The following is a 55,456-nucleotide window of genomic DNA, read 5'->3' on the forward strand; positions in this document are numbered from 1 at the left end:
GTGAGCAGTTCACGCAGCGGATGACGGGCCAGCACCTCGTCCACCTCCGGCGTCAGCGCCGCCGCCAGCCGCGCCGCCACCGGCAGGGACTCGTCGAGCAGTCTCCTCGACGCCTCCCGGACCAGGGTGCGACCGGGCCCCTTCGGCACCCGGGCCGCCGCCCGCTCGTAGAGCTTGCCGCCCTCCTCCAGGACCAGACCCGTGTCGAGACCGGCCGGGATCTTGATCTCGGCGTGCCGGCGCCAGGTGGTCACGGGATCGGACCACGCCTCGACCGTGTAGGTCCAGCGCCCTGTCGCGTCCGGGCGCACCTCGGCGCCCCACAGGTCGCTGCCCGGCGCGAGTTCACGCATCGGGGTCCAGGGGCCGCGGCGTCCTGCGGGGTCCCGCAGGACGACGTTGGCGGCGACGGCGTCGTGGCCCTCGCGGAACACGGTGGCGGTGACCTGGAACGCCTCTCCCACGACCGCCTTGGCCGGGCGTCTGCCGCACTCCACCCGAGGGCGGACCCCCCGTACCGGGATCCTGCCGATGGCCCTGGTGGACTTCATGTGTTGACCTCCGCCGTGCTGGTCGACGGGCCGTCCGCGGCCCGGCTGTTCGGACTGTCCAAGCTGCACCGGGGAGGGCTAGTGCTCCGCCGGGGAATGCCGGAGCGCGAGGGCTCCGCTGTGCGCGGGGGTCTTCGGCCGGCCACGCCCGCTCCGCTCCCTCAGATACGGTCCGGCGGCGCTGCCCAGATAGCGTTCGGCGGCCTCGGCCGCCTCGCGGGCGCAGCGCTTGCCCATCAGCACGCACAGGGTGTATCCGGAATCCTCGAAGGTGGCCCGTACCGAGCGGTCACCCGGTGCGGCGAGCATCGCGCGCTCCCATGACCGGTAACGCCTCAGGTGACGGGCGACTTCGGCTTTCGCGGGTAGCAGCATGGCGCTGTTCACCTTCCGGGATTTCGAGAGGTGCGTCGCCCGGGAGATCGGGCACGCAGAGGCGCCGACAGGGCGCGGCTCTCAAGGCTTTCACTTATGGTGCACGCGCGATGACCCAGCGTCCTGTTGGATCTTGGTTGTGGTGCGCTCGTGTTGCACGAATGGCGTAGCAGCCGCACTGTGGATGTGACTCAGGAGCGACTACCGTTCACGCTTCGTGTTCGTGGACCTCGGCCTACGGGGTCGAGGTCCACCGAGAACCTTGCCGGTGAGGAGCCAACGACGATGAAGAGCGCAGTGCCCTGTTACTACCACCTCGACGTGGAAGTCGATCCGGAACGCGTGGACCAGGTCAGGCGCATCCTGGCCGCCCATCTCCGGCTCTGGGACCTCGAGACGCTGGTCGAGCCGGTCTGCCACGGCACCGAGCTCCTGCTGAAGGCCATCGACGAACACGCCACGGACAAGAGCGCGACGGTCGAGATGTGGTGGAACCGCCAGCACCTCATCACCGCCATCGGCGAGAACGACTGCGATCTGCGCCCGGACCCGGACCTGCGCGACTGCCTGGGGCGCATCGCCGCGATGAGCGACGGCTGGGGCTGCTGTGCGACCGGCACCGGCGCCAAGGTCATCTGGTTCTCGCAGCGCGCCCGGGCCGGCGAACGCGTCCCGCTGGTGCCCACCGTGCCCGAACCGAGCCTGCGGGAGGTGCTTCAGGTGCCCCGGGCGCTGCGGGTCGCGGCGCTGGCCGACCCCACGGACGGCGTCCTGGCGGCCGCCCGGTGACCGCGAAGTCACCCCGCAAGTCCACGGCAGGGGTGTCCGCCTGGAGCGGGCACCCCTATCCGTTGGGTGCCGAATTCGACGGGAGGGGCACCAACTTCGCACTCTTCAGCGAGGTCGCCGAGCGCGTCGACCTGGTCCTCGTGGACGACCGCGGCAGGCACCGGCAGGTCCCGCTGACCGAGGTCGACGGCTTCGTCTGGCACGGCTATCTCGCCGGTGTCGGCCCGGGGCAGCGCTACGGCTACCGGGTGCACGGGCCGTGGCACCCCGGCTCCGGGCACCGCTGCAATCCCGCGAAGCTGCTGCTCGATCCGTACGCCAGGGCCGTGGACGGCCAGATCGACGGCCACGCCTCGCTCTACGAGCGCGCGCCCGACGGACCGGACCCGGCCGACAGTGCCGGGCACACCATGCTCGGCGTGGTGATCGACTCCGGCTTCGACTGGGGCGACGACCGCCCGCCCCGCCGGTCGTACGCCGACACCGTGATCTACGAGGCCCACGTCCGGGGGCTGACCCGCACCCACCCCGACGTACCGGCCGAACTGCGCGGCACCTACGCCGGACTCGCCCACCCCGCGGTCCTGGACCACCTCACCTCGCTGGGCGTCACCGCGGTCGAACTGATGCCCGTGCACCAGTTCGTGCAGGACGGCGTGCTCCAGGGCCGCGGACTGTCCAACTACTGGGGCTACAACACGATCGGCTTCTTCGCCCCGCACAACGCCTACGCCGCCCACGGCACCCGCGGGCAACAGGTCGCCGAGTTCAAGGCGATGGTGAAGGCGCTGCACGCGGCCGGGCTCGAAGTGATCCTCGACGTGGTCTACAACCACACCGCCGAGGGCAACGAGAAGGGGCCCACCCTTTCTTTCCGGGGCATAGACAACGCCTCGTACTACCGGCTGGTCGACGGAGACTGGTCGCACTACTACGACACCACCGGCACCGGCAACAGCCTGCTCATGCGGCACCCCTACGTCCTCCAGCTGATCATGGACTCGCTGCGGTACTGGGTGACCGAGATGCACGTCGACGGGTTCCGCTTCGATCTGGCGGCGACGCTGGCAAGGCAGTTCCACGAGGTGGACCGGCTGTCGGCGTTCTTCGACCTCATCCAGCAGGACCCGGTGATCAGCCGGGTCAAGCTCATCGCCGAGCCGTGGGACGTCGGCGAGGGCGGCTACCAGGTGGGCAACTTCCCCCAGCTGTGGTCGGAGTGGAACGGCAAGTACCGGGACGCCGTACGGGACTTCTGGCGCGCGGAGGAGCACACCCTCGGCGAGTTCGCCTCCCGGCTGACCGGTTCCTCGGACATCTACGCGCACAGCCGGCGCCGGCCCCGCGCCAGCGTCAACTTCGTGACCGCGCACGACGGGTTCACGCTGCGTGACCTCGTCTCGTACAACGACAAGCACAACGAGGCCAACGGCGAGGGCAACCGGGACGGCGAGAGCGACAACCGGTCCTGGAACTGCGGCGCCGAGGGCCCGACCCGCGACCCGGGCGTGCTGCGGCTGAGATCCCGTCAGCAGCGCAACTTCCTGGCCACCCTGCTGCTGTCGCAGGGCATCCCGATGCTCTGCCACGGCGACGAGCTCGGGCGCACCCAGCGCGGCAACAACAACGCCTACTGCCAGGACAACGAGGTCTCCTGGGTCGACTGGCGGACGGGGCGGGAGCAGCGCCGGCTGCTGGACTTCACCCGGCACGCGATCGCGCTGCGTTCCGCCCACCCCGTCCTGCGCCGCCGTCGCTTCTTCCACGGCGAGACGCTCACCCACGCCGGCCAGCCGCTGCCCGACCTGGTGTGGCTGCTGCCCGACGCGAGCGAGATGACCGACCGGGACTGGCGGCGCGCGGACGCGCACTCGGTCGGGGTCTTCCTCAACGGCGACGCCATCGCCGAGCCCGACCCGCGGGGCCGGCCCGTCGTCGACGACTCGTTCCTGCTGCTGCTCAACAGCTACTGGGAGCCGGTCGACTTCCGGCTGCCGGGCACCGCCTACGGCGAACGCTGGACGACGCTGATCGACACCATGGAACAGGACGGTGCCCCGGACGAGACGGAACACAAGGCGGACACCCTCCTGACCGTCGGACCACGCAGCCTGGTGCTGCTCACCCGCCCCGCCCGCCGCAGCGGGTGAGGCGGGGCCCCGGAGTCCGGAGCTCTCAGCGCGCGTGGTGCGAGGTCACCGTGAACTGGGCGCCGTCGGGGTCGCGCAGCACCACCATGTCGGGGCTCCGGTGCAGGATGCTGCCGCCGTGCCGCTCCGCGTCGAGCGCGCAGGCCGCCGGGTCGTCGACCGCGAAGTGCACCTGCCAGTGCGGCCGGATGGTGGGGTCGGGGGCCGCCTCCAGCGCCCCGGAGACGATCCGGGCCACGACGTCGCCCCGGCTGCGCAGCACGACCTCGCCGCCCTCGTAGTGGACCTCGCAGCAACCGGGGCAGTCGGACGCCCATTCGAGGACCTCGCCGTAGAAGATGGCGGCGTCGAACGCGTCCCGGGTGTGCAGCCGGATGAAGGCGGGGGACACCTCCCGCCAGGTCTCCCAGTCCGAGAAGAGCGCTCCCTCCCAGATGCCGAAGGTGGCGCCGTCCCGGTCGGCCAGCAGGGCCGCGCGTCCCGGCGCGAGGGAGATGGGTCCCACCGCGGCGGTGCCGCCGCGCTCGCGGACCCGGGACACCGCCTCGTCCGCGCTGCGCACGGCGAAGTACGGCGTCCAGGCCACCGCCATCTGCCACATGGCGGCGACCGCGGCGATCCCGGCGACCGGAGCCTCGCCCACCATCGCGATGCGGAACTGGTCACCGAGTTTCGCCGTGCGCCACTGCCAGCCCAGCACGGCGGTGTAGAACTCCTCCGCGGCTTTCAGGTCGCGGCTGGTCAGGCTCACCCAGCAAGGTGCTCCGAAGACCGAGTGGGTCGAGACGGGGTACTCGGTGGAGGTCGAGGGGCTCGTCTTGTGATTCATGGTGCTCGCGTTCCGATCTCGTCGCCCGGGGGTCCACCGGTTCCCTCCCTCCCGGAGGAGCACCGGTCCCGTTCCAGTGTCCGGTGGGAACCGCTCCCCGCGCCTGCCGAGTACCCCCGGTGGCGCGGGGTCGCACGCGTGCCACGATGGAAGCGTGGCAGGCGTAAGGGATGAGTCCGGGGACGAGACGGACCGTATCTTCCGGCTCCAGGAGGAGATCGACCAGCTCAAGGAGGCGGTGGTCTCGCACGCCGTGGTGGACCAGGCGATCGGCATGGTCGTCGCGCTGGGGCGGGTGACACCGGACCAGGGCTGGCTGGTGCTCAAGGAGGTCTCCCAGCACACGAACGTCAAGCTGCGCCATGTGGCGGAGGCGATCCTGCTCTGGGGACGCAGCGGCGACATGCCCGTGGAGATCCGCGCGGAGCTGGACGACGCCCTGGACCGGTACGGTCCCGCACAGATCCCGGGCGCACCCCCGACCGGGTGACGGGTCTCAGCCGCCTTTCTCGAGCTCCGCGCGGTTGCCCTCCTCGATCTCCGCGCGCAGCCGGGCGAAGCAGCCGCTGAGCAGCCGTGAGACGTGCATCTGCGAGATGCCCAGCTGCTCCGCGATGGTGTTCTGGGTCATGCCGCCGAAGAAGCGCAGATACAGGATGGTGCGCTCGCGCTCGGGCAGCGCCTGGAGGCACGGCGTCACGGACACACGGTCGACGACCGTGTCATAGGCCGGATCCGGACCGCCGATCGCGTCCGCCAGGGCGTACCCCTCGGTGCCGGGCATCTCGGCCTCCAGCGACAGCGCCGTGAAGCAGTCCAGTGCCTCCAGCCCGGTGCGCACCTCGTCCTCGCCGAGCCCCGTGTGCTCGGCGATCTCGGCCACGGTTGCATGGCGCCCGGACAGCGAGGGCGCCAGCTCCTTGGTGGCCTTGCGCACCTGGTTGCGCAGGTCCTGGACGCGGCGCGGGACGTGCAGCGTCCACATGTGGTCGCGGAAGTGGCGCTTGATCTCACCGGTGATGGTCGGTACCGCGTACGCCTCGAAGACCCGGCCGCGGGCCGGGTCGTAGTGGTCGACCGCCTTGACGAGTCCGAGAGCCGCCACCTGGTACAGGTCCTCCAGGGTCTCGCCGCGGCCACGGAAGCGGACGGCGATCCGCTCGGCCATGGGCAGCCAGAGCCGGACCAGCTCGTCCCGGAGTTCCGTGCGCTCGGGGCCCGCGGGCAGTCGCGCGAATCGTTCGAAGGACTCGGCGGTGTCAGGGGCGTCGTCGTGCGGATGTTGTTTCGTTCTGATGGCGGTACGCATCTGCGCGCCTTCCCTCAGCGGGTGCCGGATGGACAGACCCCGCGGGAGACGCACGCTCGGGCCCTTGGGCAAGGAGGCCGGGGCCGACGGGTATGACCCCGCGGGCGTGCCTCCTGTCCGAAGCACAGAATTCGAATTCCCCACCCGGACGCTTTCGAAACAATTATCAGCATATCTGCGGAAAAGGACACTTTGTGAATTCAAGGGAATTCGGGGAGTGAAGTTTCCGGTGGTCGCCGCTCTTGACCCTCCCTTGGTGCCAATACCTCTGATGCAGAGCTAATCTCGGTGGCATGGAGCAGCGGGAGACCTTCCCCGACGAACTGGCCCACGCGCTGGTCGGGGTGCACCGGCTGATCAGACGCCGGCTGCGTGCCGGACTGGGCGCACCGCGGCTGCGCGGCGCCGAGGTGGAGCTGCTGCGCCTGGTCGAGGCGCGGCCCGGCATCGGCGTCGGCGACGCGGCCAGGGAGCTCTTCCTCGCGGGCAATTCCGTCTCGACCCTGGTCAACAAGCTGGTCCGGGACGGCTTTCTGGTCCGCGAGACCGACCCCGCCGACCGGCGGGCCGCCCGACTGCTGCTGACCGAGGCCGCCGAGGCCCGGCTGCGCGCCTGGCAGGAACGCCGTGCCGACCTGCTGCGCCGCCATGTGGCCCGGCTCGACGAGGCGGACCGGGAAGCGCTCGGCGCCGCCGTCCCGGCCCTGCGCCGGCTGGCCGCCACCTTGCGCGAGGAAGCCGAGGAGTCATGACCCCGAACGCCGCCGATCCGAACGCCGCCGGTCCGAACGCCGCCGATCCGAACGTCGCCGGACCGGCCGAGGCCGTCCACTGCGCACAGCTCGCCTACTCCTTCGGTGCCACGAACGCCGTCGACGGGCTGGACCTGTCGGTCGCCGAGGGCGAGATCTTCGGACTGCTCGGCCCGAACGGCGCCGGGAAGACCACCGCGATCCGCTGCATCACCACGCTGCTGCCGGTCCCGGCCGGCGCGGTCAGCGTCTTCGGCCACGACGCGGCCGGGGAGCAGATGGCCGTACGGCGCATGCTCGGCTACGTACCGCAGCAACTGTCCGCCGACGCGGGCCTCACCGGCCGCGAGAACGTCGCCCTGTTCGCCCGGGTGTTCGACGTGCCACGGCGCGAGCGCGCCGAACGGGTCGGTCAGGCCCTGGCCGCGGTGGACCTCGAGGACGCCGCCGACCGCCTGGCGAGCACCTACTCCGGCGGCATGGTCCGCCGCCTCGAACTCGCCCAGGCGCTGGTCAGCGCCCCCCGTCTGCTGATCCTGGACGAGCCGACGATCGGCCTCGACCCCATCGCCCGTACCGGCGTCTGGGACCACATCAACGCCGTACGCGCGGCCACCGGTATGACCGTCCTGGTGACCACGCACTACATGGACGAGGCCGACCAGTACTGCGACCGCGTCGGCCTGATGCACCGCGGCCGCATCCGCGCCCTCGGCACCCCGGCCGAACTCAGGCGCGGGCTCGGCGAACGCCGGCGCGCCGAGGGCACGGCGGCCTCCGGCGCGCTGCCGACGCTGGAGGACGTCTTCCGTGACGTCGCCGGCAGCGGTCTCGACGACAAGTCAGGAGACTTCCGCGATGTCCGAAGCACCCGCCGCACCGCACACCGTGTCGGCTGACCATCTCCCCGGCAAGGACATCGGCCTGCTGCTGCGGCCGCCCCGGCCCCGGGCGGGCTGGCGGCTGCTGCCCGCCAGGGTCGGCGCGATGTGCGCCGTCGAACTCCAGAAACTGCGCCACGACCGTACGGAGCTGTACACCCGCGCCGTCCAGCCCGCGCTGTGGCTGCTGATCTTCGGCCAGACCTTCACCCGGATCAAGGCGATCCCCACCGGTGGCATCCCCTACATCGACTACCTCGCCCCCGGCATCATCGCCCAGTCCGCGATGTTCATCGCCATCTTCTACGGCATCCAGATCATCTGGGAGCGGGACGCCGGCATCCTCAACAAACTGCTGGTCACGCCCACCCCACGGGCGGCGCTGATCACCGGCAAGGCGTTCGCGGCGGGGGTGAAGTCGCTGATCCAGGCGGTCGTGGTCGTCGTCATCGCCGCCGTCCTCGGCGTGGCCCTGACCTGGAACCCGCTGAAACTGCTGGGGGTCGCCGCGGCCGTGATCCTGGGATCGGCCTTCTTCTCCTGTCTGTCGATGACCATCGCGGGCATCGTGCTCAGCCGTGACCGGCTCATGGGCTTCGGCCAGGCGATCACGATGCCGCTGTTCTTCGGATCCAACGCCCTCTACCCGGTCTCCGTCATGCCCGGCTGGCTCCAGGCCGTCAGCCTGGCCAACCCGCTGAGCTACCAGGTCGACGCGCTGCGCGGGCTTCTCCTCGGCACGCACGCGCACCTCGCGGCCGACTTCGGGGTCCTTTTCGTGGCCGCCGCGGCGGGCGTCGCCGCCGCCTCCTCGCTGCTGGGCCGACTGGCCCGCTGAACTCACCCGGGAGAAGTGATGTGCGGCACGCCCCGCACGGGCCCCCGCGCGGCCCGGATCCGGATTCCTCCTGCGCACGGCTTGATCAACGATCAAATAGGTCGAATCGGCTGGCCACGGCTTATTACGTGCATTTGACAGTGCGCTGAGCGCACGGATAGGAAGCAGCCTCAGAGGGCGAGAGGTAGGACTGTGTACGAGCCGAACGTGGTCGGTGACTGGCGGGAGTACGACGAGCATGCCGGTCTGCGTGTCCGCGTCCATGGGCTGGAGGCGGCCGAGCCGCCGCGCGGCCGTGACGACGCCGCCGAGGGGATGACGTACTTCCGCCTGCGCGTCACCGTCGAGAACCGGGGTGAGCGGCACCTCGGCATCCACCTGGAGGACGGCCAGATCGACGTACGCCTCGGTCCCGAGGGCGAGAGCGCGTTCATCGACTGGCGCAACACCCAGTTCATCGAGGGCTTCGACGTCTACCCGCTGCGCCGGGCCACCGCCGTGCTGTTCGCCGCGGGTCCCGAGGCCGCCCTGAGCCTGATCGACGTGCAGATCCAGCTCCGGGTCGACGAGGAGTGGACCGACCGGCGGCTGTGGACCGGCGGCCTCGGCCTGCGCGAGGGGTCCGTCGCCCCGGCCGCGGCCGGGGGGCGGGAGGGACTGGCCGGCCAGGTGAGCAACTTCCTGCGGGACCAGGCCGAGGAGGGCACCGCCTGACCCGGCCGGGCTTCGTCCGGCCGGGCAGTCGCCCTCAGTGCGGGATGCCGTCGATGATCTCGCGGGCGCCCTGGCGCAGCAGGGCCACGGCGACCGAGGTGCCCAAAGTGGCCGGATCGAGCCGCCCCGCCCACTCGTGGGCGTTCAGCCGGGTCTTGCCGTCCGCGGTGAACACACAAGCGCGCAGGGAGAGTTCACCACTGCGGTCCACCCGCGCGAACCCGGCGATCGGGCTGTTGCAGTGGCCCTGGAGCACATGCAGGAACATGCGCTCCGCGGTGGCCTCCCGATGGGTGGCCGGGTCGCCGAGGTCGCTGACGGCGTCGATGAGCCCGCTGTCGCCCTCCCGGCACTGAAGGGCGAGGATGCCCGCCCCGATCGGCGGCATCATCGTCTCCGGCGACAGCACCTCGCTGATCACGTCAGCGCGGCCGATCCGCTCCAGCCCGGACACCGCAAGGAGCAGCGCGTCGGCCTCGCCGGCCGCCAGCTTCTCCAGCCGCCGGTTGGCGTTGCCGCGGAACGGCACGCACTCCAGCTCCGGGTGGGTGGCCGCCAGCTGGGCGACCCGGCGCACCGAGGAGGTGCCGATCCGGGTCCCCGCGGGCAGTTCGTCGAGCGTCAGCCCGCCGGGGTGGACGAGGGCGTCACGGATGTCGTCCCGCTTCAGGAACGCGGCGAACACCGTCCCCACCGGGAGCGGCCGGTCCGCCGGGACGTCCTTGACGCAGTGCACCGCGAGATCGGCCTCGCCGGCGAGCAGCGCGGCGTCGACCTCCTTGGTGAACGCTCCCTTGCCCTCGACCTGCGACAGGTCGCCCATCCACTTGTCACCGGTCGTCTTCACCGGGACGACCTCGGTGCGAACACCGGGGTGGAGAACCGCCAACTCGGCACGCACCCGTTCCACCTGGGCGAGCGCCATGGGCGAGTCGCGGGAGACGATCCGGATCAATTCGGGAACGGACATGCGGACACGATAGACCCTCGCGAGGGCCCCTCAGACACAAACCGCGTTCAACAGGACACCGGCAGGCTGTAGCGCACCTTCTCCATCGCGCGCCCCCCGAGACGGTCGTAGAACCGGACCGCCCCCTCGTTCCACGCGGGCGTCTGCCACTGCACCTCGGTCATGCCCCGGCCGGCCGCCTCGGCCACCACCGCGTCCATCAACAGGGCGCCCAGGCCCAGTCCGCGGTGGGCGGGGGCCAGGAACAGGCAGTCCATGTGGAGGTACTCGCGGCCGTCCCAGGTGGACAGCACGGGAGCGCACGTGGCGTATCCGGCCACCTCGCCGCCGGGCAGTTCGGCCAGCAGACAGACCAGCCGGGGCGCGGGACCGTCGAAGTCGAAGAGGAGACCGGCCAGGCGGTCGGCGAGATCGTCCACCGGCGGCTCGGCCCGCTCGTACTCCGCGTGCTGGGCGGCGAGTTCGGCGACCCGCGGCAGATCGGCGCGGGTGGCGTGCCGGACCAGGGGGGCGTCGGCCGCCGCGTCGTGAAGATCGTCCATCCGCACATCATCCCCCACGGGCCCCGGAGCCGTACGGGTTCCGGGGCCCGGAGGACGGGCGGGGCGGTGCGGGCCGGCGCGGTCAGGCGTTGGGGTCGAACGTGATCCCGGACGGCTTCGCGGAGGAGAGGTGGGAGGCGAAGTTGCTGTCCTTCAGGCCGAAGTTGGCGCTGCCGAAGTCGTAGGCGCTCAACTTGTCGCGCAGACCGGCCGGGTAGCCGTTCCAGCCGACCAGCGGCGGGTACTGCCAGGTGCCCTTGTGGTTCTCCGGCGGCTCGTCGTTGGTGTTGGCCAGCCGGAAGCAGTGCGTGCTGATGCCGTCCTTGTGGTAGACGACCTTCGCGTGCGTGCCCTCGAAGCGGACGGTGGAGGCCGCGTGCACGGTGAACGAGCCGTGGTTGGACGTCGAGACGTACTGCACCTGGCCGTTCTGCACCCACACCACGACGTGCTCCCAGTCGTTGCGGTGGCCGCCGAGACCGCTGCCGGCCACCGCCTGGTCCTTCTCGAAGTACAGGCCGTACAGGTACGCGCACCAGCCGTTGTTGCACTTGTAGCGCGAGTAACTGTTGGTGTTGTCCAGGTCCGAGGCGTCCCGGCACTGGCCGTTGAGGGCTCCGCTCGGCTTGAGACCGCCGTTGACCGTGCCGTCGGGGCCGATGGCCGGCGTGGGGTAGCAGCCGTCCGTGTCGTAGTCGAACGCGGGCTGGTAGGTCAGTTCCGCGGCCTCGGCGTTGGAGGGCAGCGCCTGCGGCGGGGCGGCGAAGGCGGCGGCGGGGAAGGCGATGACGAGAGCGGCGGCCCCGGCCAGGCCGGTGAGCCATCTCCTGCGGTGTGCCTTGAACTTCGGTGACGACACTGCGTCCTCCTCGGGGTCCGGGCGCAGCCCAACGGCTGTGGGGGAATGGGGAGTTCAGCTTCCCGGGTTTTGACCTCCGGGCCAAGGGGCCATGTGTGTACAGGCGATGAGCCGCAGCCCAATACTGGACGGTGACGGATCGTCAGGCGGTGTCGTCCGGCAGGTCCCGCAGGTCGGCGGCCGACTCCTCGGGCGCCGGATCGGGGCGCAGCCGCTGCCAGGACGGCCGGCGCAGCGTCCCGGCCCGGGTACGGGTGCTGAAGCGGACCTCGCCGACCGGCCGGGGCGGCGCCCGGAGCGCGTCCGCGACCGGCGGCACGGTCTCGAACGGGCACCGGTCCGTCGCGGCGGCCCGCAGCAGCGCGGCGAGGTCGGCCCGTTCCGCCTCGCTCCAGCCGGCGCCCACGCTGCCGACGTAGCGCAGCCGCCCCTCGGCGCGCTGCCCCACCAGGACGGCGCCGGGCAGGCCGGACAGGCGCCCCAGGCCGGGCACCCAGCCGCCGACGATCACGTCCTCGGTGCGCAGGTTGAGGATCTTGGTCCAGGCCCGGGAGCGCACCCCGGGTTCGTAGAGGGAGTCGAGCTGTTTGCAGACCAGGCCCTCCAAGCCGTGCTCGCGGGTGGCCCGCAGCGCCTGCTCGCCGTGGCCGACGAGGGCGGCCGGTGTCGACCAGTACGGTCCGTGCGGGCCGAGCTCCTCCAGCCGGGAGCGCCGACGGCGGCAGGGCTCGGTCAGCAGGGGGCGGGTGCCGAGGTGCACGACGTCGAACAGGGCGAGATGGACGAGATGGACGAGATGGACGAGATGGACGAGATGGACGAGATGGACGAGAAGGGCGAGATGGACGAGATGGACGAGAAGGGCGAGATGGACGAGGTGGACGAGGTGGACGGGGACTTCGGCGGCGCGGCGGGCCGCCCCGGCCGGTGCGTGGGCCAGGTCCATCCGGGACCGCAGGAGCTGGAAGTCGGCGCGTCCGTCCGCGTCGAGGGCCGGCACCTCCCCGTCCGGCACGGCCGGTGTGCCGCCCGGCGCGCTCCCCGGCGCCCGCGGTTCGGGATGGGCGGCGGTGATGTCCTCGCCGGACCTCGCCCGCAGCGGCACGCCGCTGTCCCCGGCCGGATGGGCCACGACCCGCTGGCCGTCCTGCTTGGTCTCGTACGCCCGGTGCGCGTCCTGCGCGGGGGGCGGCAGGGTGCCGGGCATGGCGAGCATGGGGGCGATCGGCGGCGGGGCCACGGGTCAGGTGCCGACGGGCCCGGCCCGCGTCACGCGTGCGGCCCGCGGGTTTCCCCTGAACGGCGCCGTCCCCCGGGACGCCGACGTGCCGGGATGCGGGATGCTGGGTGTGCGGCGACGGCGCCCCGAACTATTTACTTGAGTTACGCAACGATATGGTAACCTGGTGCGTATGTCCACGTCACCGCTCCCCGCCGCCCCCTCCGCCTCCCCGGAAGTCGTCGAGATCGAGCGGGCGCTCTCCCGCATCACGTACCTGAGCACCCGCGCCCGGCAGCACGACCGGCTCATGGCCCTGGCCGGAGTGCCGCTGGACCGGGCCGCCGTGGCGCTGCTGCGGCAGATCGCCGACTCCGACGCGCTCCGCCCGGGGGAGCTGGCCCAGCGGCTCGGCGTGGAGGCCTCGCACGTCACCCGTACGGTGCAGCAGCTTCAGAAGTCCGGCTATGTCACCCGGGTGCCCGACCCCGACGACGGCCGCGCCCAGCGCATCCAGCTCACCGTCGCGGGCCGACAGGCCGTCGGCCGGATCCGGGACGCCGGCACCCGGGGCATGCAGCTGGCGCTCGCCGACTGGTCCCCGCAGGAACTGAGCCGGCTCGCCACGCTGTTCCACCGCATGGTCGACGACTTCCTCGCGTACGCCGCGGAGGACGACGCCGACCAGCACGCCCCGGCCTCCGGCGCCTGACGCCGCCCGACCCGGGGTGACCGACCTGCCTTACCGTCCAGTAATATCGCGCGGCAGGTCGTCAGAGGAGGAACCGTGCCACGGTCCGAACGCTCGTCCCTGCTGCTCGCCGGTCTGCTGGCCACCGCGGGCACCGCCCACTTCGCCGCACCACGCCAGTTCGACGCCACCGTGCCCCGGGCGCTGCCCGGCTCGCCGCGGACCTGGACGTACGCGAGCGGGGTCGCCGAGCTGGCGCTCGCGGCGGGCCTGGCCGTACCGCGGACCAGACGGGTCGCCGCACTGGCCACCGCCGCGTTCTTCGTCGGTGTGTTCCCGGCCAACGTGAAGATGGCCGTGGACTGGCGCAACCGCCCCACCCCGCAGAAGGCCGCCGCCCTCGGTCGGCTGCCGCTCCAGATCCCCCTCGTGCTGTGGGCCCGCAGCGTCGCCCGCGGGACGGAGGGCCGGTCATGAGCGCGACCGTCGAGGTCGGCAGCCAGGTCGAGGACTTCACGCTCCTCGACGAGACCGGCACCGCGCGCAGCCTCGTCGAGCTGCTCGCCGACGGGCCCGTCGTGCTGTTCTTCTACCCCGCCGCCCTGACCGCCGGCTGCACGGCCGAGGCCTGCCACTTCCGCGACCTCGCCGCCGAGTTCGCCGAGGCGGGTGGACGCCCGGTCGGCGTCAGCGGCGACTCCGTCGACCGGCAGCAGGAGTTCGCCGGCCGGCACACGCTCGGCATGCCCCTGCTCTCCGACCCCGACGGGAAGGTGCGGGAGCTGTTCGGCGTGAAGCGCGGGTTCTCCCTGGCCCCCACCAAGCGGGTCACCTTCGTCATCGCGCAGGACCGCACCGTGCTGGAGGTCGTACGCAGCGAGCTGCGCATGAACACCCACGCCGACCGGGCCCTCGCCGCACTCCGCGCCCACCGGGGCTGAGCGCCCGGCCGCCTGCCCGCCGGGCCGCCCTCGGTGGGTGGGCGACCGCGGGCGGGGCGGGTTCGACGGCGGGTTCGACGGCGGGTTCCGGGGGCGTCCGGGGGGTTTCGTCGCGCCACCGGACCCATGCGCTTGATGCACTGCGACAATCGGATCATCCTGGGATGCATGGAGCATGTCGCAGCCGTGGCGGTTGTCGACGCCCGGGGTGTCGTGACCGCCTGGAGCGAGGGTGCCCGATCGCTGACGGGCCACGCCGCCGACCAGGTCGTGGGCCGTCCGGCGCGCGAGCTGCTGGCCGAGGATCTCGAGGTCGGCCCGGCGGCCCCGCCGACCGGCACCGCCGCCCTGCGCCACCGCGACGGCTCCACCGTCGTTCTGCGGCTCACGGCCTGTCCCGTACTGGGCACCCAGGGCACACCCGACGGATACGTGGTGACCGCCGAGCCGGCCGGGGACGCGCAGCACCTGCTCGCGGGACAGGCCTTCCAGCAGGCGTCCATGTCGATGTCGATCTTCGACGTCCGGCAGCGCTACCTGCGCGTCAACGACGTGGCCTGCCAGGTGCTGGGAGTGCCGGAGGAGGACCTGTACGGCCGGTATCTGCTGGACACCGTCGCGGACGCCGAGCACAGCCGGGGTTTCGCGAACCATCTGCGCCAGGTGGCCGAAACGGGCCGGCCGGTGCGGTACGAGAGCTTCACCGGCGCGCCCGCGCTGAACGGCGAGCACGCCTGGACCGTCGAGATGTGGCCGGTCCGCGACGCCGGGGGCGAGGTGACCGCGGTCGCCCTCGCGGCGCTCGACAGCAGCGACCAGTACTGGGCCCAGCGCCGGCTGGGCCTGCTGAACCAGGCGTCGGCCGCCATCGGCACCACCCTGGACGTGGTGCGCACCGCGGAGGAGATGGTGGAACTCCTGGTGCCGGACTTCGCCGACTTCGCCAGTGTGGATCTGCTCGACTGGGTCCTGTGGGCGGACGAGCCGCCCCGGGAGCCGGACGACGAGATCGTGCTGCGTCGGGTCGCCCACGGTTCCGTCAACGAGGGCACCCCGGAGGCGGCCGTGCACCTGGGCGAGGCGGACCTGTACCCGCCGTTCTGCCCGCCGGTGCGGGCCCTGCGGGAGGGGCGGGGGATCCTCAGTTGCGCCTCTGACCCCGACTTCGGCCGTCTGGTCGCGGAGCGCGATGTCCGGGGCCCCGCCGGCCGCGCGTTCCGCAAGGGCGTCCACTCGCTGATCGCGGTGCCGCTGCGGGCCCGCGGGGTCACCCTGGGCGTCGCCATGGCCGTGCGTATCGCGCATCCGGACGACTACGCGGCGGAGGACGTCGTCTTCGCCGAGGAACTGGCCGGCCGGGCGGCCCTGTGCATCGACAACGCCCGCCGCTTCGCCCGCGAGCGCGCGACGGCGCTCGCCCTCCAGCACAGCCTGCTGCCGCGCGGGCTGCCCGGACAAGCGGCCGTCGACGTGGCCCACCGCTACCTGCCCAGCGGATCGCTCGCGGGCATCGGCGGCGACTGGTTCGACGTGATCCCGCTGTCCGGCTGCCGGGTCGCCCTGGTCGTCGGCGACGTCGTGGGGCACGGCATCGCCTCCTCGGCGACCATGGGCCGGCTGTGCATGGCCGTACGCACCCTCGCCGACGTGGACCTGCCGCCGGACGAGCTGCTCACCCACCTCGACGACCTGGTCTCCCACCTCGCGACGGGCGACAGCGGCGGCGAGGTCGCCGAACTCGGCGCCACCTGTCTCTACGCCGTGTACGACCCCGTCACCCGCCGGCTCGCCCTGGCCTCGGCCGGCCACCCGTCCCCGGCCGTGGTGCTGCCCGACGGCACCGCGGAGCTCATCGACACGAGCCCGGGACCGCCGCTCGGTGTCGGCGGACTGCCGTTCGAGGCGACCGAACTGCAACTGCCCGAGGGCGCGGTCGTCGCCCTCTACACGGACGGGCTGATCGAGGACCGGGCACGGGACATCGACAGCGTGACCGCCGACCTGTGCCGGGCGCTGACCGCGCGCACCGACACGCTCGACGGCCTCTGCGACAGCGTGCTCAAGGCCGTGCTGCCCGAGGAGCCCGGCGACGACGTGGCCCTGCTGCTGGCCCGTACCCGGGCGCTCGGCGTGGACCAGGTCGCCACCTGGGACATCTCACCGGACCCCGAGCGGGTGGCCGACACCCGGCAGGCCGTCACCGAGCAGTTGAACGCCTGGGGGCTGGAGGAGACGGCGTTCGTCACCGAACTCGTCGTCAGCGAACTGGTCACCAACGCCATCCGGTACGGCCAACCGCCCATCCAGCTCCGGCTGATCCGGGACCGCACCCTCATCTGCGAGGTCTCCGACGGCAGTTCCACCTCACCGCATCTGCGCCGCGCGCACGCCTTCGACGAGGGCGGGCGCGGTCTGCTGCTCGTCGCACAGCTCACCCAGCGCTGGGGCAGCAGGCAGACCGGCAGCGGAAAGGTCATCTGGGCCGAGCAGCAGCTGCCGCCGCCGTGATCACCGGAAGGGGCGGCCCGGGTCGGGCGCGTCCTCCTCGGGCGGCTCCGTCGGGCGTCAGAACTCCTCGTGGACCTCGGGATCCCCGCCCAGACGCCGCTGCGGGCGGTCCGTGACGGCCGTCATCCGGGCCGGGTCCAGGGTGAAGCCGAAGACGTCGAGGTTCTCGCGCTGCCGCCCGGGGTGGGCCGACTTGGGGATGGGCAGCGCGCCGAGCTGGGTGTGCCAGCGCAGCACGGCCTGCGCCGGGGTGACACCGAGAGCCTCGGCGACGGCGACGACGGCGGGGTCGGCCAGCACTTCGGAGCCGCGTCCCAGCGGGCTCCAGCTCTCGGTGCGGATGCCCTTGCTCTCGTGGAAGGCGCGCAGGTCGGCCTGCGGGAACAGAGGGTGCAGCTCGATCTGGTTGACGGCGGGCAGGACACCCGTCTCCTCCTCCAGCCGCCGGATGTGGCCGGCCGTGAAGTTGGAGACGCCGATCGAGCGGACCAGGCCCCGCTCCCGCAGCTCGATCATGGCTCGCCACGAGTCGACGTACCGGTCGAGGCGGGGCAGCGGCCAGTGGATGAGGTACAGGTCGACGTACTCCAGGCCGAGACGGGCGCGGGACTCCTCGAAGGAGGCGAGCGTCTCGGCGTACCCGTGGTGCCGTCCGGGGAGTTTGGTCGTGACGACGACCTCCTCGCGGGGGATCCCGGACGCGGCGATCCCGCGGCCCACCCCGGTCTCGTTGCGGTAGTTCGTGGCCGTGTCGACGAGCCGGTAGCCCAGTTCCAGGGCCGTGCCCACCGCGCGTTCGGCCTCTGCGTCGTCCATCGGCCAGGTGCCGAGCCCCAGGGCGGGGACGATCGTGCCGTCGTCGAGCGTGTACGTCGGAGTGCTGATCACCGTCGGACCTTCCCTCGGCTGTGTTCCGGTCCCAGCCTCGGGGAGGGAAGGCGGAATGATCAACCGGGCAGGCGGGGGAGAAGCCCGATGGACGCAACGGAGATGATGTCGCCGAACCAGCGGAGTGCGCATGACGAGGGACAGCGGGACGACGGGCAGCGGGACGACGGGCGGCCGTACGAGGGACAGCGGGACGACGGGCGGGCCGGCGCGGGGTGCCGGAGTGGAGGTGAGACCCGCCGCCGGGCACATCGGGGCCGAGATCGAGGGCGTCGACCTGGCCGAGGGCCTCGACGACGCCCAGGTGGCCGCGATCCGGGCGGCCGTGCTGCGCTGGAAGGTGGTGTTCTTCCGGGGGCAGCGGCTCGACCACGCCGGGCACATGGCGTTCGCGCGCCGGTTCGGCGAGCCGGTCGCGCCGAGCAGGCGGGGCAGCGCCTCGCCCGCGGACTTCCCCCTGATCGAGACCACCGCCGACCGGCTGGAGCTGGGCGGACGGTTCGGGATGGAGCACGAGGAGTGGCTGGAACGCCGTCGGCACACCCTGCTGCGCGGCTGGCACTGCGACCACGGCGCCCGGGTCGACCCGCCCGCCGCGACGATCCTGCGCGCCGAGACCGTCCCGCCCTACGGCGGCGACACCACCTGGTCCAATCTGGCGGCCGCCTACGCCGGACTGTCCGCGCCGGTGCGGGCGTTCGTCGACGGCCTGCGGGCCGAGCACCGGCTGGGCGTCGGCTACCGGCCGCGCCCCGGTGACGACGCGTACGTGCGCCACCTGCTGGACCACCAGGTCGCCGCCGAGCACCCGCTGGTGCGGGTCCACCCCGAGACCGGGGAACGCGTGCTGTACGTCAACGGGTACTACCTCGACCAGATCACCGACGTCTCCCGCCCGGAGAGCCGGGCGCTGCTGGACATGCTGCTGGAGCAGGCGGTCCGCCCCGAGTACACGGTCCGCTTCCGCTGGGAACCGGGCAGCGTCGCCTTCTGGGACAACCGCGCCACCATCCATCTGGCGCCCACCGACAACGCCCACCTCGGCTTCCCCCGCACCATGCACCGGGTGATGCTCGCCGGTGACGTACCGGTCGGCACCGACGGCAGACCGTCCCGGCCGCTCGTCGGCACCGAGGCGGGACGCTGGTGAACCGACGCGCCGCGAGCCGCCGTACGGCTCGCGGCGCCGCCCGGCTCGCCCGGGAAGCCCGGGCGGACGGGTTCAGGGCCTTCGGATTCAGCGCAGCGGTATGAAGACGTCGTCCTCGACCGGCGGGTCGAGTTCCTGGGCGCGGTTGCCGGTGGCCGCGAAACAGCGCAGCCGGACCGCGTCCGGGGTGACGTCCACGCGGAGGAAGCTCTTGAAGAACGGCGGGCTGTACGTGGCCGAGCCGGGTGAGAACAGCTGGGTGTAGATCTTCCGCACCGGCAGCCGGAAACGGTGCCTCCGGCCGGGACGGCCGCCCGCGCCCAGCAGCCGGGCGACCAGCCGGACGCGCCGGGTGACCCTGGCGTCCGGTCCCGGGGCACGGGTCGGGGAGATGCCCAGGCGCTCGGCCATGACGGCGGTCGCCTCGTCCTCGGTGAGGGTGAAGAAGCGGCGCAGGCGCAGCCGGCGGCCGTACAGACGGCTGTAGAAGGCGAGGGAGTCGCCGCGCAGCGGGTAGCAGCGGAAGGCGTGCTCGTCGACGCCGGCCACCTGGACGCGCGGGACGGTGTGCGTGGCGTGCATGAACGCCCCGCCGCCGCCCGAGACCACGTACTGCACGGTCCGGCCGTCCACGTCCACCGGATAGCGCTGGTAGTTGTGGATGTCACCGCCGATCGCCGCCACGTAGTGGTGCGCGGGCTCGCGGACCACGTCGTCGACCGTGCCGCCGCCCTCGACCGGGCACGGGTGGTGCTCGCCGTCCACGTACAGGGGCGATCCGGTGACGAGGATCTTGGGGCGGGGACCCCGGGACACCTCGCGCAGCCACGCGCCCTGCTCGGCGTCGATCGTGCCCAGCAGACCGGTGTCGATGCCGACGATCCGCACGGGTCCGGCGTCGATCGCCCAGTACGGGCCGGGCTGGACCGCCTGTTGACCGGCCGCGGGACGCAACTTCCGCGCCTCGTCGAGATGTTGTCCGTCGCCGGGGCGCGAGCGGTGCCACAGCAGATGCCGCAGCCAGGCCCTCGTGAGCGGGCGGGGCGCGGGTTCGGCGGGCAGCGGCGGGACGCCGCAGAAGACGCGCATGAACGCGCCGAGGTCCTCGTACCAGTCGTGGTTGCCCGGAATCGCGTAGACGGGCGCCGGGTAGTCCCGGTAGGGCCGGAAGAACTTGCCCTCGTAGTCGTCGGCGCTGCCCACGGGGTAGATCACGTCACTGGCCACGACGGCGAAGCGGGTGTCCTGAGCGACCTTCAGAAACCCCGGCACGACGGCGTATTGAGGTTCGTCACCCTCTCCGGGGTCGCCGATCACCATGAAGGAGAACCGGTCCGGGTCGTCGCGCCGGACGATCCTGTCGGCGGGCGCCCCGGCCGCCGCGGCCCGGTCCGCCCAACGGCCGCGGGTGCGGCCGGTCGGATCGCCGAACCAGGAGGCCAGCACGCCGTTGCGGGCGGCCCACAGCGTTCTGGGGTTCAGCCACGACAACTTCTCGACCTCGGTCGGCATCAGCCGCTTGTAGGTGCCGAGTTCGGCGGCGCCCCAGCCCGCGCCCGCGGCCGTGTCGCGTGAGGATTCAGACATCCGGGCACCGTAGCAACGTGCCCGGGGCGCTTTCCCGGCGGCCCTGGCGAGGGAGCGGGATCGTGCGCGGAGACGGAGGGAGGGGGGACAGACGGGGGATCGGGGCGGATCGTCCGGCTGGTCCGGTGCGTACGGGCAGCCGTCGCGCACAGAGGGATAACCCTCGATTGCCCCTGACGTAGCTGACATGGCTTGGTCAAGCCTGCCATTCTCGCCGTATCGCTGCACAGAGCAGTCACAGTTCCATGCGCAGCAACGGCCCCGCACAACTCGGCTCGTCCCGGACAGCACACCCGTCTGTCCGGTCTGTCATCGGCCGCCCCACGGCCGCAGCAGTAGGAGAACGAGTGAGACGCAACCCCCGCAAGCGGACCGCGGTAGGAGTGGCCCTGCTCTCCACCGCCGCCTTCCTCGCCGTCGGCATCCAGTCCGTCCCGGCGTCCGCACAGTCCGCTTCCCCCCACCCCAGCCCCCTGCGCACCGGGGGCCTCACGGCCGATCTCACCCCGGCCCAGCACACGGCGCTGATCAAGAGCGCCGCCTCGAAGACCACCCAGACCGCCCAGAGCCTCGGCCTGGGCGCGAAGGAGAAGCTCGTCGTCAAGGACGTCGTCAAGGACAACGACGGCACCGTCCACACGCGTTACGAGCGCACCTACGACGGCCTGCCGGTCCTCGGCGGCGACCTCGTGGTGCACACCCCGCCCGCCTCGCAGGCCACCGGCACGGTGAGCACCACCTTCAACAACAAGAACGCCGTGAAGGTCTCCTCCACCACCCCGACCTTCACCAAGGCGGCGGCCGAGACCAAGGCCCTGACGGCGGCCAGGACCCTCGACGCCGAGCAGCCCGCGGCCGACAGCGCCCGCAAGGTGATCTGGGCCGCCAGCGGCACCCCGAAGCTCGCCTGGGAGACGGTGGTCTCCGGCTTCCAGGACGACGGCACGCCGAGCCGGCTGCACGTGATCACCGACGCCACCACCGGCGCGGAGCTCGGCAGCTTCCAGGACATCAAGACCGGTACCGGCAACACCCAGTACAGCGGCACGGTCACGCTGAACACCACGCTGTCGGGATCGACGTACCAGCTCACGGACTCCACCCGCGGCGGCCACAAGACGTACTCGCTGAACAACGGCACGTCCGGCACCGGCACGCTGATGACGGACGCCGACGACGTCTGGGGCACCGGCGCGGGTTCCAACACCCAGACCGCCGGCGCCGACGCCGCCTACGGCGCCCAGATGACCTGGGACTTCTACAAGAACACCTTCGGGCGCAGCGGCATCAAGAACAACGGTGTCGCCGCCTACTCGCGCGTCCACTACAGCACGGCGTACGTCAACGCCTTCTGGGACGACAGCTGCTTCTGCATGACCTACGGCGACGGCACCAGCAGCACCCACGCGCTGACCTCGCTCGACGTCGCGGGCCACGAGATGAGCCACGGCGTCACCTCCAACACCGCGGGCCTGAACTACACCGGTGAGTCCGGCGGCCTGAACGAGGCCACCTCCGACATCTTCGGCACCGGCGTGGAGTTCTACGCCAACAACTCGACCGACGTGGGCGACTACCTCATCGGCGAGAAGATCAACATCAACGGCGACGGCACGCCGCTGCGTTACATGGACAAGCCGTCCAAGGACGGGTCGTCCGCCGACTCCTGGTACTCCGGCGTCGGCAACCTGGACGTCCACTACTCCTCGGGCCCGGCGAACCACATGTTCTACCTGCTCTCCGAGGGCAGCGGCTCCAAGACCATCAACGGTGTCACGTACAACAGCTCGACCTCCGACGGTGTCGCCGTCGCGGGCATCGGCCGCGCCGCCGCCCTCCAGATCTGGTACAAGGCGCTGACGACGTACATGACGTCCAGCACCAACTACGCGAGCGCCCGTACCGCCGCGCTCAACGCCGCGACCGCCCTGTACGGCGCGAGCTCCACCCAGTACGCGGGTGTGGCGAACGCCTTCGCCGGCATCAACGTGGGCAGCCACGTCACCCCGCCGACCAGCGGTGTGACCGTCACCAACCCGGGCAGCCAGTCCTCCACCGTCGGTACCGCGGTGAGCCTGCAGATCTCGGCCAGCAGCACCAACAGCGGCTCGCTCACCTACTCCGCGAGCGGTCTGCCCACCGGCCTGTCGATCAGCAGCTCCACCGGCGCGATCACCGGGACGCCGACCACCGCCGGCACGTACAGCACCACGGTGACCGTCACGGACAGCACCGGGGCGACCGGCACGGCGTCCTTCACCTGGACCGTCAGCTCCTCCGGTGGCGGCGGCACCTGCACCTCGACGCAGCTGCTCGGCAACCCGGGCTTCGAGTCCGGCGCCACCACCTGGACCGCGAGCAGCGGCGTCATCACCAATGACACCGGCCAGGCGGCCCACGGCGGTTCGTACAAGGCCTGGATGGACGGCTACGGCTCCACGCACACCGACACCCTGTCCCAGTCGGTGACCATCCCCTCCGGCTGCAAGGCGAGCTTCACCTTCTACCTGCACATCGACACCGCGGAGACCACCACCAGCTCGGCGTACGACAAGCTGACGGTCACCGCCGGATCGACCACGCTGGCGACGTACTCCAACCTCAACAAGGCCACCGGGTACACCCAGAAGACCTTCGACCTGTCCTCCTTCGCCGGCTCCACCGTGAGCATCAAGTTCAGCGGTGTCGAGGACTCCTCCCTCCAGACCAGCTTCGTCGTCGACGACACCGCCGTGACGACCAGCTGACCCTCCACCGCACGAACGACATCCCGCACGCGGGCTCCCCCCGCGTGCGGGATGTCCTCGTCCGTGCGGGCCCGCGCGGGGCCCGACGCCGGATCAGAAGGTGCGCTCCAGCAGGTCGAGCAGCGCCGCCCAGTGCCGCTCGTCGCCCTCCTTGTGGTACGAGGCGGTGTCGGCCTGCGTGTACCCGTGCGGGGCGCCGGGGTAGACCTCGCAGCGGTGCCGGACACCGGCGGCCGTCAGCGCCCGCTCGAACCGCTCGATCTGCTCCTCGGGCAGCGACGGGTCATTGTCGGCGTGGCCGAAGTACAGCTCGGCGGTGATGTGTTCGGCGGCCAGATGGGGGCTGTCCGGCGCGTCGGTCGCCAGCCGCCCGCCGTGGAAGCCGGCCGCGGCCGCCACCCGCTCCGGGTAGGCGCCGGCGATGCGCAGCGCCAGCCGGGCGCCCATGCAGTAGCCGGTGACCGCGACCGGCCCGTCGGCCACCAGCGGGCTGTCGGCCAGCCATCGCAGATAGGCGTCGGCGTCGCGTACCGAGAGCTCCGGCGTCAGCGACTGCATGACCGGGACGATCTGGTCCCAGATCTCGGGGCGGGCCCCCGGGTCGATGAACTCGGGCAGGTCGAAGACCGGGGTGCGGCCGTGCCGGTAGAACACGTTGGGCACCAGCACCGTGTAACCGGCCGCGGCCAGCCGGTCGGCCATCGACCGAAGGTGCGGCCGCAGCCCGAAGGCGTCCTGGTAGAGCAGGACACCCGGACGGGGGAGCCCGTCCGCAGGATGGGCCAGGTAGGCGTCGGCGGTGCCGTCCTCGGTAGGGACGTCCACGGCTGTTCCCTGTACGGAGGTCATGGGTCTGCCTCTCTGCGCGGTCGACGGCGAGCAACTCGGCGGCCCGGTGTCCCAAGCCGTGATCATGCTCTCACGCACCGTCCGCCGTACCGTGAACTGCCCCTGAAAGAAGCCCACTTGGAGGCACGGCCAGGTCGGCTCACTCGAACCGGGTGACGTCACCGGCCCCGTACCGTACGATCTCCGCCTCGCCGCCGGAGAAGTCGACGACCGTCGTCGGCTCGGTGCCGCAGTCCCCGGAGTCCAGCACCCCGTCCAGGACATGGTCCAGCCGGTCCTTGATCTCCCAGCCCTGGGTCATCGGCTCGTCCTCGCCCGGCAGCAGCAGCGTGCTGGACAGCAGCGGCTCGCCGAGCTCGGCGAGCAGGGCGTGGGTGACGACATGGTCCGGGATGCGTACGCCGACGGTCTTCTTCTTCGGGTGCTGCAACATGCGCGGCACCTCCTTCGTCGCCGGGAGGATGAACGTGTAACTGCCCGGGGTCGACGCCTTGACCGCCCGGAACACGTCGTTGTCCACCCGCACGAACTGGCCGAGCTGCGCGAAGTCCTGGCAGACGAGGGTGAAGTGGTGCCGGTCGTCCAGGCCGCGGATGGACCGGATCCGGTCGATCCCGTCGCGGCTGCCCAGCCGGCAGCCGAGCGCGTAGCAGGAGTCGGTCGGGTACGCGATCAGCGCGCCCTGGCGGATGCTCTCGGCGACCTGGGCGATGGTGCGCGGCTGCGGGTTGTCGGGGTGTACGTCGTAGTACTTCGCCATTGCACGAGCTTATGCCGTGCGAGGCGGACCGACGCGCAGGCGGAACCGGGCCGGAGCGGGCGGGGCGGCGCCGGTGGCGGTGGGGGCGGCGCCCCCGGCGGTGGGCCGCACACGCGGCCCTGTCAGCCCCGGCCGGTCGTGAGGTAACGTCGCCGACCAGGAAACCTGAGGTCAGCGGCGGTGTTCGGAGTTCCGAGGAGGGAGGACGGCATGACGGAGGGCGACACCTCGGCATGGACGCGGGAGCTTCTGGAGCTGCTGCGTCCCGCCGCACGCGACGCCGGCAAGGTCGTCGACTGGCTCGCCGTCACGGTGGACGCGACCGTGTCCCTGCGGGACGACACCGGCGTCCTGCTCGCCGGGCCTGCCACCCTCCCCGACGAGCCCCCGTCCGACGCGTCCCGCCCCGGTGTGTCCCTTCCCGACGAGTCCCTGGCCGCCGACGTCGTCGCCGGCCGGATCGCCTCCGCGGCCTGGCAGGGCAGCGGCCGCCATCTGCGGCTGGTCAGGATCGAACTCCAGCACGGGTCCTCGGCCGGCCTGCTGACCGTGGAGCGCGCCGGCCCCTTCGACCGGCGTGCCTCCGAGATCGTCACCCACACCGCGGCCGTCCTCGAGGTGCTGCTGCGGGCCCGCCGGACGACCACGACCGGGCGCCGGCTCCAGCGCGCCGCCGCCGATCTGCGGCTGGCCATCCTGCAGCTGCTCATGGTGGAGGACACCGTCTCGGCGCGCCGGGTCGCCGCGGGGCTCTGGCCCGGCCTGCTCGACACCGACACGGCCGGCGTCTACGTCGTCGAGGGCCGCACCGAGGAGCGCGACGAACTCGCCGAGCGGTGTGTGGAGGCGACCGGCGAACAGGCCCTGGTCGTGCGCTGCCCCGCCATGGACGCCCACGTCATCGTCGTCACGCCCCGCGAGGCCACCAGCGAAGACCTGCGCGCACTGATCGCCGGCCGCGCCGACACCTACCTCGGCGGCAGCACCCGGCAGAACCTCGCGTGCACCGCCACCGCCTACGGACAGGCGGTCAGCGCCCTCGCCGTCGCCCGTTTCCGCCCGGACCGCACCGCGGTGTACGCCGAGCGCACGCATCCGGGGCGGCTGATGGACCCGGCCGCGCTGCGGGCCTGGACCTCGGCCCTGCTGCGCCCGCTCGACACGCTCGCGCACCACACCAGCGCCGAACTGCTCGCCACCACCCGGCTCGGGCTGGAGTTCACGGCCGTGAACGCGGCCAAGATCCTCGGCGTCAGCCGCAACACCGTCCGCGCCCGGATGGAACGCGTGGAGTCCCTGCTGGGCACGGACTTCTCCGCGCTCACCGTCCGGGCCGCCGTCCACCTGGCACTGAACACCCAGGTCGGCCTCCCGCCGGACGGGACCGTCGCGCGGCCGGCCCCCGCCCGCCTGGACGACCTGCTCACCGGACCCGCGCTGCGCACCTGGGCCGAGGATCTGCTGGGCCGGCTGGACACCGACGCCCGCGACCTGCGCGGCAGCCTGCGCGCCTGGCTCGCCGCGGGCGGCAACGCGGAACGGGCCGCGCAGCGGATCGGCGTCCACGCCCAGACCGTACGGGAGCACGTCCGCAGCGCCGAGCCGGTACTCGAACGCCGGCTGCTGACCGCGGGCAGCGATCTGTACGAGGTCGTCCTGGCCCACCTGGTCACCGACGACCTCGACCGGCCCGCCCTCGGCCCGCGGCCTCACCCGGAGGAAACGGGCCATCCGGGCGCACTTGTGCACAGGTGAGTCCCGCGGGGCGCCCACCGGGCACGCCCGCGATTCACAACCCGTACCTCATCCACATAGGTTCGGGGAGTCGCCGGGGCGCGACCGGAACGGGGGACCGGTCGGCCCCGGCGTATCACCGTGGGCCCTGCGGGCTCCGAACCCTCAGCCGTGCAGCCGGACCGGGATCCGCTGCCAGCCGAAGGCGATGAACGACGGCACCTGGCGCAGTTCCTCGGCGTCGACGGCGAGCGCCAGGCCGGGGAAGCGGTCGAACAGCGCGGGCAGCGCGGTCAGGGCCTCCATCCGGGCCAGCGGCGCGCCGATGCAGCGGTGCACCCCGATCCCGAACGCCAGATGGTCGTCGGCCCCGCGCGAGGCGTCGAAGGTGTCCGCGTCGGGCCCGTAGTGCGCGGGGTCCACACCCGCGGCCGCGTACGTGGTGATGATCGCGTCGCCGGCCGGGATCGTCACGTCGCCGACCTTCAGGTCCTCGACGGCGAACCGCAGCGGCAGCGAGGCGATCGACGGGTGCACCCGCAGCGTCTCGTCGACGACCGCGTCCCAGCCGGTCTCGCCCGACCGCACCGCCGCGAGCTGCGCGGGGTCCTTCAGCAGGGCGACGACCGCGTTGCCGATGAGGTTCACGGTCGTCTCGAAGCCCGCCCCGATCACCAGCAGCAGGGTGTAGAGCAGTTCGTCGTCGGCGAGCCGGTCGCCGTCCTCGTCCCGCACCCGGATCAGCTCGGTCGTCAGGTCGTCGCCGGGGTGCTCGCTGCGATGGGCGATGAGCGAGCCCAAAACCGTACCGATCTGCTCCTGCACGAAGGCGGCGTGCTCCGGGGTCGGGTCGGAGGTGTCCATGATGGCCGCGATGAGCCGGGCGGTGGCCTCCCGCAACTCCTCCGGCACACCGAACAGTTCGCAGATGATGCGCAGCGGCAGCGGGTGCGCGAACCCCTCCTTCACATCGACGGTCCCGCCGTCCCGGCCGGCCTCGGCCAGCGCGTCGAGCAGTTCCGCCGTGACCGCCTCGACCCGGGGGCGCAGTGCCTCGGTGCGCCGGTGGGTGAAGCTCGGCGCCACCAGCCTGCGCAGCCGGGTGTGGTCGCCGCCGTAGGTGGAGAGCATGTTGACCACGCCCACCCAGCCCAGGATCCAGCCCCAGGCGGGGTGCTCGCCGACCTCGGGCCACAGCCGCCAGTGCAGCCGCGGGTCCTTGCTGACCCGGGGGTCGAGGATCAGCTCCTTGAGGGTGTCGTAGCCGGTCGGCGCCCAGGCGGGGATGCCGCCGGGCAGCTCCACCGGCACGATAGGGCCGAGCGCGCGCAGCCGCGCGCTCTCGGCCGGGATGTCGGTGCCGAACGGGTCGAGGGCGACGCGGTCGGTGACGCTCATGAGGGGTCTCCTGGCTGGTCGGGGGAGCGGGGGCTGAAACGGACGGGCAGCGCGGTCAGCGAGCGGTGGAAGGGGCCGGGCCGCCAGCTCAGGCGCTCGCGGGCGAGCACGGGTTCCACGTCGGGCAGCCACTGGGTGAGCCGCTCGATCGCCTCGGTCACGATGAGCAGCGTGTGCTGCCGTACCGGGCAGGTGTGCGGTCCGGCGCCCCAGGAGAGGTGGGAGGCGTCGTTCGGACGGCGCCCGGAGGTCACCTCGCCCTCGGCGAAGCGGCCGAGCGCCCCGTAGGAGACGACCACCGGCACCGCGGCCCGGATCCACGCCCCGTGGAACTCCAGCGGCTCGACCGCGTAGTAGATGCCGTAGTTGGCCAGGGGCGTCTCGTGGTGGAGCACCTCCAGGACCGCGTCCATGACCGGTCGCGCCCCGCTGGTGAGGGTGGAGTAGTAGAGGGGGTTGCCGAGGATCCTGGACAGCGCGTTGGACAGCAGGTTCGCGGTCGGCTCGAAGCCGGCGCCGAGGGTGAGGAACACCTGCCAGGTGACCTCCTCCGCGGTCAGCGCGGCCGGATGGTCCAGCAGCCGGCTGGGCAGGTCGTCGCCGCGCCGCTCGGCCTTGGCCGCGATGAGCTCCAGCACGTACCGCGCGAACTCGGCCTCCCCCTCGACCGCCTGGTCGCCGCCCTCCATCATCTTGCCGAGGCCCCGGTTCAGCCGGTCGCCCTGGCTGTCGGGCAGCCCGAACAGGTTGTTGAAGACCAGCGCCATCAGCGGCCGCGAGAAGTCCGCCACCAGATCGGCCCGGCCGGCCGGCCCGAACCGGCTCACCAGCACGTTCACCGCACGGTGCACCCGGGAGCGCAGGTCGTGCGGTTCGACGTCGTCGAAGACGTCGATGAGCGTGGTGCGGTAGCGGACATGGTCGGCGCCGTCGGCGAACAGCGCGTTGGGCCGCCAGCGCATCATGCCGAGCACGGGCGAGTCGTCCGGGACCGTGTTCTCCCACGCCCGGGGGTCGTGCGAGAAGGCGCCGGTGTCGCGCAGCACCTCCAGCGCGGCCTGCCGCTCGGTGACGACGTACGCCGGTACGCCCGGCGCGAGTTCGCCCCAGCCGACCGGTCCCTGGGCGCGCAGCGCGGCGTAGTAGCGGTCGGGATCTCGGGCGAAGCCCTCCTCCCACAGCCGTACGGGCGCGGAGCGGGAGAAGGCCTCTTGGGCGGGGGGCAGGGTGGTCACCGGTTCTCCGGGGGGTCACGGTCGATCAGGTGCTCGACCAGGGCGAGCAGTGCGTCGAGGGAGGAGTTCGCGTCCCGCGCGTCGCACGTCACCATCGGGGTGCCCGGCTCCAGGTCCAGGGCGGCGCGCAGCTGCTCGGGGGTGTGGTGGCGCGGGGCGTCGGGAAAGGCGTTGAAGGCGACCGCGTACGGCAGCCCGCTCTCCTCCACCAGCCCCAGCACGTCGAACGACGCGTCGATCCGCCGGCTGTCGACCAGGACCAACGCGCCCAGCGCCCCGTAGGCGATGTCGTCCCACAGCGAGCGGAACCGCTCCTGTCCGGGCGTGCCGAACAGGTACAGCACGACCCCGCCCGGCAGGCTGATCCGGCCGAAGTCGATGGCGACGGTCGTGGTCGACTTCTCCCGCACCCCGTCGAGGTCGTCCACCTGCTCGGACGCCTGGGTGAGGTGCTCCTCGGTGTGCAGCGGCCGGATCTCCGACACCGAGTCGATGAGTGTCGTCTTGCCCACCCCGAAGGGACCCGCGACCAGGATCTTCACCAGGTCGCGGGCGGTGTCGGGCAGGTGGATGCCACTAGTGCTTGAGGGCGCGGAGGCCATCGGCCACTCTCTTCAGCAGGTCGGGTTCGAACCGGTCGGCGGCCGGGATCGGCGCACGGGCCAGGACCAGGCCCCGGTCGAGGAGCGCGGCCGTGAGGACCCGTACCGCGGAGACCGGCAGCCGCAGCAGCGCGGCCGCCTCCACCACCGTCAGCGATCCGTCCTCCAGGACTTCCAGGAGGGCGAATTGAGCCGCCGTCAGATCCGCGGGCGCGCACTCTCCGCTGCCGGTGAGCACCGACAGCCGCTCCAGATGGGGTCGGCTGGGCCGCGCCGCTCCGCCGGTCGACAGGTACGCGGGAACCAGGGGACGGCCGCCTGGGCGGCCGGTCATGTCGGCGCGCCGCCGTCGGCTCCCCGGGGCGCGGCGGCCATCGCCTTCTCGCCCAGCCGGGCCACCTGGGAGTGGACCCGGTGGCCGAGCAGGTCGAGCCGGGCCTCCGGGTCCCCGTACGCGGCCACACAGGTGCCGTGGTCCGTGGGCACGATCAGTACGTAGCCGTGGTCGGACTCGATGACGACCTGGCGCACCTCGGCCCGGTCCCGGTCGGCGAACGCCGCCGCGGCGGTCCGGCAGGCCCCCTGCACGGTGCTGGTGATGGCGGCCACCCGCTCCGCCGACGGCCGGGACAGCGCGTCGGTGTATCCCTTGACGAGTCCGTCCCTGGTCAGCAGCACGGCGGCCACCACGTGCGGCACCTGAAGGATCGGCTCCAGGACCCATGCCATGTCACTCGTGTCGCGGCTGGTCATCGAGCCGTTCCTCCTTCGTGGTCGGTCTGTTCGGTGGTGTCGGTGGTGTCGGTGGCGTCGGTGGGGTCCTCCCCCGACCGGCGCGCGGCGACGGGTTCCGGTGCCGGTTCCGGTACGGCGTCCGGGACGGCGTCGAGGTCCGGGGCGGCCTCGGCGCGGGCCGCGGCGGTCGCGGACTGGAGCGCGCCCAGCGCCGCGGCGGCCTCCTCGGGGCGGCGGGCCGGGCGGGGCGGCGTGGCCTCGGCGGCGGCGCTCACCCGCGGCCGGCGGCGGCGCTGCGGCAGTCCGCCGGTGTCGCGCGGATCGGCCGGGGCCTCCTCGTGCTCCGGGGTGTGGTGCCCGGATCCGGACGTCGAGGCGTCGTCGGGGTCGGTCCCGTAGGCGTGGGCCGGTGCGGCGGTGGCGGGTGCCGCGGCGGCCGGGTCCGGTCGCCGCGGGACGTGTGTGGTGCGCGGGGCGCTGGCCGCCGGCGGTCGTTCGGCCGGGTCGATGCGGCTGAGGAGGTGGCTGTCGACCCGCAGCACCGCGCGCACGCCGCCGTAGGGGGAGGGCGAGGAGACGTCCACGGTCAGGTCGAACTGCCGGGTGAGCTGGCCGATCGCGGCCAGTCCCATGCGGGGCGGGTCGCCGAGGTCGGTCAGCAGGATCGGTTCGCGGCCGCCCACCAGCCGCTGGGCGCGGGCGCGTTCGTCCTCGGTCATGCCCAGGCCCGCGTCGTCGACCGTGACGCACACTCCGTGGTGGACGTGCTCCAGGTTCACCACGACGTCGGTGTCCGGCGCGGAGTGCCGCAGCGCGTTGTCGAGCAGTTCGGCCACGATGATGGCGGCGGGCTCGACCGCGTGCGACACCAGCGCGGTGCCGGGCCGGAGATGGTTGTGGATCTTGACCCGGTGGTAGCCGGGTACCCGTGCCTGGCCGCCGGTGACGGCGTCGACCAGGTGCGACTCCTCGCGCGCCAGTCCGACCCAGGCTCCGCAGACCACCGCGGCGACCTGCGCCCGGCGCAGCGACTGCTCGTTCTCGTGGTCGAGCTGGAACAGGGTCAGCGTCAACTCGGGGTCGTCGTACCGCTGTTGCAGCGCGCGTAAGGCGTCCTGGAGCCGGTAGAGGGCTGCCTGGATCTCCCGGGTGGCGCCGCGCATACCGGCCTGCGCGGCCGCGTCGATGCGGGTGCGCTGTGCGGCCAGTTCGGCGCGCAGCCCGTCCAGGACGCTCTCCAGCGCGATGCCCAGCGGGGTTCCGTCGGTCTGTGTCCGGAGCGGGCCGGGGACCGTGATGTGCCGGTGGGCGGGCTGCCGGGCGGCGGCGGGCAGGCGCCGGGTCGCGAGGTGCTCGACCTCGGCGGTGAAGGCGCGGGAGCGGCCGTCCAGTTGGGTGCGCAAGGAGGTTATCTCCAGGCGCTGCCGGTGCTGTTGGCGCCGCGACCGCAGCAACAGGCCGCCGAGGGCGAGCGCGGACAGGGTGCCTGCGGTGAGTCCGCCGGTCACGAGGTCCGGTAATTCGATCATCGAATCGGTTCCAGGGGAAGTCGGTCGGGGCAGGGGCGCCGAGCCCCGCTGTCGAGGCGCGCTCGCAGCACAGTACACACTGTCATCGACCGCTCTCGCACGGTCGAGGAGCACTTGGGGTCAAAACTGCCCGACCTCTGTTCAGTTCTGTTCCGACTGTCTGAATTGCCTTGTGCTGACTATGAGTTGAAGTTCAGCCGTGCGGCAGGACCACCGCGCGACCGTTGATCTTCCCCGCGTGCAGCCGCTCGTAGGCGAGCGGCGCCTCGTCCAGGGAGAAGGTCTCGGTGTGCACGGACACGGCACCCGAGCGGGCCAGTGCCAGCACCTCGACCAGCTCGCCGCGGCTGCCCCAGTAGGGTGCGCTCACCGACACCTCGAAGGGCAGGCTGCCGAAGCCGACGGGCAGCGAACCGCCGGCGATGCCGACGATCGTGACATCGCCCTCGACGGCGGCGACGGCGGCGGCCGTGGTCACGGTGGGCTGCGCGCCGACGAAGTCGAACACGGCCTCCGCCCCCACCCCGCCGGTGAGTTCGCGCACCGCGGCCGCGGCCCGCGGGTCCGAGAGCACGGCCTCGTGCGCGCCGACCTCGCGCGCCAGCCGCAGCTTGTCCTCGCTCACGTCCAGGGCGACGACCCGGGCCGGTGTCATCGCGCGCAGCAACTGGATCGCGACGTGTCCGAGACCGCCGGCGCCGATCACGACCGCGGTGGACCCCGGCACCAGCTTGGGCAGCGACCGCTTGATCGCGTGGTACGGGGTCAGGCCGGCGTCGGTCAGCGGCACCGCCGCGACCGGGTCGAGCCCGTCCAGCGGCACCAGGTGCCGGGGGTCGTCGACCAGCAGGTACTCGGCCATCGAACCCGGTGCGCCGAGCCCCGGCGGACGGATGCCGAGCTCCTCGGCGCGCAGGCAGTAGTTCTCCTTGCCCTGCACGCACTTGGCGCAGGTCCCGCAGCCCTGGGGGCCGTAGACCGCGACGGCGTCGCCCTCCTTCACCCCGGTCACACCCGCGCCCAGCGCGGCGACCGTGCCCACGCCCTCGTGGCCGAGGGTGAGCGGAAGGCCGTAGGGGAAGCCCTCGGCGGGCCAGCTCATCACCGCGATGTCGGAGTGGCACACCCCGGCGGCGGTGACCTTCAACAGGACCTGGCCGGGGCCGGGTTCGGGATCGGGTACGGTCACGACCTCGGGCGGGGCGCCTATCGTGCGGTACTGAAGTGCCTTCATGGCGGATCTCCTTGCGCTGCTCAGACGGCCGTGTAGGCGCCGTCGACGAGGTGGTAGCCGCCGGCCACGAACGAGGCGCGCTCGGAGAGCAGGAAGGCGATCAGCTCGGCGACCTCCTCGGAGCGGCCCAGGCGGCCGGCCGGGTGCAGGCCCACCAGACCGTCGTAGGCCGCCTGGTCCATGCCCTTGAGCAGCGGGGTCTCGATGAAGCCCGGGCCGACCGCGTTGACGCGGATGCCCTGCGCGGCGTACTCGGCGGCCGCCGTCTTCGTCAGCCCGACCACGCCGTGCTTGGCGGCGACGTACGCGCCCGAGCCGGCGAAGGCGACCGAGCCGAGGATGGAGGCGACGTTCACGATCGCGCCGCCCCTGCCGCCCGCCTCGATGGCCGGAAGCTCGTAGCGCATCGAGTAGAAGACGCCGTCGAGGTTGGTGCGTACGACACGGTCGTACGCCTCGATGTCGTACGCGCCGGTCGGGGCGCTCGGGCCGCCGATGCCGGCGTTGTTCACGGCCAGGTCCAGGCCGCCGAAGGTGTCGACGGCGAACGCGACGGCCGCCTCGACGGACTGCGGCCGGGTCACGTCCAGCGCCACGGCGGCGGCCTTGACGCCCTCCGCCCCGAGTGCGGCGGCGGCCTGCTCGGCGCCCTCGGCGTTGTAGTCGGCGATGACGACGTTCGCGCCGCCGGCGCCCAGCCGGCGGGCGGTGGCCAGGCCGATGCCGGACGCGGCGCCCGTGACGAGCGCGGTCCGGCCGGAGAACTCGGTGGCGTGGTCGGTGACGGGGGTGGTGCTCATGCTGTGCTCACTCTTCGGTAGTGCTTTCGGCGGCCGCGGCCGCGGCCTCCGAGGTCAGGGCGTCGTAGGCCCGCTCCACCAGGGCGGCGAGGTCCCCGGTCGACGGGTCGTGGTCGGCCGCGCCGCGCGCCCACAGGCGCAGCGCGGCGGTGAGGACGCCGGCGGCGGCGTCGACGACGACGGCCGGGCGCACGTCCCGGACGTCGTCGGTGCCGAGCCGCCCGGCGATGATCCGGACCGACTCCTCCTGGGCGTCGACCCGGATGCGCTCGTAGGCGGCGAACAGGGCGGGCTCGCGGTCCACCAGGGCCAGCAGGCGCCGCATCTCGGGGCGCAGGTGCCAGGCCGGGTTCGCCTCGTCGGCGAGCCACCGGCGCACCGCCCTGCGATAGGCGAGCAACGGAGGTTCGGCGGCGGGCCGGGCCCGCAGCGCGGTGTTGATGGCGTCGCCGTCGCCACGGACGAAGTCGAGGGCCGCGTCCTCCTTGCCGGTGAAGTGGCGGCTGAAGGTACGGCGGGTGACGTCGGCGCGTTCCGCGATCGCCTCCACCGTGGTCGTCGCCAGGCCGTGTTCCAGGATCAGCTCCAGGGCGGCGGCGGCCAGCGCGTTGCGGGTCTGCCGGGCCTTGCGTGTGCGACGGTCCTCGGGGGTGCCGCCGTCGGCCGGGTCGATGGGGGGCTCCGTTGCCTTCATGGGGACGAGGCTACACCTGTAATGTCTCAATGGGACATGAGACCCGCCGAGACATCTGTCTCATGGGGACATCGAGGGGTTGCGGGCGGCGCTGCCCGTCACATCTGCCGTCATGCGGCCCCGGCAGCACTGTCGAGCTGCCGCTTTCGCCCCTAGACTGACAACTCGCTTACATGCGGGCGTAGTTGACAGGGGGAGCCGACATGTCCGGGGACTGGTACGACGCGCGTCAAGGTGACTACGTGGTGCCGCCGATGCCGCCGACGCCACCATCCGTGCCCCCCGCGCCGTCCGTGCCACCCGACGGCGTCCGGGCGGTCGCGGTGGCCGTCCTCAACCTCAGCGGTCTGGGCCTCGGCTACGCACTCGTCCGAAGATGGCTGCCGGCCGCGCTCTGCTGGGCCGCGACCGCGGTACTGCTGCTCGTGGCACTGCCGGCCGACCCGGACGGCGTCCCCGGGGCCGCACTCGTCCTCTACGCCCTGTTCCTGCTCGCCGCCGCCGCGCACGGCGCGGTCGTGGGCCTGCGCACCCGGCTGGCGTGGCCGCCCCGCGCGCCCCTCGCGCTCGCGCTGGGACTGGTCCTGCTCGCCGCGCCGGCCGGTGGCGTCGTGCTCTACGACAACGCCCGTGACGAGGCGATCGAACTGATGCTCCTCGACCGCCTCGACGAGGCCGACCGGCTGGTGAAGTCGACCGGCGGAGAACACTTCGAGAGCGCGCAGGCCGACTACCGCAAGGCGCTGGCCGTCTACGCCGACCTGCGCGCGCAGCATCCCGGCTCGCGGGCGGCCACCCGGGTGCCCGGCCGGATGAGGACCTTCTACACGACAGTCGGCGCCCCGTACGCGGCGGGCGACTACTGCGACGCGGTGGCCCCGCTGAAGTACCTGCGCACGGTGCCGAAGTCGCTGCCCGGGACGGACCTCGGCGACCTGGCCGAATGGCCCGAGGACCGCCTGGCCACCTCGCTCTACGAGTGCGCGTCCGACGCGCTGGCGACCGGTGAGGCCACCTGGCCGGCCGGGTTCGGCGAACTGCTCACCGGCTTCCCCGACTCCGCGCAGGCCGCGAAGGTCGAACCGGCCGTCGCCGCCGCCGTCGGCACCACCGAGAAGGGCCTGCGCGGCAAGGAACCGTGCACGGCCGTCGAGCAGTTGAAGACCCTGAGCACCCGGATAGACGGCTTGTCGGGAGCGCCGGCCGCCATCGGCGACGCCCTCGCGAAGGACGCGCGGCGGGCCCGGTCCGGCGCCGACGCGGGGACCTACACCTGCGGCGTCGACCAGTACAAGGACGGCGCCTTCGAGGACGCGCAGACCACGATGACCACGTACGCGGCAGGCCACCGGGGTTCCGGGAAGGCCGCGCTGGCCAAGAAGTTCGCCATCGCGGCGGAGGTCGCCCAGACGCTGCCGGCCGCGGGCAAGCACGTCCCGACGAACCGCTCCGGCGGCAGCATCTCGGTCACCGTCAAGAACGACAGCCCCGACGAGATCACCGTCCTGTACACGGGCCCGGTCACCGGCAGCTTCACGCTCAAGGCCTGCGGGAGCTGCTCCGTCTACCCCTTCGGCGGCGCCACCCTGCTGGGTGCCGAACCGTGCAGCGACAGCGGCAAGAAGTATCCGCAACGCACCATCCAACTCCCGGTCGGGACAACGTACTTCGTGCACCGGCCGAAGAATGACAGCACCGCATCGGCCGGCTCTGACACGGCCAAGCTGGAGTCCGGCTACATCTACACGGAATGCGCCTACACGACGCAGGGCTTCGGGGCGACCTCATGAGCGGGCCGCGCATACGCTCCTACCGCACGTCCGACGACGACGGTGTCGCGGACGTGTGCGCCCGCACCGCGGACCTCGGCGGCGACTCCCGGCACATCTACCCCGACACGCGGCTGATGTCGACCCTGTTCGCCGCCCCCTACTGTCACCTCGAACCCGGGCTCGCGTTCATCCTCGACGACGGGAGCGGCGGCGTCGGCGGATACGTCGTCGGCACCGCCGACACCGAGCGGTTCGCCCTGGACGTCCGCGACCGCTGGATCCCGCGCGTCGCCGGCCGGTACCCGCCGCTCGCCGGACCGGCCACGACACCGACCGAGGAGATGATCGGCCTACTGCACCGGCCCGAGCGCATGGTCCTCTCCGAACTCAAGGAATATCCGGCCCACTTGCACATCGACCTGCTCCCGGAGTTCCAACGACGCGGGTACGGCCGACAGTTGATGCACACCCTGTTCGACGCCCTGCACGACAGGGGCGTCCCGGCCGTCCACCTCGGCATGGTCACGGCCAACACCGACGCCCGCGCCTTCTACGACCGGCTCGGCTTCCACGAGATCCCGGTGCCGGACCCGGGCCCGCTGACCTATCTGGGCCGGACCACCGACACCCGCTGACCGTTCACCCGGTCCCCGGCGCCGACCCCGGCGCGGGGACCGGCCAGGCACCCCGCGCCACCAGGTCGAGCACGAGCGCACCGATGTTCCAGGCGTCGTCCTCGCCCCGGTGGTGCCGCCCCTCCAGCGGCAGCCCTGCCAGCCGCAGCGCCTGCGCCATGCCCGGCCGCCCGCGCAGCCCGTAGGCGGCGGCGAAGACCGCCTTGGCATTGGTGTGCGTGCGCTCGGCGGGGTGGCCGAGCGGATACGCCACGCCCTGCGCCCGGCACTGCCGGGTGAACTGGCGCCGGTCGTAGTCGCCCCAGCTCGCCCACGGCCGCACGCCCGCCGCGTACCGCTCGGACAGCGTCCGGCAGGCCTCGGCGAAGCCGACCCCCCGGTCGGCCTCGTCCTGGGTGAGTCCCGTCAGCTCGGTGCAGAACGCCGAGACCGTGGACCGTTCGGGCCGCACCAGGATCCGGTGCCGCTCCGTGCGCTCCTTGGCGCGCAGGTCGACCACGGTGAGCCCGATCTCGATGATCTCGCTCACCGCCCCGGGCGGCGGCTGCCCGTCCCAGCAGGTCGCCTCCAGGTCGATCACGTTCAGCAGCCCGTCGGCGTCCGTGGTGTCCATGCCCTCAGGCTAGGGAACCGGCCGCGCGCGGATCACCTGGTTTTCCCGGCGGGCGTCAGTAGCGCTGCGCCTTGGCGAGCTTGGCGGTGACGTCCATGCTGACGGACTGCCTGCTGAACGCGATCGGCTCCTTCTTCGCGCCGGGCGCCAGGTCCTCCGCGCCGACGTACCGGGTCTCCACCACCTTGCCGTCCTTGTCCACGAAATCGACCTGCACCGCGTACGAGGCCTTCGCCTTGGTCTTGTTGGTGATGCGGACCAGCACCGCCAGCACGCCTCCGGTCTGCGCCTTGGGAACCCCGCTCATGGCGACCTCGGAGGTGGCGTTCCCGCTGCCCTGGACGTTCGCCAGGGCCTTCTTCGCGGTCTCGCTCGCCCGGGCGGTGTCCGCGTCCACCGAGGCCTCGAACTCCGAGGCGCGGGCGGCGGCGGAGGAGACGGCCGCGGACGCGGAGGCCTTGGCGGAGGCGACCGCGGACGACGCCGCGGATGCCAGGGCGGACGGCGGCTGACCGGAGAACGAGCCGGTGACCGGAGCGGACGTGCCGCCCGCCGGGGTGTTGGACTCGGAACCGCCGCCACAGCCGGCGAGGGCGCCGAGCACGACGGCACAGGCGAGGGCCGCCGCGGCCGGAACCGGCCGACGTGACCTGGAGGACCTGGAGGCGGCTGCGAAGGGGATACGGGTCATGGGGGGTGTCCTCGGCGGTGCTGGCGGAGGGGGTCGCATCCATCGTCGGCACGCCCCACCGGCCCCGCGACCCGGCCGCGGCCATTCGGACCGGGCGCGGCCGCTGTGGCCCCATCAGGCGGCATCCGAGATGCGGTCACGGGCCGCAGCGGTTCAGATGGGTTCCGTGCGACTACCCACGATCGCGGCGATCGGCCGCACCCGACTGTTGGTCACCGGCCTGCTGGTCGGCGCGTGCTCACTCGTCCAACCCCCCGCCGTGGCCGAGCAGGGCGACGGCTCGGTGGAACGGGGCGGCGCCTACATGGGCATGGGAGTCGTGGCCCATGACGGCCAGGACGGCATCCCCGTCGAGACCAAGTCCTCGCAGAGCGAGGGGGTGGACGTCGCCAGCTACCAGGGCGACGTGGCCTGGACGACCCTGTGGAACAGCGGGGTCAGATGGGCGTACACCAAGGCCACGGAAGGCACGTCCTACCAGAATCCGTCCTTCGCCCAGCAGTACAGCGGCGCCTACAACGTCGGCATGATCCGCGGCGCCTACCACTTCGCCACCCCTGACACCGGCAGCGGCGTCAGCCAGGCGAACTACTTCGTCGACCACGGCGGCGCCTGGTCCGACGACGGCAGGACGCTGCCCGGCGTGCTGGACATCGAGTGGAACCCGTACGGTGACGCCTGTTACGGCAAGTCGAAGAGCGGCATGGTCGGTTGGATCCGCGACTTCCTGAAGACGTACGAGGAGCGCACCGGCCGGGACGCCGTGATCTACACGGCGACCAGCTGGTGGTCCCAGTGCACCGGCGACTACAGCGGCTTCGGCGCCAGCAACCCGCTGTGGATCGCCCGGTACGCCTCGAGCGTGGGCGCCCTGCCGGCCGGCTGGTCGTCCCACGCGATGTGGCAGTACACGTCGTCCGGCCCCACGGTCGGCGACCACGACAGGTTCAACGGGGGTCCGGAGAAGGTGCAGGCCCTCGCCACCGGGTGACCCGGACGCCGTACGCCCCGGGACGGCCATGTCCGTCCCGGGGCGTACGTCATCACCTGTCACCCACTCCGGGTCACGGGAACAGGGTGACCTTCGAGGGAACCGTGTCCGTCCCCGACGTCGGCGCACCGGTGCTGTTGACCACGTGGGCGTACTGCCCCTTGCCGCCCAGCGAGATCACCAGCAGGTCGTGCATCTTGATGCCGCTCTTGACCGGCACCTGGAAGCCGTGGGCCTGCACGATCGTGGAGTCGGTCGTGAAGTTGCAGTAACTGCCCAGCCCCCACGCCTCGTGCTCGTTCACCGTGTCGGCGACCTTGTAGGCCGCGTACCCGACGATGCCGTCGTGGGTGACGGCGGCGGCGTTCGGCACGTCGTACGCCTTCTCGTTCTGGAAGAAGATCGTCCGGCCGCGCTCGCCGCTCCACAGCACGTCGTACTTGTTGAAGTGCTCGACGAACAGGCCGGTGGCCAGCACGTCGTCGCCGTTGACCTTGAGGCCGTAGTCGGCCCGGTTGGTGTCCCAGCCGACGCCGTCCCCGTGGTCGGCACGCCACAGCCAGGTGTGGTCGATGATGGCGTCGTCGCTGTTGACCACGACGGAGTTGGTGGCCAGCCCGGGGCCCGCCCCGCCGATCCGGACGAACACGTCCTGCATGGTGGTCGGGTTGGCGGAGTGGTCGGCGCTCGAACCGGCCGGGCCGATCTGGAGCAGGGTGTCGGAGTTGACCGACCCGGCGTCGATCAGGAAGCCGGCCAGCCGGACGCCGTCGACGTCCGCGACGTGCATCGCGTCGACGCCGTTGTCGGGCACCAGGGTGGCCAGTCCGAGACCGAGCACCACCGTGTTGGCACGGGTCACGTCGATGGTCCGGTCGAGGTGGTACACACCGGGCGTGAACAGCAGGTTGAGGCCCTGGGCGAGCGCCGCGTTGATGGTGGCGGCGGTGGCGCCGGCCTTGACGACGTAGAACTGGCTGAGCGGGAGCGAGGTGCCGCCCGCGTTGGCCGGCCAGGACACCCCGCGCGCGTTGGTGCGCTTGGCGGGCACGAACACCTTGTAGTCACTGCCGTCGAGGTACAGGAACGGCTTCTCCCGCGAGACCGGGGTGGTGTCCAGCGTGGTGTACGGGCCGCTGTCGAAGTTCGTGGCCGGGGCGCCCTGGACACCGGTGAAGGTCATGTTCCAGACGCCGTTGGTCCAGCCGCCGACCGAGCTGTCCCGGGTGTACCACTGCTGCTGCGAGTACGGGCCGACGGTGCCGTCGATCTTCGAGTCGGCGATGTAGCCGCCGGACGCCCAGCCGTAGCCGTTCGGGGCGAGGTTGAGGCCGCCCTGGACGTGGATGCGGCGGAACGGCGCGGCCTGCGCGACGGCCCAGCGGTCATCGCCGCTGACGGGCCTGAGCGCGAGGTTCTCCGCCGAACGCCAGAAGTTCTGCGTGGCGTTGCCGTTGAACCAGCCCGCGTCCACGGTGATGTCGCCGTTGATCTGGGTGTCGTCGGGGTTGAGGCCGAGGCCGGAGATCGAGGTGTAGAAGCCGAGTTGGGCGTTGATGCCGTTGTACGTCCCCGGCTTGAGCAGGAACTGGTAACGGCCGCTGCCGAACTGGTTGGACTCCTGCTGGGCGAAGACCTGGTCGAACTTCTGCTGGAGGTTGGGCGTCGAGGGGTCCACGACGATCACGTTCGGGCCCAGGTCGCCGCCGCCCTGGACGGGCGGGACGCTCCCGGAGCCGGTGTGCACGGCGACCTCCCACAGCGAGTAGCCGTACGGGGTCGCGCGGACCGTCCCGTTGACGCGCAGGTAGCGGCCCGAGCCGCTGACGTCGTAGGAGGCCGAGCCGCCGGTCGCGCCGGTCACGCTCTTCAGGGTGGTCCAGGTCTGGCCGTCCGTGGAGGCCTGGAGCTGGAACTCCTTGGCGTAGGCGGCCTCCCAGGTCAGATCGACCTTGCACAGGGTCTGCACCGAGCCGAGGTCGACCTGGAGCCACTGCGGGTCCGCGGCCTGGCTGGACCAGCGGGTACCGGCGTCACCGTCGAACGCGGCGGAGGCGGGAGTGCCCGCGTTCTCCGTCGAGGAGGCGGAGGACGGCCTGCCCTGCGCCGCGTTCGCCGTGGAACAGGTGCCGGGCTGGCTGGTGCCGGTGCTGCCGAAGACCTGGAACTCCCAGAGGGAGTAGCCCCATTGGGTCGCGCGGTGCACACCCAGCATCCGGACGTAGCGGCCCTGGCCGGTGACGTCGAGGGTGTCCGTGCCGCCGTCGCCGCCGGTGACGGACTTCAGGTCGGTCCAGGTGCTGCCGTCCGCGGAGATCTGGACCTTGTAGTCCTTGCCGTAGGCCGCCTCCCAGTTGAGGACGATCTGGGTGACCGAGGCCGTGGCGCCCAGGTCGACCCGGAGCCACTGGTCGTCGCTCGCGCCGGAGGACCAGCGGGTCGCGGTGTTGCCGTCCACGGCGTAGGCGGCGGGGGTGCCGGCGTTCTCGTCCGACGACGACGTCACCGCCTTGCCCTGGGACAGCGGCGTCTCCGCCGCGCTCGCCGGGGTGTGGGCGGGGAGGGTGACCAACGCTGCCGTGGCGGCGAGCGCGACACCCAGGGATCTGAGTCTGAGTCTCATGGATTGGCTTTCTGCGGGTGCGACAAAAATGGGGAACGCGCTTGATCGCACGTGAACGCACTGAACGCACTTGTGGGGCGCCTTAGTTCAGGATTTGATTTAAGTGGTGACGCAACACGGCGGCAAGACCCTGGAACGGAAAATCCCGAGCGGCGGACCACACGGGCACCCCGGTGTCACGCTCCGGGGTGCCCGTGACTACCCGCTGTCAGCCGACGCGCAGGGTGCGCCGGGCGAGTTCGAGCGCGGGAAGCATCGCCTTGTGCTCCTCGGTGTCCAGTCCGCCGAGGTGGAGGACGACCGGACCCTCGGGCGTGGCGACGGCGAGGGCGCTCTCCTGCTTCGGCTCGTCCAGGAACTCGCTGGAGTAGAGGTACTCCACCTGGACACCGTCGAGGCCGCCGGTCTTGAAGGGGCTGTACTTCACCTCGCTGACCTTGCCTTCGGCCGCGACGAAGGCCGCCAGGACGGAACGGATGGCGGCGTCGCCCGGCGGGCCGGTGAACACGCGCAGGAAACCGATGTTCCCGGCGGGCTTGGCGTCGATCTCGCACACGGCCGTGACCGGCCCCTGACGCAGCGCCAGATCGCCGAACTCCCCGCTGTCCGCAGCCGAGTTGTCGATCGCCTCGGCCTTCCAGTCGCGGACGGTGGCGAAGCTGACGGGCAGCGCGCAGGCCGATCCCGGGGCGCCGACGGTGGCACCGCTCGCGACGGCCGTCGCCGTGGCCCCGGCCGTGGCGGTCCGTGTCGACGCCCGCGCCGACGGCTTGGCGTCCGGCTCCGGATCCGCGTCCTGGCCGCACGCCGCCAACGCCGCCGTCAGCACCAGGAGCTGCGCCCATCCGTGCCGTCTGATCCCTGCCCCGACCTGCATGTATGTGTCTCCCCTCGATCCCGGTGGATCAGCGTAGCCGAGGGCGGGGCAGGCCAAAGGCGGGGCGGGCGCGGGCGGCGGCGTCCGGTCAGGGGCGGGCGGGCGACTCCCCGTCCACCCCCAGCCAGGTGGTGAGCGCCCACCACCAGTGCAGCGCGTGCACCGGCCCGGAACTCCCGGCGGGCGGCAGGTCGGCGAGCGATCCGCCGGTGATCTGCTGGAGCCGGCCGAGCCGGTAGCGCACGGTGTTGGGGTGGGTGAACAGCGCCGCCGCGGTCTGGTCGAGCCGACGGCCGCAGTCGAGGAACGTGAGTGCGGTGCGCGCGAGTTGACGGTGGAAGCCGTCCTCGGGGTCGAGCGCGCCGAGCAGGCGGCGGCTCAACTGGGCGCCCAGGAGCGGCTGGTCGGCCAGGGCGATCTCGGCGGCGAAGTCCGTGAGCTCGTACAGCCCGTGCCGTCCCCGTCGGCCCGCGAGATCCACGGCGCGTACGCACAACCCGTACAGGGCGCTCAGCCCGGCCGGGGGAGCGGCCGGTGCGACCATGACGAGAGCGCCCGGCGCCCATTCCCCGGCCGTCGGTGGACGAGGGCCGAGGCCCGCCAGGTGCCCGTCCAGCCGCGCCGTGACCGCGTGCGGGAAGCGGAGCGTGTGCGGGTGGGCCGGGGCGGCGGCGAAGCAGTGCAGCAGGCCCTCGGCGTTCGGCCGCACCCCGGCCCGAGCCAGGTCCTGCGGGTCCGGGACGATCCCGCCGACCAGCAACTGCCGCAGCAACCTGGCCCGGGAGGCGTCGGCCCCGTCCGGTGCCGCGCCCTCGGCTGCCCGGTAGCCGTGCACGACGTGCCGCTCCAGCGCGTCCCCGTACTCCTTCAGCCGCAGTACCACCGTGAGGAGCGTGCCGTCGGAGACGCCCGCCGAACGGCAGCGGTCCACGGTGATCTCCACCGCCCGGGTCAGCGCGGCCTGCACACCCCGCAGCACGGCGGTCACCGGCACTCCCTGACCGGCCCGGTCCGCGCCCAGCAGCAGGGCCGCGCTGAAGTCCTGCGCCTCGACGGCCTCGACCCCTTCGACCGACCCGACCCCCTCGAGCGTCTCGACGGCCGTGAACGAGCCGAGCGTCCCGGCCGGGTCGAGTGGCTGCGCCGCCTCGGCGCGGTCCAGCGCGGTGAACCAGGAGCCGGCCGCACGGACCATCGCCGTGACGTGCGAGCGGGTCTCCGCCTCGGCGAGCCTGGCCAGCGCCGGCGAGCGGGTGCGGGCCGCGCGGACCAGTTCGCCGCACACATCCGTGTCGGCGGCCATGGCCCGCAGGATCGCGGCGACCGGCTCGGGTCCGTGGACGACGGTCATGGGCACCCTCCCGTCCGGCCGCTGTCGCCGGGCCACAACGACGCGGTGGTCACGTTGACGCCCGGCCACTACCGCACTGTCGTGACGAGCTGGTTTCCTGTGGGCTACCGACGGTAACAGTGTGTTTCTCGCGGGAACAGCCTGCGCACCCCCGCGAACTCCCTCTCCTTCGAACCCAGTCGTGCGGCCGGTCGTGCGGCCGGTGGTCCCGTCGTGTCCCCCTACCCGCCGCGCACTGTCCCGTACCCCGCCGCCCCCCTCGTGCCGCCCGTCCGTCCCTCCTCGGAAGGCAGTCCATGGAGAACCCCGCAGCCCCCACCGGGATCACCCGCCGTCGCGCCCTGACCGTGACCGGCGGGGTGCTCGCCACCGCGGCCCTCGCCCAGACGGTCGCCGCCTTCCCCGCCGCCGCGGCGGCCCAGGACGCGGACGCGATCGTCGTCGGCCACGGCCTCGCCGGACTCGTCGCCACCGCCGAACTGGCCGCCGCGGGGCGCCGGGTGCTCCTCCTCGACCAGGAACCGGAGGCCTCGCTCGGCGGGCAGGCGTTCTGGTCCTTCGGCGGCCTGTTCTTCGTCGACTCCGACGAGCAGCGACTCATGGGCGTCAAGGACTCGCACGACCTCGCCTGGCAGGACTGGCTCGGCGCGGCCGGCTTCGACCGGGGCGTCGACGACCCGGCGGGCCAGGACTACTGGGCCTACAAGTGGGCCCAGGCGTATGTGGACTTCGCGTCCGGCGAGAAGCGCTCCTGGCTGTCCGGCCTGGGTGTGCAGTGGTTCCCGATCGTCGGCTGGGCGGAGCGGGGCGGCGGTCTCGCGGACGGGCACGGCAACTCGGTGCCGCGCTTCCACGTCACCTGGGGCACCGGGCCCGCCGTGGTCGAGCCGTTCGAGAAGAAGGTGCGGGCCGCGGTGGCCGCCGGCAAGGTCTCCTTCCGGTTCCGGCACCGGGTCGACGGCCTCGTCACCACGGGCGGCGCGGTCACCGGCGTACGCGGCGCGATCCTGGAACCGAGCAGCGCGGCCCGGGGCAAGCCCAGCTCCCGTACCGTCGTGGGCGACTTCGAACTGCACGCCCCGGTGGTGGTCGTGACCTCCGGCGGCATCGGCGCCAACCACGACCTGGTCCGGCAGAACTGGCCGGCCCGCCTGGGCGCCCCGCCGAAGACCATGATCACGGGTGTTCCCGCGCACGTCGACGGCCGGATGCTCGCGATCACCCAGGCGGCCGGCGGCCGGATCGTCAACCCCGACCGGATGTGGCACTACACCGAGGGGCTCAGGAACTACGCCCCGATCTGGCCGGACCACGGCATCCGCATCCTGCCCGGCCCGTCCTCGATGTGGTTCGACGCCACCGGCAAACGCTTCAGCGCGCCCGACGTCCCCGGGTACGACACCCTGCACACCCTCAAGTCGATCACCGGCTCGGGCTACGACTACTCCTGGTTCGTCACCACCCAGAAGATCATCGCCAAGGAGTTCGCGCTCTCCGGTTCCGAGCAGAACCCGGACCTCACCAACAAGAACGTCCTGCAGCTGCTGTCCCGGATCTGGCAGACCCCGGAACCGATCGAGAAGTTCAAGAACAACGGGGTCGACTTCGTGGTCGCCTCGACGCTGCCCGAACTCGTCGCCGGAATGAACAAGTTGACCGGGGACGGCCTCATCGACCTGGCCGACCTCAAACGGCAGATCGACGCCCGGGACCGGGAGATCGACAACCCTTACACCAAGGACGTCCAGGTGATGGGCATCCGCAACGCGCTCAACTATCCCGGCGACTCACTCAGCCGTACCGCCCCGATCCACAAGATCCTGGACAGCAGCGCGGGACCACTGATCGCCGTGCGCCTCAACATCCTCACCCGCAAGACCCTCGGCGGTCTCCAGACCGACCTCTCCGGCCGCGTCCTCGACCAGACCGGGTCCCCCGTCCCCGGTCTGTACGCGGCCGGAGAGGTCGCCGGCTTCGGCGGCGGCGGAGTGCACGGTTACCGCTCCCTGGAGGGCACCTTCCTGGGCGGTTGTCTGTTCTCCGGCCGGCAGGCGGGACGCGCGGCGGCGGCAGCCACCGCGACCTGAGCCGTCCCGCCCGCGGGCCGGACCCCGGGATCCGTGCGGCACGGGCCCTCGCGGGCCCCGCGGCACGGCCCTAGGACTGGCCGCCGAACGCCTTGAGCAGGTGTTCGGCGGCCAGTGTGGCCGTCAACTCCCCGTCCCTGACCTGCTGTTCCAGCGCAGGCGCCAGTTCGCGTACGGCCGGGTCGGCGTGCAGCCGGCCCAGCAGTTCGTCCCGGACCATCGACCAGGTCCAGTCGACCTGCTGGTCCCGGCGCTTCGCGGCCAGCCGCCCGGTCGAGTCGAGCAGCGTACGGTGCTGCTCCAGCCGCTCCCAGACGGTCTCCAGACCGGTCGACTCCCGCGCGCTGCAACTGAGCACCGGCGGCGCCCAGGCCGCGTCCCTGCCGTGCATCAGCCGCAGCGCGCCCGCCAACTCCCGCGCGGCCGCCTGGGCGTCGCGCTGGTGCGGGCCGTCCGCCTTGTTCACGGCGATCACGTCGGCCAGCTCAAGGACGCCCTTCTTGATGCCCTGGAGCTGGTCACCGGTGCGCGCCAGCGTGAGCAGCAGGAAGGAGTCGACCATGTTGGCGACGGTCGTCTCGGACTGGCCGACGCCGACCGTCTCCACCAGCACGACGTCGTAGCCCGCCGCCTCCATCACCACGATCGACTCGCGCGTGGCCTTGGCGACCCCGCCGAGCGTCCCGGCCGTGGGGGAGGGGCGGACGAAGGCCGCCGGGTCCACGGCCAGCCGCTCCATCCGGGTCTTGTCGCCCAGGATCGAACCGCCCGTCCGGGTGGAGGAGGGGTCGACGGCGAGCACCGCGACCCGGTGCCCGAGCGAGGTCAGCAGGGTGCCGAACGCGTCGATGAACGTGGACTTGCCCACGCCCGGCACACCGCTGACGCCGATCCGCCGCGCCCGGCCGCTGTGCGGCAGCAGCGCGGTCAGCAACTCCTGCGCGAGCGACCGGTGCTGCGGCCGGGTGGACTCGACGAGCGTGATGGCGCGCGCGACGATCGCACGCTTCCCGTCGAGCACACCCTTCACATAGGTGTCGAGATCGATCGCCATGGGTTCAGCGGCCGTGCCCGAGATCGGCGGCCAGCCGCTGCACCAGGTCGTACGCCGCGTCCGGGATCACCGTCCCGGGCGGGAACACCGCCGCCGCGCCCATCTCCAGCAGCGTCGGGACGTCCTGCGGCGGAATCACCCCGCCGACCACGATCATGATGTCCTCGCGCCCCTCCGCGGCCAGCTCCTCCTTCAGCGCCGGTACGAGGGTGAGGTGCCCGGCGGCCAGCGACGACACCCCGACGATGTGCACGTCCGCCTCGACGGCCTGACGGGCCACCTCGGCCGGGGTCTGGAACAGCGGGCCGACGTCCACGTCGAAGCCGAGGTCGGCGAACGCGGTGGCGATCACCTTCTGGCCGCGGTCGTGCCCGTCCTGGCCCATCTTGGCCACCAGGATGCGCGGACGGCGGCCCTCGGACTCCTCGAAGGTGTCCACCAGGGCACGGGTGCGGTCGACCGACGGGGACTCGCCTGCTTCGTTGCGGTACACGCCGGAGATCGTACGGATCTGGCTCGAGTGCCGCCCGTACACCTTCTCCAGGGCGTCCGAGATCTCGCCCACGGTGGCCTTGGCGCGCGCCGCGCGCACCGCCAGCTCCAGCAGGTTGCCCTCGCCGTCCGCGGCCCGGGTCAGCGCGTCCAGCGCGTCCCGGCACGCGGTCTCGTCCCGCTCCGCCCGCAGCCGCCGCAGCTTCTCGATCTGCTGCGCGCGCACCGAGGAGTTGTCGACCTTCAGGACCTCGATCTGCTCGTCGCTGTCCACCCGGTACTTGTTGACGCCGATCACCGGCTGCCGGCCGGAGTCGATCCGGGCCTGGGTGCGGGCCGCGGCCTCCTCCACGCGCAGCTTCGGGATGCCCGCGTCGATGGCCTGCGCCATGCCGCCCGCCTGCTCGACCTCCTGGATGTGCTGCCAGGCCCGGCGGGCGAGGTCGTACGTCAGCTTCTCGACGTACGCGCTGCCGCCCCACGGGTCGATGGCCCGGGTCGTGCCGGACTCCTGCTGGATCAGCAGCTGGGTGTTGCGGGCGATGCGCGCCGAGAAGTCGGTGGGCAGCGCGAGCGCCTCGTCGAGGGCGTTGGTGTGCAGCGACTGGGTGTGCCCCTGGGTCGCCGCCATCGCCTCGACGCAGGTGCGCGTGACGTTGTTGAACACGTCCTGCGCGGTCAGCGACCAGCCGGAGGTCTGCGAATGGGTGCGCAGGGAAAGCGACTTGGCGTTCTGCGGGTCGAACTGCCGGACCAGCTTGGCCCACAGCAACCGGGCCGCCCGCAACTTGGCGATCTCCATGAAGAAGTTCATGCCGATCGCCCAGAAGAAGGACAGCCGCGGCGCGAACGCGTCCACGTCGAGGCCCGCCTCCCGCCCGGCCCGGATGTACTCCACGCCGTCCGCGAGGGTGTACGCCAGTTCCAGGTCGGCCGTCGCGCCCGCCTCCTGGATGTGGTACCCGGAGATGGAGATGGAGTTGTAGCGCGGCATCCGCTGCGAGGTGAAGGCGAAGATGTCGGAGATGATCCGCATCGACGGCTTCGGCGGGTAGATGTAGGTGTTGCGGACCATGAACTCCTTGAGGATGTCGTTCTGGATGGTCCCCGCCAGCTTCTCCGCCGGCACCCCCTGCTCCTCGGCCGCCACGATGTACAGCGCGAGGATCGGCAGCACGGCGCCGTTCATCGTCATCGACACGGACATCCTGTCCAGCGGGATGCCGTCGAACAGCTGGCGCATGTCGTAGATCGAGTCGATGGCCACGCCCGCCATGCCGACGTCACCGGTCACCCGCGGGTGGTCGCTGTCGTAGCCGCGGTGCGTGGGCAGGTCGAAGGCGACCGACAGGCCCTTCTGGCCGGCCGCCAGGTTGCGCCGGTAGAAGGCGTTGGACTCCTCCGCGGTGGAGAAGCCCGCGTACTGGCGGATGGTCCAGGGCTGGTTGACGTACATCGTCGGGTACGGCCCGCGCAGATACGGAGCCATGCCCGGGTACGTCCCCAGGAAGTCCAGGCCCTCCAGGTCACGCCCGGTGTACAGGGGCTTGACCCCGATGCCTTCCGGCGTCTCCCACAGCAGGTCGTCCCCGCCGGCGGCGGTCTTGAGGGCTTCGTGCCAGGCCTCGGCGCCGCCGTCGACGGTCGGGCTGCCCAGTTCGATCCCGGAGAAGTCGGGGATTCCCATCAGGACACTCCCATGCGGTCGAGGGTCGCGGACAGCACGGCCACGGCGTCGCAGCCCGCGAAGACGTACGAGTCGACACCCGGGTACTGCCCGGGACGGCCGGCGAGGAACACCTGCGAGGCACCCGCGGACCTGAGCTCCTCGGCCACGGCCGCCGCCTGCTCCTCGTACAGCGCGTCGCTGGAGCAGAGGCAGACCTCGGTGGCGCCGCTGTCCGCGAAGGCGCCCTCGGTGACGGGCTCGATGCCGCCCGCCTGGAAGAGGTTGGCCGCGAACGTCGTGCGCGCGGTGTGGGCCGCGGCGGGCCCGATCGCGGCGAGGAAGACCCGTGGCCGGGAGCCGGTGGCGGCGAGATGGGCGTCGGAGCGGGCGCGCAGCTCCTCGTACGCCTCGTCGCGCCGCACCCGCGGCAGACCGCCGGACGGCCGCTCGGGCGCCGGCGGACGCTCCACCGGGCGCTCGGCGAGGTACGGGAACTCGCTGACGCCGGTGATCGGTTCGCGGCGCTTGGCGAGCCGGGTGCTGCGGTCCGCCCAGGTGGCGGCGAGCTCCTCGGGCAGCCGGCCGGAGCGCAGGGCGGCGGCCTGGCCGCCCAGGCCCTCGATCCACTGGAAGAACTCCCAGCCCGCTTGGGCGAGTTCGTCCGTCAGCCGCTCCACGTACCAGGAGCCGCCCGCCGGGTCGATGACCCGGGCCAGGTGCGACTCCTCGACCAGGATGGTGGACGTGTTGCGGGCGATGCGCCGGGCGAACGCGTCCGGCAGCCCGAGCGAGTCGTCGAAGGGCAGCACGGTCACGGAGTCGGCGCCGCCGACGCCCGCGGCGAGCGTGGCGACCGTGGTGCGCAGCATGTTCACCCACGGGTCGCGGCGCGACATCATCACCGGCGACGACACGGCGTGCTGCACCTGGGCGCCCGCGCCCGGCGTGCCGCACGCCTCGGCGACCCGCGCCCACAGCCGGCGCGCGGCCCGCAGCTTGGCGATGGTCAGGAACTGGTCGGCGGTGGCCGCGTAACGGAACTCCAGCTGCGCGCAGGCCTGTTCGACGCTCAGTCCGGCATCGGCCAGCGCGCGCAGATACGCGACGCCGGTGGCGAGCGAGCAGCCGAGTTCCTGCGCGGCCGAGCCGCCGGCCTCGTGGTACGGCAGCGCGTCCACGGTCAGCGCCCGCAGCCCCGGGTACTCCTCGGCGCACAGCCGCGCGAGTCCGGCCACGCCGGGCAGCGACTGCTCTTCGCCGGTACGGGCCTCGTGGCCGAGCGGGTCGGCGCCCAGGGTGCCGCGCGCCGCCTCCTTGGCGACGCCGCGCTCGTCGTACAGGCGCAGCAGCTCGCGGGCGGCGGACTCGACCGAGCTGCCCGCGTCGAGGGCGACCGGGGCCAGGTCGAGCAGGACCCCTTCGAGCGCGGAGTCGAGCGACGCCACGGGGATGCCTCCGTCGCCGACGACGAGCCACAGCGAGGTGACGCCGTTCTCCAGGTCGGTGAGGACGGCGGCGTTGTCCGCCGTCGTGTGCCGCTGGCGTACGTCCCAGCCGCCGGTGGTGTTCCCTTCGGCTCGGGCCCCGCGCACGAACGGCGCGAACCCCGGGAAGCCGGGGTCCGGCGCGGCGTCGCGCGCGGTGTAGAGGGGCCGGGTGAGCAACCCGTCCTCGAGGGCGGTGGACAGGGTGTCCTCGGCTTCGTCGCCCGAGACCTCCTTGCCCGACTTTCGCAGGACACCCGCCACCAGGCGTTGCCACTGCTCATGCGTCGCGTCAGGGAACTCGGCGGCCAGCGGGAGCCCGTCGTCAGGCAGGACCGTCATGCTCGGATGCTAGGCCAGATCGACAAGGGAGCAGCAGAGGGCACGGCTGTGACCTTGCACTCTGTCGCAATGTGACCTGCCTCTCCCGCGTGGCCCGCGCGGGCCCGTGCCCGCGCGCGAGCCCTTCTTGCCCTGAGGTGGAATGCGGTGGTCTGTCATGGTTCTCCACGGGTCCGGCAGGACCGGCTTTCGGCCCGTCCCGCGAGCCGCGCGCGGCGGTCCCGGCGGGGAGTGGCCGGTGTGGCCCGAATCCGACTTTCCACTACTCCCAGTAACATGATGATCTTGGCGCTCGGATGTGCCATCCGGCCAACCGGCGCCCTTAAAGGGGCATCACCCCCATTCGGAGAAATCGCATGACTACGCAGAGTGACGCCGTGGACCAGGCGCGCGCCAACTACGAGCAGCACACCGGGACCTGCCGACAGTGCTACGTCGACACCACGCCGTGCCCCGTGTCCAAGCACCTCCTGCGCATCTACAACAACGCGCGCAGGACCCAGGCCGGCACCGCCCGACGCTGAGCGCGGCCCGCCCGCTACGGCACTAGTGCCACAGCGGGATGCTGACCACCCGGTCGTAGCCCTCCGGCCTGTCGCCGGGGAAGACGAGGTTCATCTGGGTGAACTGGACGACGCGGGGGTTCATCTTCCACGTGTGCGGACGCTCCAGCAGCACGATGACGGGATACGAGTGGAACTTGCCGGCCGCGCAGTACGGCTCGCAGTCGTTGACCGCGTTGTATCCCGTGCCCACCGCGTCGTTGGCGTCCCAGTGCGACCAGTGCAGGGCGGCCAGACGGCTGTTGCCGTCACCGCAGGCGAGGATGAACTCGCTCGGGCGCACCTCCGGTTCCGACAGGCAGCCGAGCAGTACGGGTACGACGGAAGCCCTGGCGGCCCGGCTCGCCGGGTGACTGTCGGAGGTCGCCGCGGCGGGGGCTGCGGAGGTCGTTCCCAAAGCTGTGACCAGGGTCGCGGCCGCCCAGAGTGTGACCGTAGTCCTCCATGTGTGTCCGCGCATGTCGTGCTCCCCGCCGCCTGTTGCCTGTTGCCTGCCGTGTCCCGACGGGATCCGAATCGACGCCCCGTCGGTATCTGTATCGACGCTACGACTGTCTCAGGTGTTGCACCACTCGGACGCGATTGCCGCGCTTCTATAGCTCGATGTGACGAATTTCGGTGTTCGGGGTGGCGCGGCGTCCCTGAACCGCCGCGCCACCGGGGCGCCGCTCCTTCCGGCTGGTTTCGGGGGTCAGCCTGTGGTGCAGGTGACGGTGGGCCAGGTCCAGTTGCCGTTGGTCTGGATGGTGACGCCGAAGTTGTTGCCGTTGCCGTTGGGTTTGGCGGTGAGGACTTGTGCGCTGGGGTAGGCGGCGGTGATGTTCCAGGTGGAGAGGATCTTCGCGGGGGAGGGGACGTTCATGGTGACGGTCCAGTTGGTGGCGCCGGTGACCGCGACGTTGAGGTTGTAGCGGTCGCTCCACTGCTGTCCCGCGGAGAGCGTCGCGGCGCAGCCGCTGTTCCCTCCCCCGCCACCGCCGGTGCCGCCACCGCCGGTGCCGCCGCCGTCGGGGGCCACGGCACGCCCCGTCTGCGGAGAGATCATGCCGGCGCACAGGCCGCGGGCGGCCAGTCCCTGTGCGATGCGCGGGATCGCCGCGATCGTGTTGGCCGGCCAGTCGTGCATGAGGATGATCTGGCCGTTGGTGAGCCGTCCGGCGGCCTGCACGATCGCGTCGGTGCTCGCGCCGTTCCAGTCCTGCGAGTCGACGTCCCAGATGATCTCGGTGAGTCCGTACTTGGCCTCGACCGTCCTCACCGTCGCGTCGGTCTCTCCGTAGGGCGGCCGGAACAGCCGTGGCGTGCCGCCGCCGGCGGCCGAGACGGCCTGCTGGGTCCGGGAGATCTCCGAGTCGATCTGTGCCTGGCTCTGCTGGGTCAGATGCGGATGGGTGTAGCTGTGGTTGCCCACCCACATACCCGCGTCGACCTGCGCCCGTACCTGGGCGGGGTTGGACGCGGCGTACTGGCCCTCGTTGAACATGGTGGCCCGCAGTCCGTTCTGCCGGAGCGCGTTCAGCAGGCTCGGCGTACTGCTTGACGGGCCGTCGTCGAAGGTGAGTCCGACATAACCGTTGCAGGTGGCGGCCCGGGACGGGCCGGCCGAGAGGGCGAGGGTGCCCGTGGCGGCCGTGGTGACGACGGCCAGCGCGGCGGTCAGGGAACGTAACGCGGGAAGTGGTCCGTTGGACATACGGCGTGCTCCTCCAGTCTCGGTGGTCACGGGGTCAGCCTGTGGTGCAGGTGACGGTGGGCCAGGTCCAGTTGCCGTTGGTCTGGATGGTGACGCCGAAGTTGTTGCCGTTGCCGTTGGGTTTGGCGGTGAGGACTTGTGCGCTGGGGTAGGCGGCGGTGATGTTCCAGGTGGAGAGGATCTTCGCGGGGGAGGGGACGTTCATGGTGACGGTCCAGTTGGTGGCGCCGGTGACCGCGACGTTGAGGTTGTAGCGGTCGTTCCACTGCTGTCCCGCGGAGAGCGTCGCGGCGCAGCCGCTGTTCCCTCCCCCGCCACCGCCGGTGCCGCCGCCGCCCGAACCGCCCTCGCTCACGGTGATGTTGGAGTTGCCGCTGCTCTGGTAGCCCTCGGTCGCCATGATCATGTAGTTGAAGCTGCCCATGGGCATGCCCTTGGCGGCCCATGCGTCGAAGTGGTTGCCGGTGGTGATGGTGCCCCCGGTCCGCTTCGACTGCCGGACGCTCCAGTACTGCTCGAACGTCCTGGTGCCCTCGATGGAGGGCTGGTTGACGCGCGTGGTCTCGTAGATGTCGTACGTGCCGCCGTCGGTGGTGACGGTGCCCTTGAACGTGCCCGTGGGCCGGTAGGTGCCCCAGTTGTCGACGACGTAGTACTCGACGAGCGGGTTCTGCGTCCAGCCGTAGAGGGCCAGGTAGGCGTTGCCGGACGGGTTGAAGCTGCCCGAGTAGTTCACGGACTTGCGTCCGCCGGTGCTCCAGCCCTTGCCGCCGACGAAGTTTCCGACATTGCTCCACTGGTAGGCGTAGTTGCCCCCGGAGCCCAGGGTCATGGACACCGAGCCGCCGCCGTCGCTCCAGTGCGAGTAGTAGTAGCCGTTGTTGGTGCCGGTCTGGTTCGAGGTGATGACCGTGTCGGCCTGGGCGGTGCCGGGCAGCGTCAGGGCGGCCAGGGCGACCAGCAGCATGGTGCAGACGCCGCTGACGAGCAGCCTGAACCGGCTCGGTGCCCCGGAGCGGCCGCCGCCGCGGTCCGACGGGTGTGCGGGTGCGTCGATCATGTGTGTTTCCTCCTCGTCCTCGTGAGGTCGGTGGGGGTCGGGCGGCACAGTTTTGATCTGACCCCGTCAACTGTCAATAGTTTCGGATGCTAGCTCGAAACATTCGGAATCGGGGAAGGGGAGTGGTGGTGGAGTTTTGCCTGTTCGGCGGACTCCTCGGGCCGTCGTGTGGTCGTGTTCGATGTGTATGATTGAAGGGGTGTGAAATTCCAAGATCGCGGCCTGGGGTAATTTCTCGAATGTTTCGAAGGAATTCCGAACCGTGGGCGGCCAGCCGATGATCTTTCGGTCTGCGGCTTTCGCTACGAAAGGGCTAATATGTGACCGGAGTGATCAATGCCTCACAAGGGACCTATGGGTGACGCCCGCGAACTGTTGGCCAGACTTGGGTCACTGACCGCCCAGGCCCGCGAGCGCGCCGAACTTCAGCGCTCCCAGGTCGAGCTGGCGATCGCCCTGCAACGGGGCATGCTGCCCGGGGAACTGCCGACCGCCCCCGGCGTCCGCGTGGCCGCCCGCTATGTGCCCGCCTGTTACGGCCTCAACGTGGGCGGTGACTGGTACGACGCGTTCGCGCTGACCGACGGGGCCATCGGGCT

Annotated in this window: 52 protein-coding genes (1 of these 52 cut by a window edge); 20 read left to right on the forward strand and 32 right to left on the reverse strand. The window is 72.0% G+C overall.

Going from position 1 to position 55,456, the window contains the following annotated elements:
- Together ACWC24_RS30100 and ACWC24_RS30105 are read right to left on the reverse strand one after the other, a co-directional pair.
- Positions 1–551: maltotransferase domain-containing protein (locus ACWC24_RS30100; protein ID WP_450666034.1), on the reverse strand; the 551-nt coding region annotated here is incomplete at its 3' end.
- 78 nt (positions 552–629) lie between these two features.
- Complete coding sequence (locus tag ACWC24_RS30105; protein ID WP_384724748.1) at positions 630–926, reverse strand: DUF5133 domain-containing protein; 297 nt, start codon at positions 924–926, stop codon at positions 630–632.
- A 285-nt stretch (positions 927–1,211) separates the two neighbouring features.
- Here ACWC24_RS30105 and ACWC24_RS30110 point away from each other — a divergent pair, with 285 nt between their 5' ends.
- Both ACWC24_RS30110 and glgX read left to right on the forward strand, forming a co-directional pair.
- On the forward strand, positions 1,212–1,715 hold the full coding sequence (locus ACWC24_RS30110) for a pep a2 (protein WP_450666035.1): 504 nt from the start codon (positions 1,212–1,214) through the stop codon (positions 1,713–1,715).
- Complete coding sequence (gene glgX, locus ACWC24_RS30115; RefSeq protein ID WP_450666036.1) at positions 1,712–3,865, forward strand: glycogen debranching protein GlgX; 2,154 nt, start codon at positions 1,712–1,714, stop codon at positions 3,863–3,865. The genes ACWC24_RS30110 and glgX overlap by 4 nt, the downstream gene beginning before the upstream one ends.
- Before the next feature lie 25 nt (positions 3,866–3,890).
- Here glgX and ACWC24_RS30120 read toward each other — a convergent pair whose 3' ends face one another.
- The gene (locus tag ACWC24_RS30120; RefSeq protein ID WP_450666037.1) at positions 3,891–4,694 is read right to left on the reverse strand and encodes a VOC family protein; all 804 of its coding nucleotides are present in this window, start codon (positions 4,692–4,694) and stop codon (positions 3,891–3,893) included.
- A gap of 154 nt (positions 4,695–4,848) precedes the next feature.
- Here ACWC24_RS30120 and ACWC24_RS30125 point away from each other — a divergent pair, with 154 nt between their 5' ends.
- Positions 4,849–5,184 (forward strand): ANTAR domain-containing protein, encoded by a 336-nt coding sequence (locus ACWC24_RS30125; RefSeq protein ID WP_450666038.1) that lies wholly within the window; start codon positions 4,849–4,851, stop codon positions 5,182–5,184.
- Positions 5,185–5,190: 6 nt separating this feature from the next.
- Here ACWC24_RS30125 and ACWC24_RS30130 read toward each other — a convergent pair whose 3' ends face one another.
- Entirely contained in the window at positions 5,191–6,003 is an 813-nt protein-coding gene (locus tag ACWC24_RS30130) for a SigB/SigF/SigG family RNA polymerase sigma factor (protein WP_450666039.1), read from the reverse strand.
- 293 nt (positions 6,004–6,296) lie between these two features.
- Between ACWC24_RS30130 and ACWC24_RS30135 the strand changes: the two genes are divergently transcribed.
- The 4 genes from ACWC24_RS30135 (at position 6,297) to ACWC24_RS30150 (ending at position 9,188) form a co-directional block, all read left to right on the forward strand.
- Positions 6,297–6,755 carry a MarR family winged helix-turn-helix transcriptional regulator gene (locus ACWC24_RS30135; protein ID WP_450666040.1) on the forward strand — a complete coding sequence of 153 codons (459 nt, stop codon included), beginning with the start codon at positions 6,297–6,299 and terminating at the stop codon, positions 6,753–6,755.
- Complete coding sequence (locus ACWC24_RS30140) at positions 6,752–7,654, forward strand: ATP-binding cassette domain-containing protein (RefSeq protein ID WP_450666041.1); 903 nt, start codon at positions 6,752–6,754, stop codon at positions 7,652–7,654. The genes ACWC24_RS30135 and ACWC24_RS30140 overlap by 4 nt, the downstream gene beginning before the upstream one ends.
- On the forward strand, positions 7,614–8,474 hold the full coding sequence (locus ACWC24_RS30145; protein WP_450666042.1) for an ABC transporter permease: 861 nt from the start codon (positions 7,614–7,616) through the stop codon (positions 8,472–8,474). Before ACWC24_RS30140 ends, ACWC24_RS30145 begins: the two co-directional genes overlap by 41 nt.
- A gap of 192 nt (positions 8,475–8,666) precedes the next feature.
- Positions 8,667–9,188 carry a hypothetical protein gene (locus ACWC24_RS30150; RefSeq protein WP_450666043.1) on the forward strand — a complete coding sequence of 174 codons (522 nt, stop codon included), beginning with the start codon at positions 8,667–8,669 and terminating at the stop codon, positions 9,186–9,188.
- A gap of 34 nt (positions 9,189–9,222) precedes the next feature.
- On the opposite strand, the gene hemC is transcribed toward ACWC24_RS30150, so the two are convergent.
- The 4 genes from hemC to ACWC24_RS30170 form a co-directional block, all read right to left on the reverse strand.
- Complete coding sequence (gene hemC, locus ACWC24_RS30155; RefSeq protein ID WP_450666044.1) at positions 9,223–10,158, reverse strand: hydroxymethylbilane synthase; 936 nt, start codon at positions 10,156–10,158, stop codon at positions 9,223–9,225.
- Positions 10,159–10,205: 47 nt separating this feature from the next.
- Positions 10,206–10,700: an N-acetyltransferase family protein gene (locus tag ACWC24_RS30160; protein ID WP_450666045.1), complete on the reverse strand. Its 495-nt coding sequence runs from the start codon at positions 10,698–10,700 to the stop codon at positions 10,206–10,208.
- 82 nt (positions 10,701–10,782) lie between these two features.
- On the reverse strand, positions 10,783–11,559 hold the full coding sequence (locus ACWC24_RS30165; RefSeq protein ID WP_450666046.1) for an NPP1 family protein: 777 nt from the start codon (positions 11,557–11,559) through the stop codon (positions 10,783–10,785).
- A 142-nt stretch (positions 11,560–11,701) separates the two neighbouring features.
- Positions 11,702–12,775, reverse strand: coding sequence for an ATP-dependent DNA ligase (locus tag ACWC24_RS30170; RefSeq protein ID WP_450666047.1), 1,074 nt, complete (start codon positions 12,773–12,775; stop codon positions 11,702–11,704).
- 196 nt (positions 12,776–12,971) lie between these two features.
- On the opposite strand from ACWC24_RS30170, the gene ACWC24_RS30175 reads away from it, so the two are divergent.
- From ACWC24_RS30175 to ACWC24_RS30190, 4 genes are all read left to right on the forward strand, one after another.
- Positions 12,972–13,490 carry a MarR family winged helix-turn-helix transcriptional regulator gene (locus ACWC24_RS30175; protein ID WP_450666048.1) on the forward strand — a complete coding sequence of 173 codons (519 nt, stop codon included), beginning with the start codon at positions 12,972–12,974 and terminating at the stop codon, positions 13,488–13,490.
- Positions 13,491–13,565: 75 nt separating this feature from the next.
- Positions 13,566–13,946, forward strand: coding sequence for a DoxX family protein (locus ACWC24_RS30180; RefSeq protein ID WP_450666049.1), 381 nt, complete (start codon positions 13,566–13,568; stop codon positions 13,944–13,946).
- Positions 13,943–14,410, forward strand: a complete 468-nt coding sequence (locus tag ACWC24_RS30185) for a peroxiredoxin (protein ID WP_392615837.1) — start codon at positions 13,943–13,945, stop codon at positions 14,408–14,410. Before ACWC24_RS30180 ends, ACWC24_RS30185 begins: the two co-directional genes overlap by 4 nt.
- Positions 14,411–14,578: 168 nt before the next feature.
- A complete protein-coding gene (locus tag ACWC24_RS30190; protein WP_450666050.1) occupies positions 14,579–16,918 on the forward strand; it encodes a SpoIIE family protein phosphatase in 2,340 nt (779 codons plus the stop codon).
- 57 nt (positions 16,919–16,975) lie between these two features.
- Here the strand turns inward: ACWC24_RS30190 and ACWC24_RS30195 are convergent, their stop codons facing one another.
- A complete protein-coding gene (locus tag ACWC24_RS30195; RefSeq protein WP_450666051.1) occupies positions 16,976–17,806 on the reverse strand; it encodes an aldo/keto reductase in 831 nt (276 codons plus the stop codon).
- Between the two features lie 130 nt (positions 17,807–17,936).
- Between ACWC24_RS30195 and ACWC24_RS30200 the strand changes: the two genes are divergently transcribed.
- Complete coding sequence (locus tag ACWC24_RS30200; RefSeq protein ID WP_450666052.1) at positions 17,937–18,956, forward strand: TauD/TfdA dioxygenase family protein; 1,020 nt, start codon at positions 17,937–17,939, stop codon at positions 18,954–18,956.
- Between the two features lie 87 nt (positions 18,957–19,043).
- Here ACWC24_RS30200 and ACWC24_RS30205 read toward each other — a convergent pair whose 3' ends face one another.
- Positions 19,044–20,543, reverse strand: coding sequence for a metallophosphoesterase family protein (locus ACWC24_RS30205; protein ID WP_450666053.1), 1,500 nt, complete (start codon positions 20,541–20,543; stop codon positions 19,044–19,046).
- 347 nt (positions 20,544–20,890) lie between these two features.
- Here ACWC24_RS30205 and ACWC24_RS30210 point away from each other — a divergent pair, with 347 nt between their 5' ends.
- A complete protein-coding gene (locus tag ACWC24_RS30210; RefSeq protein WP_450666054.1) occupies positions 20,891–23,290 on the forward strand; it encodes a M4 family metallopeptidase in 2,400 nt (799 codons plus the stop codon).
- A gap of 93 nt (positions 23,291–23,383) precedes the next feature.
- Here ACWC24_RS30210 and ACWC24_RS30215 read toward each other — a convergent pair whose 3' ends face one another.
- Both ACWC24_RS30215 and ACWC24_RS30220 read right to left on the reverse strand, forming a co-directional pair.
- Entirely contained in the window at positions 23,384–24,139 is a 756-nt protein-coding gene (locus ACWC24_RS30215; protein ID WP_450666055.1) for a dienelactone hydrolase family protein, read from the reverse strand.
- A 139-nt stretch (positions 24,140–24,278) separates the two neighbouring features.
- Complete coding sequence (locus ACWC24_RS30220) at positions 24,279–24,899, reverse strand: L-threonylcarbamoyladenylate synthase (protein ID WP_450666056.1); 621 nt, start codon at positions 24,897–24,899, stop codon at positions 24,279–24,281.
- A gap of 210 nt (positions 24,900–25,109) precedes the next feature.
- Here ACWC24_RS30220 and ACWC24_RS30225 point away from each other — a divergent pair, with 210 nt between their 5' ends.
- A complete protein-coding gene (locus ACWC24_RS30225; protein WP_450666057.1) occupies positions 25,110–26,654 on the forward strand; it encodes a helix-turn-helix domain-containing protein in 1,545 nt (514 codons plus the stop codon).
- Between the two features lie 144 nt (positions 26,655–26,798).
- On the opposite strand, the gene ACWC24_RS30230 is transcribed toward ACWC24_RS30225, so the two are convergent.
- From ACWC24_RS30230 to ACWC24_RS30270, 9 genes are all read right to left on the reverse strand, one after another.
- Positions 26,799–28,031, reverse strand: a complete 1,233-nt coding sequence (locus tag ACWC24_RS30230) for a cytochrome P450 family protein (RefSeq protein WP_450666058.1) — start codon at positions 28,029–28,031, stop codon at positions 26,799–26,801.
- Positions 28,028–29,266: a cytochrome P450 gene (locus tag ACWC24_RS30235; RefSeq protein ID WP_450666059.1), complete on the reverse strand. Its 1,239-nt coding sequence runs from the start codon at positions 29,264–29,266 to the stop codon at positions 28,028–28,030. The genes ACWC24_RS30230 and ACWC24_RS30235 overlap by 4 nt, the downstream gene beginning before the upstream one ends.
- The gene (locus tag ACWC24_RS30240; protein WP_450666060.1) at positions 29,263–29,868 is read right to left on the reverse strand and encodes a GTP-binding protein; all 606 of its coding nucleotides are present in this window, start codon (positions 29,866–29,868) and stop codon (positions 29,263–29,265) included. The genes ACWC24_RS30235 and ACWC24_RS30240 overlap by 4 nt, the downstream gene beginning before the upstream one ends.
- A complete protein-coding gene (locus ACWC24_RS30245; protein WP_450666061.1) occupies positions 29,843–30,202 on the reverse strand; it encodes a DUF742 domain-containing protein in 360 nt (119 codons plus the stop codon). Before ACWC24_RS30245 ends, ACWC24_RS30240 begins: the two co-directional genes overlap by 26 nt.
- Positions 30,199–30,621, reverse strand: coding sequence for a roadblock/LC7 domain-containing protein (locus ACWC24_RS30250; RefSeq protein WP_450666062.1), 423 nt, complete (start codon positions 30,619–30,621; stop codon positions 30,199–30,201). The genes ACWC24_RS30245 and ACWC24_RS30250 overlap by 4 nt, the downstream gene beginning before the upstream one ends.
- On the reverse strand, positions 30,618–32,132 hold the full coding sequence (locus ACWC24_RS30255; protein ID WP_450666063.1) for an ATP-binding protein: 1,515 nt from the start codon (positions 32,130–32,132) through the stop codon (positions 30,618–30,620). Before ACWC24_RS30255 ends, ACWC24_RS30250 begins: the two co-directional genes overlap by 4 nt.
- Positions 32,133–32,325: 193 nt before the next feature.
- Positions 32,326–33,366: an NAD(P)-dependent alcohol dehydrogenase gene (locus tag ACWC24_RS30260; RefSeq protein WP_450666064.1), complete on the reverse strand. Its 1,041-nt coding sequence runs from the start codon at positions 33,364–33,366 to the stop codon at positions 32,326–32,328.
- A 20-nt stretch (positions 33,367–33,386) separates the two neighbouring features.
- The gene (locus ACWC24_RS30265; RefSeq protein ID WP_450666065.1) at positions 33,387–34,166 is read right to left on the reverse strand and encodes an SDR family NAD(P)-dependent oxidoreductase; all 780 of its coding nucleotides are present in this window, start codon (positions 34,164–34,166) and stop codon (positions 33,387–33,389) included.
- A gap of 7 nt (positions 34,167–34,173) precedes the next feature.
- Positions 34,174–34,860: a TetR/AcrR family transcriptional regulator gene (locus tag ACWC24_RS30270; RefSeq protein ID WP_450666066.1), complete on the reverse strand. Its 687-nt coding sequence runs from the start codon at positions 34,858–34,860 to the stop codon at positions 34,174–34,176.
- A gap of 203 nt (positions 34,861–35,063) precedes the next feature.
- On the opposite strand from ACWC24_RS30270, the gene ACWC24_RS30275 reads away from it, so the two are divergent.
- Positions 35,064–36,650, forward strand: a complete 1,587-nt coding sequence (locus ACWC24_RS30275) for a hypothetical protein (RefSeq protein WP_450666067.1) — start codon at positions 35,064–35,066, stop codon at positions 36,648–36,650.
- Positions 36,647–37,267 carry a GNAT family N-acetyltransferase gene (locus ACWC24_RS30280; protein WP_450666068.1) on the forward strand — a complete coding sequence of 207 codons (621 nt, stop codon included), beginning with the start codon at positions 36,647–36,649 and terminating at the stop codon, positions 37,265–37,267. Before ACWC24_RS30275 ends, ACWC24_RS30280 begins: the two co-directional genes overlap by 4 nt.
- Before the next feature lie 4 nt (positions 37,268–37,271).
- On the opposite strand, the gene ACWC24_RS30285 is transcribed toward ACWC24_RS30280, so the two are convergent.
- Together ACWC24_RS30285 and ACWC24_RS30290 are read right to left on the reverse strand one after the other, a co-directional pair.
- Positions 37,272–37,880, reverse strand: coding sequence for an exonuclease domain-containing protein (locus ACWC24_RS30285; protein WP_450666069.1), 609 nt, complete (start codon positions 37,878–37,880; stop codon positions 37,272–37,274).
- A gap of 55 nt (positions 37,881–37,935) precedes the next feature.
- Positions 37,936–38,571: a hypothetical protein gene (locus tag ACWC24_RS30290; protein ID WP_450666070.1), complete on the reverse strand. Its 636-nt coding sequence runs from the start codon at positions 38,569–38,571 to the stop codon at positions 37,936–37,938.
- 157 nt (positions 38,572–38,728) lie between these two features.
- Here ACWC24_RS30290 and ACWC24_RS30295 point away from each other — a divergent pair, with 157 nt between their 5' ends.
- A complete protein-coding gene (locus ACWC24_RS30295; RefSeq protein WP_450666071.1) occupies positions 38,729–39,562 on the forward strand; it encodes a lysozyme in 834 nt (277 codons plus the stop codon).
- Positions 39,563–39,635: 73 nt separating this feature from the next.
- On the opposite strand, the gene ACWC24_RS30300 is transcribed toward ACWC24_RS30295, so the two are convergent.
- From ACWC24_RS30300 to ACWC24_RS30310, 3 genes are all read right to left on the reverse strand, one after another.
- A complete protein-coding gene (locus tag ACWC24_RS30300; RefSeq protein WP_450666072.1) occupies positions 39,636–42,185 on the reverse strand; it encodes a discoidin domain-containing protein in 2,550 nt (849 codons plus the stop codon).
- A 208-nt stretch (positions 42,186–42,393) separates the two neighbouring features.
- Positions 42,394–43,062, reverse strand: a complete 669-nt coding sequence (locus tag ACWC24_RS30305; RefSeq protein WP_450666073.1) for a lipoprotein — start codon at positions 43,060–43,062, stop codon at positions 42,394–42,396.
- 88 nt (positions 43,063–43,150) lie between these two features.
- Positions 43,151–44,413 (reverse strand): PucR family transcriptional regulator, encoded by a 1,263-nt coding sequence (locus tag ACWC24_RS30310; protein WP_450666074.1) that lies wholly within the window; start codon positions 44,411–44,413, stop codon positions 43,151–43,153.
- 296 nt (positions 44,414–44,709) lie between these two features.
- On the opposite strand from ACWC24_RS30310, the gene ACWC24_RS30315 reads away from it, so the two are divergent.
- On the forward strand, positions 44,710–46,500 hold the full coding sequence (locus ACWC24_RS30315; RefSeq protein ID WP_450666075.1) for an FAD-binding dehydrogenase: 1,791 nt from the start codon (positions 44,710–44,712) through the stop codon (positions 46,498–46,500).
- Between the two features lie 70 nt (positions 46,501–46,570).
- Here the strand turns inward: ACWC24_RS30315 and meaB are convergent, their stop codons facing one another.
- Genes meaB through ACWC24_RS30330 form a run of 3 tightly spaced genes read right to left on the reverse strand, consistent with a single transcriptional unit; the run spans position 46,571 to position 51,541 of the window.
- Positions 46,571–47,554, reverse strand: a complete 984-nt coding sequence (meaB, locus tag ACWC24_RS30320) for a methylmalonyl Co-A mutase-associated GTPase MeaB (RefSeq protein ID WP_450666076.1) — start codon at positions 47,552–47,554, stop codon at positions 46,571–46,573.
- Positions 47,555–47,558: 4 nt separating this feature from the next.
- Positions 47,559–49,733, reverse strand: a complete 2,175-nt coding sequence (gene scpA, locus ACWC24_RS30325) for a methylmalonyl-CoA mutase (protein ID WP_450666077.1) — start codon at positions 49,731–49,733, stop codon at positions 47,559–47,561.
- A complete protein-coding gene (locus ACWC24_RS30330) occupies positions 49,733–51,541 on the reverse strand; it encodes a methylmalonyl-CoA mutase family protein (RefSeq protein WP_450666078.1) in 1,809 nt (602 codons plus the stop codon). Before ACWC24_RS30330 ends, scpA begins: the two co-directional genes overlap by 1 nt.
- 356 nt (positions 51,542–51,897) lie before the next feature.
- Between ACWC24_RS30330 and ACWC24_RS30335 the strand changes: the two genes are divergently transcribed.
- The gene (locus ACWC24_RS30335) at positions 51,898–52,065 is read left to right on the forward strand and encodes a hypothetical protein (protein ID WP_450666079.1); all 168 of its coding nucleotides are present in this window, start codon (positions 51,898–51,900) and stop codon (positions 52,063–52,065) included.
- Positions 52,066–52,087: 22 nt separating this feature from the next.
- Here the strand turns inward: ACWC24_RS30335 and ACWC24_RS30340 are convergent, their stop codons facing one another.
- From ACWC24_RS30340 to ACWC24_RS30350, 3 genes are all read right to left on the reverse strand, one after another.
- Positions 52,088–52,501, reverse strand: coding sequence for a hypothetical protein (locus ACWC24_RS30340; RefSeq protein ID WP_450666080.1), 414 nt, complete (start codon positions 52,499–52,501; stop codon positions 52,088–52,090).
- A 294-nt stretch (positions 52,502–52,795) separates the two neighbouring features.
- Positions 52,796–53,797: a polysaccharide deacetylase family protein gene (locus tag ACWC24_RS30345; RefSeq protein ID WP_450666081.1), complete on the reverse strand. Its 1,002-nt coding sequence runs from the start codon at positions 53,795–53,797 to the stop codon at positions 52,796–52,798.
- Positions 53,798–53,831: 34 nt separating this feature from the next.
- Complete coding sequence (locus ACWC24_RS30350; protein ID WP_450666082.1) at positions 53,832–54,857, reverse strand: glycoside hydrolase family 11 protein; 1,026 nt, start codon at positions 54,855–54,857, stop codon at positions 53,832–53,834.
- Between the two features lie 336 nt (positions 54,858–55,193).
- On the opposite strand from ACWC24_RS30350, the gene ACWC24_RS30355 reads away from it, so the two are divergent.
- Positions 55,194–55,456, forward strand: the start of a protein-coding gene (locus ACWC24_RS30355; protein ID WP_450666083.1) for a PP2C family protein-serine/threonine phosphatase. Its footprint extends 568 nt past the window's final position; only the first 263 of its 831 coding nucleotides appear in the window; the start codon lies at positions 55,194–55,196; the stop codon falls past the right edge of the window.

The sequence above is a fragment of the Streptomyces sp. NPDC001443 genome (genome assembly GCF_053597355.1).

Excerpts from the sequence above, each read along its gene's own strand:
- ACWC24_RS30120 (WP_450666037.1), bottom strand. The coding sequence starts at position 4,694 with ATGAATCACAAGACGAGCCCCTCGACCTCCACCGAGTACCCCGTCTCG.
- ACWC24_RS30305 (WP_450666073.1), bottom strand. The coding sequence starts at position 43,062 with ATGCAGGTCGGGGCAGGGATCAGACGGCACGGATGGGCGCAGCTCCTG.
- ACWC24_RS30145 (WP_450666042.1), top strand. The coding sequence starts at position 7,614 with ATGTCCGAAGCACCCGCCGCACCGCACACCGTGTCGGCTGACCATCTC.
- ACWC24_RS30335 (WP_450666079.1), top strand. The coding sequence starts at position 51,898 with ATGACTACGCAGAGTGACGCCGTGGACCAGGCGCGCGCCAACTACGAG.
- ACWC24_RS30220 (WP_450666056.1), bottom strand. The coding sequence starts at position 24,899 with ATGGCGAAGTACTACGACGTACACCCCGACAACCCGCAGCCGCGCACC.
- ACWC24_RS30140 (WP_450666041.1), top strand. The coding sequence starts at position 6,752 with ATGACCCCGAACGCCGCCGATCCGAACGCCGCCGGTCCGAACGCCGCC.
- ACWC24_RS30190 (WP_450666050.1), top strand. The coding sequence starts at position 14,579 with ATGGAGCATGTCGCAGCCGTGGCGGTTGTCGACGCCCGGGGTGTCGTG.
- ACWC24_RS30315 (WP_450666075.1), top strand. The coding sequence starts at position 44,710 with ATGGAGAACCCCGCAGCCCCCACCGGGATCACCCGCCGTCGCGCCCTG.
- ACWC24_RS30135 (WP_450666040.1), top strand. The coding sequence starts at position 6,297 with ATGGAGCAGCGGGAGACCTTCCCCGACGAACTGGCCCACGCGCTGGTC.
- ACWC24_RS30130 (WP_450666039.1), bottom strand. The coding sequence starts at position 6,003 with ATGCGTACCGCCATCAGAACGAAACAACATCCGCACGACGACGCCCCT.
- ACWC24_RS30265 (WP_450666065.1), bottom strand. The coding sequence starts at position 34,166 with ATGAGCACCACCCCCGTCACCGACCACGCCACCGAGTTCTCCGGCCGG.
- ACWC24_RS30175 (WP_450666048.1), top strand. The coding sequence starts at position 12,972 with ATGTCCACGTCACCGCTCCCCGCCGCCCCCTCCGCCTCCCCGGAAGTC.
- ACWC24_RS30330 (WP_450666078.1), bottom strand. The coding sequence starts at position 51,541 with ATGACGGTCCTGCCTGACGACGGGCTCCCGCTGGCCGCCGAGTTCCCT.
- ACWC24_RS30350 (WP_450666082.1), bottom strand. The coding sequence starts at position 54,857 with ATGATCGACGCACCCGCACACCCGTCGGACCGCGGCGGCGGCCGCTCC.
- ACWC24_RS30200 (WP_450666052.1), top strand. The coding sequence starts at position 17,937 with ATGACGAGGGACAGCGGGACGACGGGCAGCGGGACGACGGGCGGCCGT.
- ACWC24_RS30215 (WP_450666055.1), bottom strand. The coding sequence starts at position 24,139 with ATGACCTCCGTACAGGGAACAGCCGTGGACGTCCCTACCGAGGACGGC.
- ACWC24_RS30230 (WP_450666058.1), bottom strand. The coding sequence starts at position 28,031 with ATGAGCGTCACCGACCGCGTCGCCCTCGACCCGTTCGGCACCGACATC.
- ACWC24_RS30275 (WP_450666067.1), top strand. The coding sequence starts at position 35,064 with ATGTCCGGGGACTGGTACGACGCGCGTCAAGGTGACTACGTGGTGCCG.
- ACWC24_RS30170 (WP_450666047.1), bottom strand. The coding sequence starts at position 12,775 with ATGCTCGCCATGCCCGGCACCCTGCCGCCCCCCGCGCAGGACGCGCAC.
- ACWC24_RS30300 (WP_450666072.1), bottom strand. The coding sequence starts at position 42,185 with ATGAGACTCAGACTCAGATCCCTGGGTGTCGCGCTCGCCGCCACGGCA.
- ACWC24_RS30185 (WP_392615837.1), top strand. The coding sequence starts at position 13,943 with ATGAGCGCGACCGTCGAGGTCGGCAGCCAGGTCGAGGACTTCACGCTC.
- ACWC24_RS30260 (WP_450666064.1), bottom strand. The coding sequence starts at position 33,366 with ATGAAGGCACTTCAGTACCGCACGATAGGCGCCCCGCCCGAGGTCGTG.
- meaB (WP_450666076.1), bottom strand. The coding sequence starts at position 47,554 with ATGGCGATCGATCTCGACACCTATGTGAAGGGTGTGCTCGACGGGAAG.
- ACWC24_RS30295 (WP_450666071.1), top strand. The coding sequence starts at position 38,729 with ATGGGTTCCGTGCGACTACCCACGATCGCGGCGATCGGCCGCACCCGA.
- ACWC24_RS30310 (WP_450666074.1), bottom strand. The coding sequence starts at position 44,413 with ATGACCGTCGTCCACGGACCCGAGCCGGTCGCCGCGATCCTGCGGGCC.
- ACWC24_RS30255 (WP_450666063.1), bottom strand. The coding sequence starts at position 32,132 with ATGATCGAATTACCGGACCTCGTGACCGGCGGACTCACCGCAGGCACC.
- ACWC24_RS30285 (WP_450666069.1), bottom strand. The coding sequence starts at position 37,880 with ATGGACACCACGGACGCCGACGGGCTGCTGAACGTGATCGACCTGGAG.
- ACWC24_RS30110 (WP_450666035.1), top strand. The coding sequence starts at position 1,212 with ATGAAGAGCGCAGTGCCCTGTTACTACCACCTCGACGTGGAAGTCGAT.
- ACWC24_RS30290 (WP_450666070.1), bottom strand. The coding sequence starts at position 38,571 with ATGACCCGTATCCCCTTCGCAGCCGCCTCCAGGTCCTCCAGGTCACGT.
- ACWC24_RS30205 (WP_450666053.1), bottom strand. The coding sequence starts at position 20,543 with ATGTCTGAATCCTCACGCGACACGGCCGCGGGCGCGGGCTGGGGCGCC.
- ACWC24_RS30160 (WP_450666045.1), bottom strand. The coding sequence starts at position 10,700 with ATGGACGATCTTCACGACGCGGCGGCCGACGCCCCCCTGGTCCGGCAC.
- ACWC24_RS30270 (WP_450666066.1), bottom strand. The coding sequence starts at position 34,860 with ATGAAGGCAACGGAGCCCCCCATCGACCCGGCCGACGGCGGCACCCCC.
- ACWC24_RS30245 (WP_450666061.1), bottom strand. The coding sequence starts at position 30,202 with ATGACCGGCCGCCCAGGCGGCCGTCCCCTGGTTCCCGCGTACCTGTCG.
- ACWC24_RS30225 (WP_450666057.1), top strand. The coding sequence starts at position 25,110 with ATGACGGAGGGCGACACCTCGGCATGGACGCGGGAGCTTCTGGAGCTG.
- ACWC24_RS30105 (WP_384724748.1), bottom strand. The coding sequence starts at position 926 with ATGCTGCTACCCGCGAAAGCCGAAGTCGCCCGTCACCTGAGGCGTTAC.
- ACWC24_RS30240 (WP_450666060.1), bottom strand. The coding sequence starts at position 29,868 with ATGGCCTCCGCGCCCTCAAGCACTAGTGGCATCCACCTGCCCGACACC.
- scpA (WP_450666077.1), bottom strand. The coding sequence starts at position 49,733 with ATGGGAATCCCCGACTTCTCCGGGATCGAACTGGGCAGCCCGACCGTC.
- hemC (WP_450666044.1), bottom strand. The coding sequence starts at position 10,158 with ATGTCCGTTCCCGAATTGATCCGGATCGTCTCCCGCGACTCGCCCATG.
- ACWC24_RS30280 (WP_450666068.1), top strand. The coding sequence starts at position 36,647 with ATGAGCGGGCCGCGCATACGCTCCTACCGCACGTCCGACGACGACGGT.
- ACWC24_RS30250 (WP_450666062.1), bottom strand. The coding sequence starts at position 30,621 with ATGACCAGCCGCGACACGAGTGACATGGCATGGGTCCTGGAGCCGATC.
- ACWC24_RS30345 (WP_450666081.1), bottom strand. The coding sequence starts at position 53,797 with ATGTCCAACGGACCACTTCCCGCGTTACGTTCCCTGACCGCCGCGCTG.